At 64.6% G+C, this 56,907-nt stretch carries 48 protein-coding genes and 1 tRNA gene (2 of these 49 cut by a window edge); 17 read left to right on the top strand and 32 right to left on the bottom strand.

Annotation, left to right across the window (positions count from 1 at the left end; all coding sequences use genetic code 11):
* Together CHRYSEO8AT_RS15680 and CHRYSEO8AT_RS15685 are read left to right on the top strand one after the other, a co-directional pair.
* Positions 1-293 carry the 3' portion of a CinA family protein gene (locus CHRYSEO8AT_RS15680; RefSeq protein ID WP_201304460.1) on the top strand. It extends 196 nt beyond the left edge of the window, so 293 of the gene's 489 nt are visible here — the last part of the coding sequence; its start codon lies beyond the left edge, outside the window; its stop codon occupies positions 291-293.
* On the top strand, positions 290-541 hold the full coding sequence (locus CHRYSEO8AT_RS15685; RefSeq protein WP_159851477.1) for a sulfurtransferase TusA family protein: 252 nt from the start codon (positions 290-292) through the stop codon (positions 539-541). Before CHRYSEO8AT_RS15680 ends, CHRYSEO8AT_RS15685 begins: the two co-directional genes overlap by 4 nt.
* Here CHRYSEO8AT_RS15685 and CHRYSEO8AT_RS15690 read toward each other — a convergent pair.
* A complete protein-coding gene (locus tag CHRYSEO8AT_RS15690; protein WP_370514259.1) occupies positions 498-1,343 on the bottom strand; it encodes a YihY/virulence factor BrkB family protein in 846 nt (281 codons plus the stop codon). The genes CHRYSEO8AT_RS15685 and CHRYSEO8AT_RS15690 overlap by 44 nt on opposite strands.
* A 298-nt stretch (positions 1,344-1,641) precedes the next feature.
* Here CHRYSEO8AT_RS15690 and CHRYSEO8AT_RS15695 point away from each other — a divergent pair, with 298 nt between their 5' ends.
* Positions 1,642-2,949, top strand: a complete 1,308-nt coding sequence (locus tag CHRYSEO8AT_RS15695) for a diguanylate cyclase domain-containing protein (RefSeq protein ID WP_159851479.1) — start codon at positions 1,642-1,644, stop codon at positions 2,947-2,949.
* A 4-nt stretch (positions 2,950-2,953) separates the two neighbouring features.
* Here the strand turns inward: CHRYSEO8AT_RS15695 and mfd are convergent, their stop codons facing one another.
* Both mfd and CHRYSEO8AT_RS15705 read right to left on the bottom strand, forming a co-directional pair.
* Positions 2,954-6,403 carry a transcription-repair coupling factor gene (gene mfd / locus CHRYSEO8AT_RS15700; RefSeq protein WP_159851480.1) on the bottom strand — a complete coding sequence of 1,150 codons (3,450 nt, stop codon included), beginning with the start codon at positions 6,401-6,403 and terminating at the stop codon, positions 2,954-2,956.
* A complete protein-coding gene (locus CHRYSEO8AT_RS15705) occupies positions 6,403-6,729 on the bottom strand; it encodes a succinate dehydrogenase assembly factor 2 (RefSeq protein ID WP_159851481.1) in 327 nt (108 codons plus the stop codon). Before CHRYSEO8AT_RS15705 ends, mfd begins: the two co-directional genes overlap by 1 nt.
* 144 nt (positions 6,730-6,873) lie before the next feature.
* Between CHRYSEO8AT_RS15705 and recG the strand changes: the two genes are divergently transcribed.
* Positions 6,874-8,961, top strand: a complete 2,088-nt coding sequence (gene recG / locus CHRYSEO8AT_RS15710) for an ATP-dependent DNA helicase RecG (protein WP_159851482.1) — start codon at positions 6,874-6,876, stop codon at positions 8,959-8,961.
* On the opposite strand, the gene CHRYSEO8AT_RS15715 is transcribed toward recG, so the two are convergent.
* From CHRYSEO8AT_RS15715 to CHRYSEO8AT_RS16265, 5 genes are read right to left on the bottom strand one after another with little or no spacing between them, the layout of a single operon-like run.
* On the bottom strand, positions 8,958-9,752 hold the full coding sequence (locus tag CHRYSEO8AT_RS15715; protein ID WP_159851483.1) for an MBL fold metallo-hydrolase: 795 nt from the start codon (positions 9,750-9,752) through the stop codon (positions 8,958-8,960). The genes recG and CHRYSEO8AT_RS15715 overlap by 4 nt on opposite strands.
* Positions 9,749-10,531 carry a TatD family hydrolase gene (locus tag CHRYSEO8AT_RS15720; protein ID WP_159851484.1) on the bottom strand — a complete coding sequence of 261 codons (783 nt, stop codon included), beginning with the start codon at positions 10,529-10,531 and terminating at the stop codon, positions 9,749-9,751. The genes CHRYSEO8AT_RS15715 and CHRYSEO8AT_RS15720 overlap by 4 nt, the downstream gene beginning before the upstream one ends.
* Entirely contained in the window at positions 10,531-11,523 is a 993-nt protein-coding gene (locus tag CHRYSEO8AT_RS15725) for a DNA polymerase III subunit delta' (RefSeq protein WP_159851485.1), read from the bottom strand. The genes CHRYSEO8AT_RS15720 and CHRYSEO8AT_RS15725 overlap by 1 nt, the downstream gene beginning before the upstream one ends.
* A complete protein-coding gene (gene tmk / locus CHRYSEO8AT_RS15730) occupies positions 11,520-12,152 on the bottom strand; it encodes a dTMP kinase (RefSeq protein ID WP_159851486.1) in 633 nt (210 codons plus the stop codon). The genes CHRYSEO8AT_RS15725 and tmk overlap by 4 nt, the downstream gene beginning before the upstream one ends.
* Before the next feature lie 49 nt (positions 12,153-12,201).
* Positions 12,202-13,041: a septal ring lytic transglycosylase RlpA family protein gene (locus tag CHRYSEO8AT_RS16265; protein WP_159851487.1), complete on the bottom strand. Its 840-nt coding sequence runs from the start codon at positions 13,039-13,041 to the stop codon at positions 12,202-12,204.
* A 106-nt stretch (positions 13,042-13,147) separates the two neighbouring features.
* On the opposite strand from CHRYSEO8AT_RS16265, the gene CHRYSEO8AT_RS15740 reads away from it, so the two are divergent.
* The 6 genes from CHRYSEO8AT_RS15740 (at position 13,148) to CHRYSEO8AT_RS15765 (ending at position 20,592) form a co-directional block, all read left to right on the top strand.
* Positions 13,148-13,237, top strand: a tRNA-Ser gene (locus tag CHRYSEO8AT_RS15740).
* Between the two features lie 537 nt (positions 13,238-13,774).
* Complete coding sequence (locus CHRYSEO8AT_RS15745; protein WP_159851488.1) at positions 13,775-13,933, top strand: hypothetical protein; 159 nt, start codon at positions 13,775-13,777, stop codon at positions 13,931-13,933.
* A 257-nt stretch (positions 13,934-14,190) separates the two neighbouring features.
* The gene (locus CHRYSEO8AT_RS15750) at positions 14,191-17,802 is read left to right on the top strand and encodes a hydantoinase B/oxoprolinase family protein (RefSeq protein WP_159851489.1); all 3,612 of its coding nucleotides are present in this window, start codon (positions 14,191-14,193) and stop codon (positions 17,800-17,802) included.
* A 53-nt stretch (positions 17,803-17,855) separates the two neighbouring features.
* Positions 17,856-18,590: a DUF969 domain-containing protein gene (locus tag CHRYSEO8AT_RS15755; RefSeq protein WP_159851490.1), complete on the top strand. Its 735-nt coding sequence runs from the start codon at positions 17,856-17,858 to the stop codon at positions 18,588-18,590.
* Positions 18,587-19,552, top strand: coding sequence for a DUF979 domain-containing protein (locus CHRYSEO8AT_RS15760; RefSeq protein ID WP_159851491.1), 966 nt, complete (start codon positions 18,587-18,589; stop codon positions 19,550-19,552). Before CHRYSEO8AT_RS15755 ends, CHRYSEO8AT_RS15760 begins: the two co-directional genes overlap by 4 nt.
* Positions 19,553-19,554: 2 nt before the next feature.
* Positions 19,555-20,592: a DUF2891 domain-containing protein gene (locus tag CHRYSEO8AT_RS15765; RefSeq protein WP_159851492.1), complete on the top strand. Its 1,038-nt coding sequence runs from the start codon at positions 19,555-19,557 to the stop codon at positions 20,590-20,592.
* 180 nt (positions 20,593-20,772) lie between these two features.
* On the opposite strand, the gene CHRYSEO8AT_RS15770 is transcribed toward CHRYSEO8AT_RS15765, so the two are convergent.
* From CHRYSEO8AT_RS15770 to CHRYSEO8AT_RS15810, 9 genes are all read right to left on the bottom strand, one after another.
* Positions 20,773-21,084, bottom strand: coding sequence for a hypothetical protein (locus CHRYSEO8AT_RS15770; protein ID WP_201304461.1), 312 nt, complete (start codon positions 21,082-21,084; stop codon positions 20,773-20,775).
* Positions 21,085-21,677: 593 nt separating this feature from the next.
* Positions 21,678-22,964, bottom strand: a complete 1,287-nt coding sequence (locus CHRYSEO8AT_RS15775; RefSeq protein ID WP_159851493.1) for an MFS transporter — start codon at positions 22,962-22,964, stop codon at positions 21,678-21,680.
* A gap of 73 nt (positions 22,965-23,037) precedes the next feature.
* A complete protein-coding gene (locus CHRYSEO8AT_RS15780; protein ID WP_159851494.1) occupies positions 23,038-25,017 on the bottom strand; it encodes a PQQ-binding-like beta-propeller repeat protein in 1,980 nt (659 codons plus the stop codon).
* A gap of 33 nt (positions 25,018-25,050) precedes the next feature.
* Positions 25,051-25,974: a ThuA domain-containing protein gene (locus CHRYSEO8AT_RS15785; RefSeq protein WP_159851495.1), complete on the bottom strand. Its 924-nt coding sequence runs from the start codon at positions 25,972-25,974 to the stop codon at positions 25,051-25,053.
* Between the two features lie 60 nt (positions 25,975-26,034).
* Entirely contained in the window at positions 26,035-28,731 is a 2,697-nt protein-coding gene (locus CHRYSEO8AT_RS15790; RefSeq protein ID WP_159851496.1) for a TonB-dependent siderophore receptor, read from the bottom strand.
* Positions 28,732-28,944: 213 nt separating this feature from the next.
* Complete coding sequence (locus tag CHRYSEO8AT_RS15795) at positions 28,945-29,850, bottom strand: CoA ester lyase (RefSeq protein WP_159851497.1); 906 nt, start codon at positions 29,848-29,850, stop codon at positions 28,945-28,947.
* A complete protein-coding gene (locus CHRYSEO8AT_RS15800; RefSeq protein WP_159851498.1) occupies positions 29,847-31,112 on the bottom strand; it encodes a CaiB/BaiF CoA-transferase family protein in 1,266 nt (421 codons plus the stop codon). Before CHRYSEO8AT_RS15800 ends, CHRYSEO8AT_RS15795 begins: the two co-directional genes overlap by 4 nt.
* Positions 31,105-32,853, bottom strand: coding sequence for a thiamine pyrophosphate-binding protein (locus CHRYSEO8AT_RS15805; RefSeq protein ID WP_159851499.1), 1,749 nt, complete (start codon positions 32,851-32,853; stop codon positions 31,105-31,107). Before CHRYSEO8AT_RS15805 ends, CHRYSEO8AT_RS15800 begins: the two co-directional genes overlap by 8 nt.
* Before the next feature lie 11 nt (positions 32,854-32,864).
* Complete coding sequence (locus tag CHRYSEO8AT_RS15810) at positions 32,865-34,295, bottom strand: aldehyde dehydrogenase family protein (protein ID WP_159851500.1); 1,431 nt, start codon at positions 34,293-34,295, stop codon at positions 32,865-32,867.
* A gap of 204 nt (positions 34,296-34,499) precedes the next feature.
* Between CHRYSEO8AT_RS15810 and CHRYSEO8AT_RS15815 the strand changes: the two genes are divergently transcribed.
* The 3 genes from CHRYSEO8AT_RS15815 (at position 34,500) to CHRYSEO8AT_RS15825 (ending at position 36,638) form a co-directional block, all read left to right on the top strand.
* Positions 34,500-35,390: a LysR family transcriptional regulator gene (locus CHRYSEO8AT_RS15815; protein ID WP_159851501.1), complete on the top strand. Its 891-nt coding sequence runs from the start codon at positions 34,500-34,502 to the stop codon at positions 35,388-35,390.
* Positions 35,391-35,632: 242 nt separating this feature from the next.
* The gene (locus CHRYSEO8AT_RS15820) at positions 35,633-36,337 is read left to right on the top strand and encodes an SOS response-associated peptidase (RefSeq protein ID WP_159851502.1); all 705 of its coding nucleotides are present in this window, start codon (positions 35,633-35,635) and stop codon (positions 36,335-36,337) included.
* 25 nt (positions 36,338-36,362) lie between these two features.
* Positions 36,363-36,638 carry a hypothetical protein gene (locus CHRYSEO8AT_RS15825; RefSeq protein ID WP_159851503.1) on the top strand — a complete coding sequence of 92 codons (276 nt, stop codon included), beginning with the start codon at positions 36,363-36,365 and terminating at the stop codon, positions 36,636-36,638.
* Between the two features lie 208 nt (positions 36,639-36,846).
* Here the strand turns inward: CHRYSEO8AT_RS15825 and CHRYSEO8AT_RS15830 are convergent, their stop codons facing one another.
* The 4 genes from CHRYSEO8AT_RS15830 to CHRYSEO8AT_RS15845 form a co-directional block, all read right to left on the bottom strand.
* Entirely contained in the window at positions 36,847-37,428 is a 582-nt protein-coding gene (locus CHRYSEO8AT_RS15830) for a helix-turn-helix transcriptional regulator (protein WP_370514247.1), read from the bottom strand.
* Complete coding sequence (locus tag CHRYSEO8AT_RS15835; protein ID WP_159851504.1) at positions 37,421-37,690, bottom strand: hypothetical protein; 270 nt, start codon at positions 37,688-37,690, stop codon at positions 37,421-37,423. Before CHRYSEO8AT_RS15835 ends, CHRYSEO8AT_RS15830 begins: the two co-directional genes overlap by 8 nt.
* Positions 37,687-38,139 (bottom strand): RNA polymerase sigma factor, encoded by a 453-nt coding sequence (locus tag CHRYSEO8AT_RS15840; protein ID WP_159851505.1) that lies wholly within the window; start codon positions 38,137-38,139, stop codon positions 37,687-37,689. The genes CHRYSEO8AT_RS15835 and CHRYSEO8AT_RS15840 overlap by 4 nt, the downstream gene beginning before the upstream one ends.
* A gap of 704 nt (positions 38,140-38,843) precedes the next feature.
* Positions 38,844-39,770 (bottom strand): NADP-dependent oxidoreductase, encoded by a 927-nt coding sequence (locus CHRYSEO8AT_RS15845; protein ID WP_201304462.1) that lies wholly within the window; start codon positions 39,768-39,770, stop codon positions 38,844-38,846.
* 85 nt (positions 39,771-39,855) lie between these two features.
* Here CHRYSEO8AT_RS15845 and CHRYSEO8AT_RS15850 point away from each other — a divergent pair, with 85 nt between their 5' ends.
* The gene (locus CHRYSEO8AT_RS15850) at positions 39,856-40,602 is read left to right on the top strand and encodes a helix-turn-helix domain-containing protein (RefSeq protein WP_201304463.1); all 747 of its coding nucleotides are present in this window, start codon (positions 39,856-39,858) and stop codon (positions 40,600-40,602) included.
* 178 nt (positions 40,603-40,780) lie between these two features.
* Here the strand turns inward: CHRYSEO8AT_RS15850 and CHRYSEO8AT_RS15855 are convergent, their stop codons facing one another.
* The 4 genes from CHRYSEO8AT_RS15855 to CHRYSEO8AT_RS15870 form a co-directional block, all read right to left on the bottom strand.
* A complete protein-coding gene (locus tag CHRYSEO8AT_RS15855) occupies positions 40,781-41,149 on the bottom strand; it encodes a hypothetical protein (RefSeq protein ID WP_159851506.1) in 369 nt (122 codons plus the stop codon).
* Between the two features lie 136 nt (positions 41,150-41,285).
* Complete coding sequence (locus tag CHRYSEO8AT_RS15860) at positions 41,286-41,552, bottom strand: hypothetical protein (protein ID WP_159851507.1); 267 nt, start codon at positions 41,550-41,552, stop codon at positions 41,286-41,288.
* A gap of 58 nt (positions 41,553-41,610) precedes the next feature.
* Positions 41,611-42,006, bottom strand: coding sequence for a hypothetical protein (locus CHRYSEO8AT_RS15865; protein WP_159851508.1), 396 nt, complete (start codon positions 42,004-42,006; stop codon positions 41,611-41,613).
* 575 nt (positions 42,007-42,581) lie between these two features.
* Positions 42,582-43,208 (bottom strand): tyrosine-type recombinase/integrase, encoded by a 627-nt coding sequence (locus CHRYSEO8AT_RS15870; protein ID WP_159851509.1) that lies wholly within the window; start codon positions 43,206-43,208, stop codon positions 42,582-42,584.
* A gap of 189 nt (positions 43,209-43,397) precedes the next feature.
* On the opposite strand from CHRYSEO8AT_RS15870, the gene CHRYSEO8AT_RS15875 reads away from it, so the two are divergent.
* Together CHRYSEO8AT_RS15875 and CHRYSEO8AT_RS15880 are read left to right on the top strand one after the other, a co-directional pair.
* The gene (locus CHRYSEO8AT_RS15875; RefSeq protein WP_236547581.1) at positions 43,398-43,916 is read left to right on the top strand and encodes a GNAT family N-acetyltransferase; all 519 of its coding nucleotides are present in this window, start codon (positions 43,398-43,400) and stop codon (positions 43,914-43,916) included.
* Positions 43,917-43,995: 79 nt separating this feature from the next.
* Positions 43,996-44,688, top strand: coding sequence for an IS6 family transposase (locus CHRYSEO8AT_RS15880; RefSeq protein WP_159851510.1), 693 nt, complete (start codon positions 43,996-43,998; stop codon positions 44,686-44,688).
* A 353-nt stretch (positions 44,689-45,041) separates the two neighbouring features.
* Here CHRYSEO8AT_RS15880 and CHRYSEO8AT_RS15885 read toward each other — a convergent pair whose 3' ends face one another.
* Both CHRYSEO8AT_RS15885 and CHRYSEO8AT_RS15890 read right to left on the bottom strand, forming a co-directional pair.
* Positions 45,042-45,407: a hypothetical protein gene (locus tag CHRYSEO8AT_RS15885; protein ID WP_159851511.1), complete on the bottom strand. Its 366-nt coding sequence runs from the start codon at positions 45,405-45,407 to the stop codon at positions 45,042-45,044.
* Positions 45,408-45,730: 323 nt separating this feature from the next.
* The gene (locus tag CHRYSEO8AT_RS15890; RefSeq protein WP_159851512.1) at positions 45,731-46,726 is read right to left on the bottom strand and encodes an alpha/beta fold hydrolase; all 996 of its coding nucleotides are present in this window, start codon (positions 46,724-46,726) and stop codon (positions 45,731-45,733) included.
* 90 nt (positions 46,727-46,816) lie between these two features.
* Here CHRYSEO8AT_RS15890 and CHRYSEO8AT_RS15895 point away from each other — a divergent pair, with 90 nt between their 5' ends.
* Positions 46,817-47,749, top strand: coding sequence for a LysR family transcriptional regulator (locus CHRYSEO8AT_RS15895; protein WP_159851513.1), 933 nt, complete (start codon positions 46,817-46,819; stop codon positions 47,747-47,749).
* Between the two features lie 616 nt (positions 47,750-48,365).
* Here CHRYSEO8AT_RS15895 and CHRYSEO8AT_RS15900 read toward each other — a convergent pair.
* The 5 genes from CHRYSEO8AT_RS15900 to CHRYSEO8AT_RS15920 form a co-directional block, all read right to left on the bottom strand.
* Positions 48,366-50,456 (bottom strand): DUF4238 domain-containing protein, encoded by a 2,091-nt coding sequence (locus CHRYSEO8AT_RS15900; RefSeq protein ID WP_159851514.1) that lies wholly within the window; start codon positions 50,454-50,456, stop codon positions 48,366-48,368.
* 464 nt (positions 50,457-50,920) lie between these two features.
* Positions 50,921-53,368 (bottom strand): AAA family ATPase, encoded by a 2,448-nt coding sequence (locus CHRYSEO8AT_RS15905; RefSeq protein ID WP_159851515.1) that lies wholly within the window; start codon positions 53,366-53,368, stop codon positions 50,921-50,923.
* A 2-nt stretch (positions 53,369-53,370) separates the two neighbouring features.
* Complete coding sequence (locus tag CHRYSEO8AT_RS15910; RefSeq protein WP_159851516.1) at positions 53,371-53,949, bottom strand: hypothetical protein; 579 nt, start codon at positions 53,947-53,949, stop codon at positions 53,371-53,373.
* The gene (locus CHRYSEO8AT_RS15915) at positions 53,946-55,649 is read right to left on the bottom strand and encodes an SIR2 family protein (protein WP_159851517.1); all 1,704 of its coding nucleotides are present in this window, start codon (positions 55,647-55,649) and stop codon (positions 53,946-53,948) included. Before CHRYSEO8AT_RS15915 ends, CHRYSEO8AT_RS15910 begins: the two co-directional genes overlap by 4 nt.
* 213 nt (positions 55,650-55,862) lie before the next feature.
* Positions 55,863-56,907, bottom strand: the 3' portion of a protein-coding gene (locus tag CHRYSEO8AT_RS15920; RefSeq protein WP_159851518.1) for a hypothetical protein. It continues 41 nt past the right edge of the window; the window shows 1,045 of its 1,086 coding nt (coding positions 42-1,086); its start codon lies beyond the right edge, outside the window; its stop codon occupies positions 55,863-55,865.

Consider the following 56,907-nt stretch of genomic DNA (forward strand, 5'->3'; position numbering starts at 1 on the left):
ACGTGCCGGAGGCGACCCTCGCCGCTCACGGCGCAGTGTCGGAAGCCACCGCCCGCGCCATGGCCCAGGGTGCCGTCGCCCGGTCGCGCGCCGCCGTCTCGGTCTCGGTCACCGGTGTCGCAGGCCCCGGCGGCGGGTCGGACGAGAAACCGGTGGGCCTGGTGCATTTCGCGGCCTGCGGTCCCGCTGGCCAGATCCATCGCGAAGAGCGATTCGGCGACATCGGCCGCGACGCCGTCCGCCTGGCCAGTGTCCGCGTCGCTCTGGACATGCTGGCGGATCGCCTGGCGTGAGCGACCCGGTCGTCATTGACGCCAGGGGCCACCGCTGCCCCACGCCCAGCCTAAAGCTGATGAAGGCGATGAACGGCGCCGTGCCCGGCTCGCGCTTCGTGCTTCTTGCCACCGACCCCATGGCGCGGATCGATGTGCCATTCCTGATGTCTCAGAAGAACGGCCGGATAATCGCGGTCGAAGAAACGGGCGGTCTGCTGCGCCTTACGGTCGAGACCGGCGGCTCGCCCGACGTTCCGACAGATTGACCACGCTGGCAGGCTCCGACTGAGCCTCGGCCTGCTTTTTGGCCGCCAGCTCCATCTCGGTTGCGAATGCCCCGCCGTAGAAGATGGCGTTCACGTTCCACGACAACCAGATCAGCAACACGACCACGGCGCCGACCGACCCATAGGTGGCCCCCAGCGGCGCGATCTGCTCGACATAGATGGCGCACAGCCATGACGACACGACCGACATCAGTGTCGCCACCAGCCCGCCCGCCGTCGCCGGCAGCCAGGCCACCGGGGTCCGATGGCTCATGGCGTAGCGATAAAGCAGCGTCAGCCCGATCACGAGCCCGATGGCGGGCAGAAAGGCGTCCAGCGGCGCGATCCCGCTGCGCATCGGCGATCCCGCAGCCGCCGACGCATGGGCCAGGATCCGCACCGTCACGACCGCGCCGGACACAACGGTGAACAGCGCAAAGGCGAAGATGGCGACGAAGAAGGCCAACAAGTTGAACTTGAAAAACCCGTGTGGCTCGGTCTCGTCATGGATCAGGTTCAATCCCGCCAACAAGGCCTTGAATCCCCTATGCGCCGCATAGGCGCCGACGAACAAGGCGAATGCGCTCTGGGCCGAGACCGTCCTCGCCGAGGCATTGCTCAACCGCGTGATCTCGCCCTGGAAGATGTTCTGCGCCGCCTTGGGCAGCAGGTCCGACAGGGCCGCCGCCTGGGCGCTGACCTCACTGATTGACAGACCCAGCTTGTAGAAGCCGATCAGGATGGCGATGGCCGGAAACACCGCCAGCAGGGCGAAGAACGACACCCCGCCCGTGTAGAGCATGACGTCGCGTCCCCAACTGCGGGTGAAGGCCCGCACGGCCAGTCCGCCCCAGAATCCCGGCGCCTTCAGGACCGATCGTGTCAGCTGTTCACTCAAGCCGGTCCCCACAACCGTTGCAACAAGCGGCGGAACCTAGCGGATTCCGTTGGCCGTGAAAGTCTCATCCGCGTGAGGACGGACTTTCTCGTGGACGCCCTCGTTCCATTCGCCATGACATTGCATCCTTAACACCCTCGTCGCTATGGTCCGCATGCCTCCGACCAGCTATGGGCGCGGCGACTTACGGAGACGACGAGTTTTGGCTTTCGACGCGCGTGTATTGATCCTGGCGGCTGACGATGGCCGGATCGGGCCGCTCGCTGCGGGTCTGGATGCGTTGGGCTGGCGCACGGTGACAGCGCGCGACGTGGTGTCGGCCGAGCTGACCCTTCAGGATTTCCCGCTAGAAGCCGCCGTCATCGACATCGACACTTTCGGCCTGGATGTTGCGATGCGCCTGCGCGCCGCCGCCGAGCCGCGTCGCCTGCCGATCATGGTCATCGGAGCCCGCCCCGATTCGATCAAAGGCGCGGACCTGACCATGTCCACCCCGCCCCATCCGGCCCAAGCCGCCCTGCGGCTGGAGCAGCTGGGTCGCGCCGCCATCGCCGAGGAAGAGTTTCACCTGCGGGTGACCACCTTCGCGACGCGCGACGTAAAGCTGGACGCCCGTTCCGATGACGACGGACCGCTGCGGGTGCTGGCGGCCGGCGTTGCGGATCGCCGCTTCCTGGCCCTGTCCAACGCCCTGACCGCCGCAGGCGTCGAGGTCGTCGCCGCCCCCACACCCTACACGGCCTTCGACTATCTGCACGAAAGCCCGTTCGACGCCGCCGTGCTGTGGGGCGCCGAGGATCATGCGCCGGCCCTGTCCATCGCGGCGGGCATGAAGCGCAACACCCGTCTCTATCACATTCCGCTGATGCTCTATCTGCGCGGCAAGAACGAGATCAGCCTGTCCGAGCTTTTCAACCGCGGCTTCGCCGACGTCGCCTCGGCCGAGACGCCGGAGGCCGAGACGGCCGAACGCATCCTGGCCTTGGCCGGCGCGCATCGCACCCACTTAGGCATCCGCAAGACGCTGGATTCGGTGCGCAGCCTGGAGCTGATGGATCCCGCGACGGGTCTGTTCACGCCCGAACTGTTCGCCAGCCACCTGGGCCGTGTAGCCGAGGCGTCACGCGCGCGCAAACGCCCGCTGTCCGTCTGCGTCCTGCGCGTTCGCGAAACCGAATCCGTCACCTGGGCGCGCCAGGGCGGTTGGCTGGACCGCGCCATGCCCCAGATCGGCGCCATGGTCTCACGCCTGGTGCGGGTCGAGGACACCCCTGCCCGCCTGGCTAAGGAAGTCTTCGCCCTGGCCCTGCCCGCCACCCACGCCGAACCGGCGCGCCTGGCCGCCGAACGGATCGCCGCCGTCATCGGCTGCACCGCGTTCGACGCCGGCCCCGACCGCTCGCCCTTCGTCGCCGAGTTCGATGTCGGCGCCGCCGAGATGCAGCCGAACGAAAGCGCCGCCGCCCTCTTGGAACGCGCCTCGGCCGACCTGTTCGAAAAGACGCGCTGAGGCTTTAAGCCCCCGCCACCCGCGCCAGGTCGGCCGTGATCCGCTCCGCCACCTTGAGCCGCTCTTCCGCCGTCGGCCAGTCGCCGGACACCACGATCTTCTGATCCGGCCGGATCTTCCAGAACGCCTGGTTCTTCTGGATCAACCCCACCAGACCCATCGGGTTGGGGAAGCTGTTGTCGCGCAGGGTCAGCACCGCACCGCGCGGCCCGATGTCGATCTTCTCGATACAGGCCCGACGGCAGTTCGACTTGATGCCGACGATCTTCAGCAGTTGCTGCGCCTCGTCCGGCAACGGCCCGAACCGGTCGATCAGTTCGGCCGCAAGGGCTTCGCGATCCTCGGCCTGTTCGGCGTCAGACAGGCGGCGATACAGGCTGAGACGGACGTTCAGGTCCGGCACGTATTCCTCTGGAATCAAGACGGAAGCGCCGACGTTGATCGATGGCGACCAGCCGCGATCCACGGTCAGCCCCTCGCCCTTCTCGCGCAGCTCGGCGACCGCATCCTCCAGCATCTGCTGGTACAGTTCGACGCCCACCTCGCGGATATGGCCCGACTGTTCGTCGCCCAGCAGGTTGCCGCCGCCGCGCTGGTCCAGATCGTGGCTGGCCAACTGGAAGCCGGCGCCCAGATTGTCCAGCGACTGCAGCACCTGCAACCGCCGCTCGGCGGACAGGGTCATGGGCTTGACAGCATCCGTGGTGAGATAGGCGAAGGCTCGCGCCTTGGACCGGCCGACCCGGCCCCGGATCTGGTAAAGCTGCGCCAGGCCGAACATGTCGGCACGGTGGACCACCAGCGTATTGGCTGTCGGGATATCCAGCCCGCTCTCGACGATGGTGGTCGAGACCAGCACGTCGTATTCCCCATCGTAGAAGGCGCTCATCACTTCCTCCAGCTGGGTCGGCGCCATCTGGCCGTGGCCGACAACGAACTTCACCTCAGGCACCTGCTCGCGCAGGAACTTCTCGATGGCCGGCAGGTCCTTCAAGCGCGGCGCGACATAATAGGCCTGACCCCCGCGATACTTCTCTCGCAGCAGAGCTTCGCGCACCAGCACCGGGTCCCACGGTGTTACATAGGTCCGCACCGCCAGGCGATCGACCGGCGGTGTGGCGATGATCGACATCTCGCGAATGCCCGACAGCGCCATCTGCAAGGTGCGCGGGATCGGCGTGGCGGTCAGGGTCAGCAGATGCACGTCGGCGCGCAGCGACTTCAGCTTCTCCTTATGCTTGACGCCGAAGTGCTGCTCCTCGTCGACGATGACCAGGCCCAGGTCGCGGAAGCCAACCTGTTCGGACAGCACCGCATGAGTGCCGACGACGATCTCGACCGAGCCGTCCTTCAAGCCAGCGCGCGTCTCCGCCGCCTCCTTGGCGCTCACCATCCGCGACAGTTGCCGCACCTTCACCGGCCAGCCGGCGAAGCGTTCGGTGAAGGTCTTGTAGTGCTGGCGTGCCAACAAGGTCGTCGGCGCCACGATGGCCACCTGTTGCCCCGTCATCGCCACGACGAAGGCGGCGCGTAGCGCCACCTCGGTCTTGCCGAAGCCGACGTCGCCACAGATTAGCCGATCCATCGGCGTGCCCTTGCCCAAATCCTCCAGCACGTCGCCGATGGCGTTCAACTGGTCGTCCGTCTCCTCGTAGGGGAAGCGGGCGCAGAACTCGGCGAACAGGCCCGACGGCGGAACGACCGCCTGGGTCTCGCGCAGCGCGCGTTTGGCCGCCAGGGCGATCAGCCCCTCGGCCATAGCCCGCAGACGTTCCTTGGCCTTGGACTTGCGCGCCTGCCAACCGGCGCCGCCCAGCCGATCCAGTTGCGCCCCTTCCGAATCCGAACCGTATCGGGTCAGAAGGTCAATATTTTCAACCGGCAGGTAAAGTTTGCTCTCACCGGCGTACAACAGCTCCAGGCAATCGTGAGGCGCCTGCTGGATGTCCAGCGTCTTCAGCCCCTCATAGCGCCCGATGCCGTGATCCAGGTGAACCACCAGATCCCCGGTGGTCAGGGCCGAGGCCTCGGCCAGGAAGTTCGACGCCCGCCGCTTCTTCCTGGGTCGCGCCAGGCGGTCGCCCAGGATGTCGGTCTCGGAGATGACCGCGACCTCGTCCGTCGCAAAACCATGCTCGACCGGCAGGACGCCGCGCAGATAGATGTCCTTCGGCGCCGCCTGCACATCGGCCCAGTCGCGCACGGCGACGATATGATCCAGGCCGTGGTCGGCCAGCATGGTCGCCAGACGTTCCGACGAGCCTTCGGTCCATGAGGCGAACAGCACACGCTTGCCCTCCGTCTTAAGCGCCTGGGCATAGGCCGCCACCGCCTCGAACAGGTTGACACTGTCCTGCGCCCGCTCGGCCGCAAAGGTCCGGCCCAGCCGGCCGCCCGCATCCTCGCCCCCGCTGGAAAACGGCGTGAACCGACGCACGGCGCGGCCCGCCAGCGCCTGGTTCCAGTCGCCGGCGTCAAGATACAGCGACCGGGGCGCCAGGGCGCGGTTCGAACCGGCGGCGCCCTTGGTCTTGGCGGCTTCCACCCGTCCGTCATAGGCGTCGGCGATCAGGTCCCACCGCTCGGCCCGCGCGCTCTCGGCCTGATTGTCGAGGAAAATCTGCGCCTGGTCGGGTAGGTAGTCGAACAGCGAATCCAGGCTCTCGTAGAACAGCGGCAGCCACTGCTCCATGCCCTGCCGCCGCGCGCCCTCGCTGATCGTCGCATAAAGCGGATCATCGCCCGGCGCGCCGAACAGGTTCAGATAGCCGGTTCGGAAACGCGAGATCGCCGCTGCATCCAGCAGGGCCTCCGAAACGGGCGCCAGCGACACCGCCGTCATCTGGCCCGTAGAGCGCTGGGTCTCGGGATCGAAGGTGCGGATCGATTCCAGTTCGGAGCCGAACATGTCCAGCCGCACGGGCTCCTCGAAGCCCGGCGGATAGACGTCCACCACCCCGCCGCGCACGGCGAACTCGCCGCGTTCCGATACGGTCGAGGCCCGGACATAGCCGTTGGCGGCGAAATACCGCTCCAGCGCCTGGATATCGAGATCGCGCCCGACCTTGGTCTCGAACCCCGCCTGGGTCGTCACCGACTTCGGCGGCGTGCGCTGCATCGCCGCCGACACCGTCGTCACCACCAGAACCGGCGCATCGTCGGGCTTGCGCAGCGCCAGCCGCGTCAGGGTCGCCATCCGCTGCGCTGCAATCCCCGCCGTGGGGCTCAGCCGGTCGTAGGGCAGACAGTCCCACGCCGGATATTCCAGCACTTCAATCTCTAGCGAGAAGAAACGGAACGCCTGAACAAAGCCGCCCGACCGCTGATAATCCCGCGCTACGAAGACGCCGACCCCGCCGCCCGCCTTGATCCGCTCGGCGACGACGAGGGCGTCCAGCCCCTCAGGCGCGCCGCCTAGATCGGCGTCGGTCCGCTGTTCCACTTTCGCGTCCATCAGCCGATACCCTTGCCGACTTCGGCCGCCACATGGGCGCGCATGAAGGCGCGAACCTTGGCCATCACCGGGGTCTCGAACTCGGGCGGCGTCGGGTCACGCTCGATGATCCAGCCGTAAAGCCACTGATCCTCCTCATCGATCAGCAGTTCGAACTGGTCCAGCTCGGCGTCCGTCAGCGTCGGCGCCACCTGATCGGAGAACGGGCCCAGCACCATGTCGGCCTCGCGAAAGCCCCGCCGCCAGGATCGGAACTGGATGCGGCCCAGCCGCTGCTTGCGTTCAGGGGTCATTTCGCTTTCGAGACGCGCGTCGATTTCGGCCACAAGAATCCTTGCCCGGCAAAGTTGAAGGACGCTCAAGCAGCGAGCCACCGCGTGGCGAGCGTTAGCGTCCTCGAATGGAAGAAGCGCAAATAGCGTTCCTGAGACCACTTCGCCACCCGTCATGGTCACGCTATGTTCACGGCGATGCGTCCGCAGATTCTCTTTCCCCTGTTCGCCGAGATCTCCACCCTGAAGGGCGTGGGGCCCCGTGTCCTGCCTTTGGTGCAGAAGGTCGCGGGTCCGCTGGTGCGCGATCTGGTCTTTCTCAGCCCATCGGGTGTCATCGTTCGCCGCGCGGCAGAGGCCGCCACCGCCGTCGATGGCGAGGTCGGTATCTTCGAGGTGACCATCGACCGCCTGTTCCCACCCAGCCGCCCCGGCGCCCCGCTGAAGGTCCGCGCCAGCGATCCGACCGGCTTCGTCCACCTTGTCTGGTTCGGCGGCTCGCCCCAGCATATCGACCGCCTGCTGCCGCGCGGCGAGACGCGGCTGGTCTCGGGCAAGGTCGAACGCTTCAACGGCGAGGTCCAGATCGTCCACCCGGATATCGTCACCCTGGACAAGGCGGCCGACATCCCCGCCTCCGAACCTGTCTATCCGGCGACCCAAGGCCTGACCTCGCGCCAGCTACGCAAACTGGTCCAGGCCGCCCTGCCCGCCGCTCCCGACCTGCCTGAATGGCAGGACGCCGCCTGGCTGAAGAAACAGAACTGGCTGTCCTGGCGCGCCGCACTGGACGCCCTGCACGCCCCCACGGGCGAAATCGACCTGTCGCCCGATGCTCCCGCCCGCCAGCGTCTGGCCTATGACGAGTTCCTGGCCCACCAGCTGGCCCTGGCCCGCCGTCGCCGCGCACGCAAGATCAAGCCCGCGCCCGTCATCAATGCTGGAGCAGCCTCCGAACACCTGCTCCAGGCCCTGCCCTTCCGCCTGACTAACGCCCAGAACGACGCCGTCGCCGAGATCCGTCGCGACCTGGCCTCGGGCCAGCAGATGGGCCGGCTGCTTCAGGGCGACGTCGGCTCGGGCAAGACCGCCGTCGCCGCCCTGGCCCTGGCCGACGCGGCCTCCAGCGGCTTCCAGTCCGCCCTGATGGCCCCGACCGAGATCCTGGCCCGCCAGCACTATGAAAAGCTCGGCCCCCTGCTGGAGGCGGCAGGAGTCGCGGCCGTCCTGCTCACCGGCCGCGACACCAACGGCCAGCGCCGCGAGAAGCTGGCCGCGCTCGCTTCCGGTGACGCCCAGGTCGCGATCGGCACCCACGCCCTGTTCCAGGACGCCGTCCGCTTCGACCGCCTAGCCCTGGCCGTCATCGACGAACAGCACCGGTTTGGCGTCAACGAACGCCAGCGGCTTCAGGCCAAGGGCGACCCCCGCATCGGCGCCGTCCACCTTCTGACCATGTCGGCCACCCCCATTCCCCGCACCCTGGAACTGACCCAGTACGGCGAACTGGAGGTCAGCCGCCTGATGGAGAAACCGCCCGGCCGCACCCCCGTCACCACCGCTGTCGTGCCGTTGGTCCGCATCGGCGAAGTCGCCGCCCGGCTGAAGACCGCCATCGACGCCGGCGCCCAGGCCTACTGGATCTGTCCCCTGGTCGAGGAATCCGAGGCCATCGACCTCGCCGCCGCCGTCGATCGCGCGGACGACCTGCGTCGCCTACTGGGCGTCGAGGTCGGCCTGGCCCACGGGCAGATGCCGGGCGCCGAGCGCGAAGCCGTCATGGCCGCCTTCGCCGACGGCCGCATCCCGGTCCTGGTCGCCACCACGGTGGTGGAGGTCGGGGTCGATGTGCCCAACGCTTCGATCATGGTCATCGAACACGCCGACCGCTTTGGCCTAGCCCAACTGCACCAGCTACGCGGCCGCGTTGGTCGGGGATCGAAGGCCAGTTCCTGCATCCTGCTGTACGGCGGTCAGGACGGCGCTCTGGGCGAAACCGCCAAGGAGCGTTTGGAAACCCTGCGCCGCACCGAGGACGGTTTCGAGATCGCCGAGGAGGATTTCCGCCTACGCGGTGGCGGCGACCCCCTGGGCCTGAAACAGAGCGGCTTCCCCGCCTACCGTTTCGCCGACCCGGTCCGCCACCGCAGCCTGATGCAGGCCGCCGCCGATGACGCCCGCCTGATCATGAACCGCGACCCCGACCTGACCTCCGAACGCGGCCAGGCCGTGAAGGTGCTGGAGGAGCTGTTCGACTGGAAAGACCATAAGGCCGGTGCGGATTAACCGATCGTCGCGGTCCACCCGTCGAATCCGACCTCGACATTGCCAGGAACAAGCGCCGACAACGCCTTGTAATCCATATCGATATGCAGGTTCGTCAGCACCGCCCGCTCCACGTCTGCGGCGGCGATCCACTCCAGCGCCCGATCCAGATGCGCATGGGTCGGATGCGGCGCATACCGCAGCGCATCCACGATCCATATGTTGCAGCCAGCCACGGCCGCCAGCGCCGTTTCGTCCAGATCCGACACGTCGCTGGAATAGGCCATGTCTCCCAACCGATACCCCACCGACCGGATCGGCCCGTGCGCCTGGTCGAAGGTGGTGACGGGGATCGCCCCGCCCGCTCCTTCGACCGACCAAGCCGTCCCATGCGGGGGAATGATCCGCCCGTCCAGCAGCGGCGGATAGCCGAACTTGCTCTCGAAGATATAGTCGAACCGATGCGTCAGCGAGCCATGCGTCGCCGCATCCATCCACGCCGGGATCCGCTTGCTCGCCCGCGCTGCGAAGGTGCGCAGGTCGTCGATCCCATGGGTCTGATCGGCGTGGTCGTGGGTGTAGAGGACGGCATCGACATGCTTGGTCCCGCTGGCCAGCATCTGCTCGCGCAGGTCCGGCGAGGTGTCGATCAGGACGTTGGTCACGCCGTCGGCGCCGGCCTTCTTCGCCAGCATCGAACAGCGTGTCCGCCGGTTCTTGGGTTCGGCCGGGTCGCACGCGCCCCAGTCGCCGTCGCCGCGCGGCACCCCGCCCGACGATCCGCTGCCTAGGATGACGACTTCGAAGCTCATGCCGGTCTGGGTATCCGGTCAAAGAGGCCGAAGAAGGCCTCGGTCGTGATCCGGTCCGCCTCCTCGGGGCTCCAGCCCCGGATCTCGGCCAGCTTGTCCAGCACATGGCCGACATAGGCCGGCTCGTTGCGCCGCCCCCGATGCGGGATGGGCGCCAGATAGGGGCAGTCGGTCTCGACGATGATGCGGTCCGACGGCATGTCGCGGATCACCGCCCGCACATCCTCGGCCGCCTTGAACGTGGCGATGCCCGACACCGAGAACCAGGCCCCCAGTTCCGCTGCAATTCCCGCCAGTTCCGCCCCGCTTGTATAGCAGTGCATCAACATCTTGAACGGCCCGGCGGCGTACTCCTCGCGCAGGATCGTCGCCATTACATCGTCGGCCTCTCGCGTATGGATCACCAGCGGCAGACCCGTCTCCCGCGCCGCCGACACATGCTGGCGGAACACCGTCGCCTGCACCTCGCGCGGGCTTAAGTCGTAGTGGAAGTCCAGACCGCACTCCCCGATGCCCACCACCTTAGGCCGCTGCGCCAGATCGATCAGGGTCGCCGCCATCAGGTCCGGCGCATCCTTGGCCTCGTGCGGATGGACCCCGACCGTGCACCAGATGTCGTCGTGCGCCATGGCGATCGCGTGCGTCGCCTCGAAGGTCGTCAGCTTGTCCGAGATCTCGACCATCATACCGACCCCGGCGTCGCGCGCCCGGGCGATCACGGCGTCCCGGTCCTCGTCGAACTGGGGCGCGTGCAGGTTCACATGGCTGTCGATAAGCATCAGCCCCTCCGCTCTTCTTGGGCCTGAACCCGCTTCAGGTCCGCCAGCGCCCCGGCCAGCACGTCGGCCTTGTCCAGGTTCAGCCCCGCCGCCCGCTCCGGCAGCGGCTGCAGCCGTTCCCACAGCTCGGCCCAGCGATTTCCGGCGCCCGGCGCGCTGCTCAAGGCCCGCATCCGCACCGCCGCGATCAGCCGATCCATTAGGGTCTCGAACCGCTCCTGCCCCTCCGCGCCCCTGAACTTGTCGGCGATGGCCAGGGCCTCGGCCCGGTCCACATCGCCTTCGACCCAACGTCGCGCCAACTTGTCCATCTCGAAGGTCGCCCCCGAGGCCAGGGCCAGGGCCGCGCCCGGCGAGCCGCCCGCCATGATCGCGGCATGTTCGGCGTCCTCCGGCTCGGCCCCCGTGCGGTTACGCACCAGGGTCTCCAGCCGATCCGGCGTCCATATCGGAAAGCTCAGCCTGCGACAGCGCGATCGGATCGTGGCCAACAGCCGCCCCGGCGCATGGGTCACCAGAAACAGCACGCCGCGCTCAGGCGGCTCTTCAAGAACCTTCAGCAAGGCATTGGCGGCGTTGATGTTCAGGTCGTCAGCGGCGTCGATGATCGCCACCCGATACTGGGCCTGCGACGGGCTCTTGGAAAAGAACTCGGGCAGTTCGCGCGACTGATCGACCGAAATCGACTTCTTGGTCTTGCCCCCCTCGACCAGCCGTTCCAGCACCAACAGGTCGGGATGCGACTGGGCCGAGATCAGCCGACTGACCGGATCGTCGCGCCCGGCGCCCAGTGATCCGCGCGCCGGATCGGCCACGGCCCCCAGCAGCCGCCGCGCCGCGCGATAGGCGAAGGTCGCCTTGCCCGTCCCCTCGACCCCGCACAGCAGCCAGGCATGGTGCAGACGCCCCCGCTCCCAGGCGTCCAGAAACGCCGTCTCCGCCGCCGCGTCGGGGATCAGGTCGAACCGGTCGCGGGGATGATCTTCGCTCACAGCAGCCGGTCCTGAACGGCCCGCCAAACCCGCGCCTCGACCTCGTCCAGCGACCCGACCGCGTCGATCAGCACGCAGCGCTGCGGATTGGCCTCGACGATGCGCAGGAAGCCCTCGCGCAGTCTTTGGTGGAATTCGACGCCCTTGGATTCGAACCGCGTCTCGAACAGGCCGCGCCCGAAGGCCCGTTCCAGCCCCACCTCGACCGGCAGATCGAACACCAGGGTCAGGTCCGGTTGATCGGCCCTGACCACACCCGCGTCGATCTGCTCGATGAAGCTCTGAGCCACCCCGCCGCCCGCGCCCTGATAGGCCCGGCTTGAGTCGGCGAACCGGTCGCACACCACCCAGTTGCCGGCCGCCAGCGCCGGTCGAATGGTCCGCTCCAGATGGTCCGAGCGCGAGGCGTACATCAACAGGGTCTCGGTCATGGCCGACCACGGCTCGGCGTCATTGGCCACCACCAGGTTGCGGATCACCTCCGCCCCCTTCGATCCGCCCGGCTCGCGGGTGCGCACCACATTGCGCTCGCCAAGCACGGGCTGCAGCCGCGCGACCAGTCGTCCGACCTGGGTCGACTTGCCGGCGCCCTCGCCGCCTTCGAAGCTTATGAATTGTCCACGGGTCACGCGCCTTCATGGCGCGCGGGCGCCGTCCGGCGCAAGCCCGTGCGCGCGATCAGTTGCCGGATATCAACAGGGCGCCGGCGTAACCCCGCGCCACGACCGACTGTCGGGCGGCTTCGGCCGCATTGGCGCTGTCCCACGGCCCTACCACCACGTTGAACCGTCCACCGTTCAGGTCGGCCCGCACCCAACCGCTCAGGCTGTCGGCGATTCGCCGGGCCTCCCCCTGATCCGGAAACGTCCCTGCCTGCACCCAGTAGGTCGAGACCTCCGCAACCACGGGCGCAGCCGGCGCGAAGGCGGCCATCTGCACAGGCGCACTCACCGGCGCCGAGACGCGCGGCGCGGGCGCCGACGCCCTCAACCGCGTGCCCCCGCCCTGCTGCGGCGCCCGGCCCAGATAGCGCACCCGCACCCGCCCCACGCCCTGCGACAGCATCCCCAGTTCCGTCGCCGCCTCGCGCGACAGGTCGATGATCCGGCTGTCCACGAACGGCCCCCGGTCGTTGATCCGAACCACCAGCCGCCGCCCGTTCTCCAGGTTCGTCACCTCGACCAGGCCGGGCAGAGGCAGGGTCTTGTGCGCCGCCGTCAGGGCATGCATGTCGAACCGCTCGCCGGTCGAGGTCGGCCGGCCGTTGAACGCGTCGCCGTACCAGGACGCCATCCCGACCTCTTCGTAATCCGGCTGTTCCTTGGGCGTGTACCAGCGTCCGCGCACCTGATAAGGCCGCATCGTCCCCGACACGATCGGCGCCGGATCCTTGACCACGGGCAGGCGCGCCTCGCCCCGCGTCCCGCCCACGCCTGCGCCGCCCACGCTGGAACAGGCGGCCAGCAGCGAGAACAGCCCCAGAATCAGGGCGCCGCGCACCCATTTTCCACACGTCATCGATCCGCCTCGTCAAAGAATACGAAAACAGGATGATCGAAGACATTTCCGCTTTGGTTAATGACCCGTTCGCCTGCTATGGCGTCCGCCTCCGCTCCGGCGGCAAGGAAGTGTGGCCGAGTGGTTTAAGGCACTGGTCTTGAAAACCAGCGACGGTGAGAGCCGTCCGTGGGTTCGAATCCCACCGCTTCCGCCATTTCCATTGATTTTATTGAAGAAATCCGCCCGTTACTCCGACACCCGCCTATACACCCGCCTATGCGGCAACCTATTGGGAGGGTGTTCCAGGACGTTTCAACTGTGTGCATTTTGTCGGGTTACGCGCCGCGAGCGATGCCTGACGATCTGACGGACGCTTTGAACATGATCCAGAAAGCAGCCGGCGATGAGACCAATAGGCGAAGCGCGGTCACATCCCTGGACCTGGCGGCTCTTACTTCCTGGTTTCGCGGCGGGCGTTTTCCCTTTGGCTCAGTGCTGCTCGATCGCTCCGGCGCGACCCGATCCGCCAGAGCCTTCAGATCATATTCAATCTTCAGACCGGAACGGCCTCGGCAAGGCGGCGAAGATCAACAACGTGTTTTCCATCTAAGCCTCGACCGCATCGGTAAACGTGACGACAGCTGATCTTTGGGGGCGCTCATTTTGGTCAGCGCCCGTAGGAAAACACAAATATCCGATGTGGCGCTTGATGGAGATGCGCAAGGCGTGTGCATGTGCTTAGGTTCCTGGCATGCCGATGCGTCACGACAATGGAAGCCCGCTATGGGGCGCGCCTGAACCCCGATGGTCAGGAAAGGTGCGCGTCGCGCTGCTGGTCGGCGCCAGCCTGGCAGCCTGGGCGATCATCGCCGGGTTCGTCTACCTGATCACGCGCTGGGCGGCCGGCTAGGCCCGCCTACCGTCAATACGGCCACGAGACGTGACGGCATTGTACAGATCTCAGGATGCAAACCTGCGACCTCGGACCATAGACACCCTCGCCCGCCCCGTCGGTCCAACTCATTCAGCCTGTCCGATCCCTGTGCCCACAAGAGACCGGCACTGCTACATGTCGCTCGCTGGAAGACGACCGCGCCTCCGAACCATACAGACATTCGCCTTGAATCGATCGCCGACAGCCGTTGAAAATCTCGCAAAGGGACTGTCATGACGAAAGCCCTTCCCTCGGGTCCCTGGAAATTCTGGATCGACCGCGGCGGCACCTTCACCGATGTCGTTGCCCGCGCACCGGATGGCGTGTTGCAGACCCGCAAGCTGCTTTCGGTCAATCCGGAGCAATACGCCGATGCAGCGGTGGAGGGCATTCGGCGTATCCTCGACGCCCCATCTGGACCGCTTGCGTCGGGAATAGTCGAAGACGTGCGAATGGGCACGACCGTGGCGACCAATGCCCTGCTGGAACGCAAGGGCGAGCCGACTTTGCTGGCGATCACAGCGGGCTTCGGCGACGCCCTACGCATAGGCTGGCAGGCCCGGCCTGGATTGTTCGTGCGCAACATCATTCTGAACGACCAGCTTTATGATCGCACTATAGAAATTGACGAACGTGTCATGGCGGGCGGCGCGGTCGATCGGCCGCTAGACGAGGCTAAGGCGCGCGCCGATTTGGCGGCCGCCCATGCATCTGGGCTGCGCGCCGTGGCCATCGTCCTGGTTCACGGCTGGCGTTTCACCGACCATGAGACACGCTTGGCGGAGATCGCGCGCGAGGTCGGGTTCGAACAGGTTTCGGTCAGCCACGAGGTCGGGGCGCTGATCAAGCTGATCGGGCGTGGCGACACCACCGTGGCGGACGCCTATCTGTCGCCGATCCTGCGCGCCTATGTGGAGCGGGTCGGCGCCGATCTGGGCGAGGCGACGCCGCTTCAGTTCATGCAGTCTTCGGGCGGACTGACGGCGGCCGACGCCTTTCGGGGCAAGGACGCCATCCTCTCGGGACCGGCGGGCGGCGTGGTGGCGATGGCCGAGACGGCCAAGGCGGCAGGCTTCGACCGCGCCATCGGTTTCGACATGGGCGGCACTTCGACCGACGTGTCCCATTTCGCCGGCGACTATGGGCGGACATCAGACGCCGTGGTCGCAGGCGTGCGGTTGCGGGCGCCGATGCTGAGCATCCATACCGTCGCAGCGGGCGGAGGCTCGATCTGTCGGTTCGAGGGCGGTCGCCTGCGGGTTGGACCGGAGTCGGCCGGCGCCGTGCCGGGCCCCGCCGCCTATCGGCGCGGCGGACCGCTGACGGTGACGGATTGCAACGTGATGCTGGGCAAGCTGAGCCCCGACTTCTTCCCTGCTGTTTTCGGCCTCAACGCCGATCAACCACTGGACGCCAACGCGGTACGGACCACGTTCGAGACCTTGGCCGCCGAAGTTTCGACCGCAACCGGGCGCACGACGACGCCGGGCGAACTTGCCGAAGGCTTCGTCACCATCGCTGTACAGAACATGGCCGAGGCGATCCGTTCGATCTCGATCCAGCGCGGCTACGACGTGACCCGCTACGTGCTGAACTGTTTCGGCGGCGCGGGCGGGCAGCACGCCTGTCTGGTCGCCGACGCCCTGGGGATGACCAGGGTGCTGCTGCATCCCTTCGCGGGCGTGCTGTCGGCCTATGGCATGGGCCTCGCGGAGGTGCGAGCCATCCGCCAGGCGACCGAGGCGACACCCCTAGACGCCACGCGCGACAAGGCCTTGGCCGACAGGATCGCCGAGCTTTCGACTGCCGCGCGAGCCGATCTTGAAGCCCAGGGTTTCGCTGCCGGCGCCATTTCCACAGTCGCCCGCGCCGAGATCAAATTCGCCGGCTCCGACACGCCTCTGGTCGTGCCCTTCGGTCCCGCCGATGCGATGGCCGAGGCCTTCGAGACCCTGCACCGTCGCCGCTTCGGCTTCTTCGCCGAAGACAAGGCCCTGGTCGTCGAAACCCTGGAAGTCGAGGCCGTCGGCCATTCGGGTCAGACGCCGTCTGTCCCTGCCCCTGTGACCGCGACCGGATCACTGGAGACCGTAGCCAAACTGACCGTCCGCATGGCCGGTCAGGACCGACACACCCCCGTCCATCGTCGTGACGCCCTGACGCCCGGCATGGCCATAGACGGCCCGGCCATATTGCTGGAGGACACAGGAACCACCGTCGTCGAGCCCGGCTGGCGCGCGACAGTCGACGCCCAGGCCAATCTGCTGCTGGAGAGGGTCGTTCCTCTGCCCGCCCGCACGGCCATCGGCACGGATGTCGATCCGATCATGCTGGAAGTGTTCAACAGCCGCTTCATGGCCTGCGCCGAACAGATGGGCGAGGCCCTGCGCGCCACCGCCTATTCGGTGAACATCAAGGAGCGTCTGGACTTTTCCTGCGCCATATTCGACGCGACCGGCGCACTGATCGCCAACGCCCCGCACATCCCGGTCCACTTGGGCTCGATGGGCGAGAGCATCCGCACGGTGATCGCATCACGCGGAGGCGGCGGCATGAACCGTGGCGACGTCTATATGCTGAACGCGCCCTATAACGGCGGCACCCACCTGCCCGACATCACCGTCATCATGCCGGTATTCCTGGACGATGACGCCGCCCCGGCCTTCTTCGTCGCGGCGCGCGGACACCATGCCGACGTGGGTGGTACCACGCCCGGCTCCATGCCCGCCTCGTCGCGGACAGTGGACGACGAGGGGGTGCTGATCGACGACTTCCTGCTGGTGGACGCCGGGCGGCTGCGCGAGGCCGAGACCCGCGCCCTGTTCGCTTCGGGCCGCTATCCGTCGCGCAACATCGATCAAAACCTGGCCGACCTGAAGGCCCAGATCGCATCCTGCACGCGCGGCGCCGACGAACTGATCCGCATGACACAAGAGTTCGGCCGGCCCGTCGTTGCGGCCTATATGGGCCATATCCAGGACAATGCCGAAGAGGCCGTGCGCCGCGCCATCGCCGCTTTGAAACCCGGCGCCTTCACCTATGAGATGGACGACGGCGCCGTCATCCGCGTCCGCATCGACGTAGACACGCAGGCACGCAGCGCCGTCGTCGACTTCACCGGAACCAGCGAACAGCGACCGACCAACTTCAATGCGCCGCTGTCGATCACGCGAGCGGCGACCCTCTATGTCTTTCGCACCCTGGTTGACGACACCATTCCCCTGAACGAGGGATGCCTGAAGCCGATCGAACTGATCGTGCCGGAGGGGTCGATGCTGAACCCCCGCTATCCGGCCGCCGTGGTCGCCGGCAATGTAGAGACCAGCCAGGCGGTCGTGGACACCCTCTACGGCGCCTTGGGCGTGCTGGCCGCCAGCCAGGGGACGATGAACAACTTCACCTTCGGCGACGACGCACGTCAGTACTATGAGACCATCGCCGGCGGATCCGGCGCCGGCCCCGGCTTCGACGGGACCAGCGCGGTCCAGACCCATATGACCAACAGCCGCCTGACCGATCCCGAGGTGTTGGAAACCCGCTTCCCTGTCCTGCTGGAAGAGTTCTCGATCCGTCGAGGCTCCGGCGGCGCGGGTCGTTGGACGGGCGGCGACGGCGCCGTGCGACGGGTACGGTTCCTGGAGCCGATGACCGCCGCCATCCTTTCCAACCGCCGCCGTGTCCCGCCGTTTGGCGTCGATGGCGGCAAATCTGGCGCGACGGGCGTGAACCGTATCGAACGGGCGGACGGAACAGTCGAACCCTTGGACTCGACGGCGGAGGTAGCGATGACGCCCGGCGATGTCTTCGTCATCGAGACGCCCGGCGGCGGCGGCTTCGGCGAATGAGGCTTCCGCAGCCGCTCGAACCGCGCGATCGTCCGTATCGAGGGGGATGAACCATGCTGGTGCTTATCGGGATCGCGGTCGTGGTCGTGGGCTTCGTCGCCCGGATCAATCCGCTGGTGGTCATCCTTGTCGCGGCGATCACGACCGGGTTGCTGGCGGCGATCGGACCGGGCGTGGATGCGCGCGCCCTGCTGACGGCGGGCGTGGACACCATCAGCCGGTTCGGCGAGGCCTTCAACGACAACCGCTATTTCCACATCACCTGGCTGGTCCTGCCGGTCATCGGCCTTCTGGAACACGCCGGCCTTCAGGAGCGGGCGCGAGATCTGGTGACCCAGGTCAAGGCCGCAACGGCCGGGCGGCTGATGCTGATCTATCTGATCGTGCGCCAGGCGACCTCGGCCCTGGGCCTGACATCGCTGGGCGGTCATCCGCAGATGGTCCGCCCCCTGATCGCGCCGATGGCCGAGGGCGCGGCCGAGACCGAACACGGCCCCCTGACAAACAAGGCCCGGTTCCGCATTCGCGGCATGGCGGCCGGAACCGACAATATCGGCCTGTTCTTCGGCGAGGACATCTTTATCGCCATCGGCTCCATCGTCCTGATCGTCGGGTTTCTGGAACAGGCCGGGGTGCGGGTCGAGGCTCTACACGTCTCGCTGTGGGCCATCCCCACCGCCATCGTCGCCCTGCTGGTGCACGGCGCCCGCCTGCTGATGTTCGACCGTCAGGTGCGCAAGGACATGGCCGTGCCTGATCCGGTCGAAGACGTGGAGACCGGACGATGATCACGCTGGAACACGCCTATCTGGCGACAGGCCTGATGTTCGCGGCCTTTTCGATCCTCAGCCTGCGCGACCCGTTGAACCCGACCCGGTTCCGCAGCGCCCTTTTCTGGGGCCTGATCGCCGTCTCCCTGCTGTTCGGCTCGTCGCTGGGCGGCTTCGGCAATGGCCTGCTGGTCATCGCCCTCGTCGTGATCGGCGCGATGGGCAAGCTGGGCGTCGGCAAGCCCGTCACCACGACAGGCGAGCAACGTCAGGCTGGTGCGGCTCGCTGGAGAAACGCCCTGTTCGTCCCGGCCCTGATGGTGCCTTTGGTCGCCGTGGGCGGCACGCTTCTGGCCAAATACACCCCGACCGGCGCCTGGTTGATCTCGCCGGTGCAGACGACACTGATCTCGCTGGGCCTGGGCTGTGTCGTGGCGCTGGTCGTCGCCATGGTCTGGTTCCGACCGCCGGTCATGGCTCCGGTGCAGGAGGGACGTCGCCTGATGGACTCGATCGGCTGGGCGGCGTTGCTGCCGCAGATGCTGGCCTCGCTCGGCGCGGTCTTCCTCGCCGCCGACGTAGGTCAGGTGGTGGGCGATCTGGTGGCTCAGGTCATTCCCATGACCTCGGCCTTCCTCGCCGTCTTCGCCTATTGCGCGGGCATGGCCCTGTTCACCATCATCATGGGCAACGCCTTCGCCGCCTTCCCGGTGATGACCGCCGCCATAGGCCTGCCCATCGTGGTGCATCAGTTCGGCGGCGATCCCTCCATCGTCTGCGCCATCGGCATGCTGGCTGGCTTCTGCGGAACCCTGATGACGCCCATGGCCGCCAACTTCAACGTCGTGCCCGCCAACCTGCTGGAGCTGCCCGACCGCAACTCGCCCCTGAACGGGGTCATCCGCGCCCAGCTGCCCACGGCGGCGATCATGCTCGTGGCCAATATGCTGCTGATGTATTTCCTCGCCTTCCGGTTCTGATCATGACGCAAAGCCTCGACGCCGCCCTCGCCTCCCGTTTCGCCGCCACCGCCTTGGGCCACATCACGCGAGAATATCCCAACCACATCATGCATGTGCTGACCGGCCCGCAGGACGCCCGCAGCCCGCGCGATATGCATCCGATCTTCTTCGGCAGCTTCGACTGGCATTCGTGCGTGCACGGCTGGTGGACCCTGTTCACCCTCTATCGCCTGCATCCAGACATGGCCGAGGCCGACCAGATCCGCGCGACGGCCGACAGGCTTTTTACGCCGGACAATGTGGCGGGCGAGGTCGCCTATCTGGACCGGCCGGAAGCCCGTGGGTTCGAACGTCCCTATGGCTGGGCCTGGCTGCTGATGCTGAGCGCCGAACTGGGTCGCCATGATACGGATGAAGGCCGCCGCTGGTTCGAGACCCTGCGTCCCCTGGCCCAGGTTTTCGCCCGACGTTTCAAGGCTTTCCTGCCTCAGGCGGATTATCCGGTGCGGGTTGGAACCCATTACAACACCGCCTTCGCCCTGCGGCTGACGCTGGACTACGCCGACGTCCACGACGCCGATCTGGCCGCCGCCTGCCGCGACGCCGCCCTGCGCTGGCACGCGAACGACCGCGATTGCCAGGCCTGGGAGCCGTCGCAGGACGAGTTCCTGTCGCCGGCCCTGATGGAAGCGGAACTGATGCGGCGCGTCCTACCCGCCGCCGATTATCGCGTCTGGTTCGACGCCTTCCTGCCGCGCCTCGCCGACGGCGAACCGGCGACCCTGCTCTCGCCCGCGCGCGTCAGCGACCGCACCGACGGCAAGATCGCCCACCTCGACGGTTTGAACCTGAGCCGCGGCTGGTGCTGGCGGGCCATCGCGGCAGCCCTTCCATCTTCGGCTCCGCTGCACGCCATCGCCGAAACCGCAGCCGAACGCCACCTCGACGCCGCCCTCCCTCACGTCACGGGCGACTATATGGGCGAGCACTGGCTGGCCAGCTTCGCCCTGTTGGCGCTCATGGATCCGATGCACACGCGACTGAGGTCGTCACTCTGATCCAGCCGGGTGTCCAGGCGGACCTGGGTTCGCGATCGCCGAATGCAGCTTGCGCATCACCTCTCCGCGGCTGCGCATGATGGTCGGAAACGCGCGCGAAGAAATCGCCCGCATCCGCATCACGAGAGAGATTTCCCACCGCTGCAGGGTGCTCCACGCATTCCAGCCTAATGGATCACGTCATGCGTGCATGGCGGCCACCAAGTTTTGATCGTTTGACGATGAGTTGATATCCATCGTTGGACCTGCCCGCTGGACAGGCTCGACACTCACCCGCCGTAATGTGACCGGGGCTGGAGCTCTATCGCTCACGAGTGCAATCCCAACGGACGCGGCCTTGCCTCGAACGCCGGCTTCGGTGCGGCCCAGCTCAGCAGCGATGGCGCGAGCGCGCAGCTGCATCTTCGCGAGGCAAACAAGCCGGTTCACCTCGTCGTCGCTCCATTTTTCGGCTTGGCGCGGAGTGGGCCTGATTGAGGCTTGATAACCCATGGATGAGGCTCCCTTGATCGATCAGCGAGGCGGTAGTTCTCGGCTGAGATAGGCGTGGATCGTTTGCAGATCCTCGTCGCTGGCCTCAAGGCCGAGCCCCATCATCCGGCCTATGATCTCTGACCAGCCGTCTGGCGTTCGGCCCTTGGCGGTCACCATGCCGATCGCGTGACAACTCGTGCACACGCGTTGGACGGTATCCCGTCCGGCTCCTGCGGGGAGACCGCCGGGCCGCGCAGCGGGCGGGGCGGGTGCGGCTTTCGCTGGCGGGGCGGAGGACTGTGCGTCAACCACAGAGCTTTCCGTCTTGGCAGGCGGCGTCACAGCGGGCGGTCTGGGTGCGAGCGCCGCTGACCCCTGAAGCGCTGCTGTCTCAATCATCGCCGGAGGTGCAACGCTGGGAGCCGTCGCCGCCATTTCTTGACTCGCGGCCGTCGCTGGCTCGGCTCTGTGGTTGTTGTAGGCATTCACTGCGGCCTGATTGCGCGCAGCGTCCGACTGGCCTGCCTCGTTGCAACCGCTCAAAGCGGCGACAACAACCAGACTCAGGAGCGGGCCGTAAGCGCCTCTCCGTCCTGTGTGCTGCATCGGTTTCATCCCTCGATCCTTTCGACCTTGCCCACGAAGAAGGTGTAGGAGACCGCCCCCAGCAGAGCCATCACGCCAATGAAGGCCAGACCGCCCAGGAACGACCCCGTGGCGGCGACGATGAAGCCGATCAGCATCGGCGTCACGATTCCCGCCAGGTTTGTGCAGAAGTTGAAGACGCCGGCCGTCAGCCCGACCAGCCGCTTCGGCGCGACATCGGAGATCAGGGTCCAGCCCAGGTTGGACATGCCCTGTCCGAAGAAGGCGACAGACATGACGGCGACCACCAGGGCGTCGCTCTCGATAAAGGCGGCCAGGATGATGGTGGACGACAAGAGCAGCCCCCCCACGATCGGCAGCTTGCGCCCGAACGTCGCCGACCCGCTTTTCTTGACCAGATAGTCGGACAGTTGTCCGCCGATCAGCACGCCGATCGATGCGGCGATGAACGGCAGCACGGCGACCCAACCCACCTTCAGCCAGGGCATGCCCCGCTCGACCGCCAGATAGGTTGGGAACCAGGTCAGGAAGAAGACGAGGGTCGCATTGGTGGCGAACTGGCCGATGGACGCGCCCAGGATTTGACGCTTGCTCAGCAGCCAGCCGACGTCCTTCCAAGAAAATGGCGATCTTTCGGTCGGGGCTACGCCCCCGCCGGCGGTGATATAATCCAGCTCGGCCTGGTTGGCTTTGGTGCTGTGATGGGGATCCCGATAGACCATGTACCACAGGCCTGCGAACGCCAGACCGACGACTCCCGCGATGATGAACAGGCTTCTCCACCCCCATGTCGCCGTGATCCAGAACAGCACCGGGCTCAGGAAGGCGATCCCCGAATACATGCCCACCGTATAGACGCTGTTTGCGCGCGCCCGTTCATGTTGAGGAAACCAGCTGACCAGGATGCGGCTGTTGGCCGGAAAACACGGGGCCTCTGCGGCGCCGAGCAGAAACCGGAAGCCAAGCAAAGTCCCAAGACCGGTCGCGAACCCCTGCAATAGGGTGAAGAACGACCAGAACCCCACGGACAGGAAATAGGTCACCCGCACGCCGAAACGGTCAAGGAAGATGCCGCCGGGGATCTGCGCCAAGGCGTAGCTCCACGAGAAGACTGAGAACAGGATGCCCATGGTCGCCGCGCCGATACCGAGCTCCGCGGTCATTGACGGAGCCGCGACGCTGAGCAGGGAGCGGTCGAGGTAGTTGATCATCGTGCCCGTGGCGATGAGGGCGAGCACGCCGTATCGCACGTGGGTCTTTCGCGGCGGAACGACCGGAGCGGTGGTGTCCATGAGGTATCCTTTCGATAGGACCCGACCGGGCCCAAGCACGCGCGTCGCGACAGGGCGCGACGCGCGCCGGCGGTCAGGGCAGGACGAAGGCGTTTAGGGTGTCCGACATATGCCGCGACCCGACGGCGGTGCCGCCCGCGCCGACGACCACGACATACTGTTTGCCGTCCTTGCCCATGTAGGTGATCGGCGTGGAATGGGCGCTAGCCTCAAGCTCGACGGACCAGAGCTGGCGACCGGTTCGCGTATCGAAGGCCCGGAACTGGCGGTCGTTGGTCGCGCCGATGAAGGCGAGGCCGCTTGCCGTCTGGATGTTGCCGCCCAGATTGCGCGATCCCGTAGCTTGGCCTTGTTCGCCAAGACCCGGCGTGGAGCCGAGGGGCGAGCGCCAGACGATCTCGCCCTTGTTGATATCGACGGCCACCAACTCGCCCCACGGCGTTGGCGTGCAGGGCAGGACGGTGTTGGCGTCCACCCGGTAGTTGAAGCCCGATTGGACGATGGCGGGCGGCGATGCGGGCGCAGCCGCCGCAGCCGCGCCTCCTGCAGGCGCCGCCCCGCGCGGACGGGGCATGAAGCCGGCGCCGGCCGGACCCGCCGGACGATACTGACCCATGTTCTGCACATTGACGATGAACAGGCCGGATTGCGGGCTGTACGAGGGCCCGCCCCAGTTCGGCCCGCCCAGAGTCGAAGGGAAACTCAGCGTGCCGGTGGTCACCGAGGGGCGACCGTAAAGTCCCGTGACCTTGATGTTGTTCTGATCCCAGAAGGTGGTGCAGTAGGCATGCTGCTCCGGCGTGATGTTCGGGATTTCGTCCCGCGTCATCGATGTCCGCGCCAACGGTCCAGGGCGAACCGGGATCGGTTGGGTCGGCCAGGCCATGTCTTTGGGATCGTCGCTGCGCGGCGTCGGCTGTTCTTCGACCTCATGCAGCGGTCGGCCGGTCAGCCGGTCGAAGACGAACAGCAGGCTTTGCTTGCCCGTCAAGGCGATGCCTGGCGTGGTGCTGCCGTCCGCCGCCTTGAAGTCGACCAGGATGGGCGGCGTGGGCATGTCCCAGTCCCACAGATCCTTGTGGGTGATCTGTTTGAACCATTTGAGCTCGCCCGTCGCGGCGTCGAGCGCCAGCAGGCTGTTGGCGTAGAGTTCGGGTCCCGCAGCGCGGCCGTTCAGGTCGCCGACAGGGGCGAAGACGATGCCGTTCGCCTCATCGACCGTCATGGTGGACCAGACATTGGCGCCGCTTCGGTCTTTCCATTCCTCGCCCGTATAGGTGTCGTTGTTGGCTTCGCCAGGCTGGGGCACCGTGTGGAAGCTCCAGACCAAGGCGCCGGTCCTGGCGTCCCAGGCGCGGATATCGCCGCGCGGTCCAGGCGGTCCGGCTTCCCCCGGACGCGATCCGGTAATCACCAGATTCTTGTAGATTGAGGCGGGGTTGGGTAGGGTCCAGGTGTCACGGCGGCTATCGCCCACCGCCTCGGACGCCACGCCGGCGTAGGCGTCGATGGCGCCTTGCTCGCCAAAGCCGGCCGCCAGTTGACCGGTCTTCATATCGAGGGCCATCAGATAGCCCTGGTCGGTCGCGAAGAAGAGCCGCGGGCCGACGTCGCCCTCGCCCGGCCAGTAAGCCAGCCCGCGACCGTGGATGTTGCGCGGCGACTCGTATCTCCACAGCACCTTGCCGGTCTCCGGCTCCAAGGCGGTCACTGTCGCCTTGAGATCGGGCTTGGTCGGCGTCGATGGCGTCGAGACATACATGACGCCGTCAATGATCAGCGGCGTGACCTCCCATCGATAGTCGAGGCCGCGATCGCCATTATCGTCCGTGCCGCCGCCGTAGTTGAAGGTCCAGGCGCGTTTGAGCGTTGCGACATTGTCCGGGGTGATCTGGGTCAAGGGCGAGAAGTTTGTGCTGCCCGGGTTCTGACCATAGCTGCGCCACTGATCCCGCTCGGGCGTTTGGGCGAGCGCGCTGACGCTAGACATCAGGATCGCAGCCAGACCCAGTCCGGTCACGCGGCAGGCGGATTTGAATGTGTCGGTCTTCATGGTGTTTCCTCTGATTTTATTTTTTGTTTTCAATCACGGACGCGCGTCGAGCGGGATCGGCGAATCGGCAAGACCCAGCGCCCATTTGATGCCGCCCAAATACATTTCCTGAACCACAGGGTCGTCCCAGGGCTCGTCCAGATGGCCTAGCGAAGACACATAGACACGCCCCGCGCCGTAGGTTTTGGCCCATACGACGGGGAAGTCGCCGTCCGGCCGTCTCGCCAACTGTTCGGGTGTCAGACGCGAAGGATCGAGGCGGACGATGGTGTGGACATCGCCACGATCATAAGGCGCCTTGAGATAGGGGAACTGGTCCGTGAACTGAGTGGGGAAGTTTGCGGCCCCAGGAAAGGCCCGGTCCTCCACGATCAGGCCGGTCGGCTGGACGGGAAACTCGCCGTCCATGAAGCCGCCGATCATCTCGCCGTATTCGGGCCAGTTATAGAAGGCGACGGTGGCGGCATGGCCGCCGATGAACCCTTTGCCTTCATGCACGAAGGCCAGCAGGTCCGCCTTCTGTGCATCCGTCAACGTCCCCTCCCCGCTACCGAGGAAGAAGATGGCGTCGAAGTCATTCAGGTTGCGGGCGTTGATTGAGCGCCCCGCATAGCGCGCGCCCGAGCCGATGATCGGCTGGCGCGTGATCAGCTGGGAATCGGTTCTGAGGAAGGAGACATAGAAGCCGCTTTCACGTCCCATACGCTCGATCGTCGCCATCGCATGGTTGATCGAGTTGTGGTGAAAACCCGTCTGAACATCGGCGACCACGAGCAGCTTTTTCTTGCCGACATAGGGGTCCGGCAAGCCCCGCATCGGCGCGCCCGAGTTCGGCGCGGCGGCCGGAGGCGTCACCGGCTGGGCGCCCTGTTGGTCCTGAGCGACAGCGAGCGTCGCCAGGGTCATGGACCCGGCGGCCGCGAGGCCGATCAGCAGAGTTTTCACGACGTCATTCATTGTCTTCACTTTCACGAAATGCCGCCGCGAATGATGCGCTCACTCGCGGCGGACAGACGGTCAGAACCGCTTGGTCACCTCGAAGCTGACCACGCGACCAAACGGGTTGTGATTTCCCAGATCGACGGCAGTCGTGCCGCTGAGGACGATTGGGGGATCCTTGTCGGTGATGTTCTGCACCGACACCGACATGCGCACGCCGCTCAGGCCGGTCGGTGCGCCATCCTGGAACTCGTAGGCGACACCGGCGTCGAATGTCGTCCAGCTGGGGATTTGCGTATCCGGCTTCTTGACGCCGGCGACCGTGATCGTCGCATTGTTCAGATATGAGCCGACATAGTTCGCGGTCACATTGGCCGAGATCGGACCGCGGCTATAGCCGACGTTGAACCGACCGCGCTCGCTGACCTGGAAACCGTAGGTGTCCAAGGCGTCGAACAGGGCGCCGCCTGCCACAATGCTCTTCTCCAACTTCAAAATCTTGGAGAAGGTGAAGTTGTAGCGGAAGTCGCCGATGGAGGTCTGCTGGCGATAGTTGGCGGCGAAGTCCAAGCCGCTCTGCTTGACGTCGCCCAGGTTCAGACGGCCGCCCTTTACGATCCCGACCAGCGCGCAGTCATTGATGGTCGATGGCGAATAAACCGCGTTCGGGTCCGTCAGCCACGGAAGATAGGCCGGGTTGTAGGTCGCATAGTTGCCGTTGACGCAGGTCGCCGGCTGGGGCGCGGTGATGAAGAAGTCACGCAACAAGGCCAGGTTCGCCGGGCTGGACAGGATCAACGTCTGATTCGGCAGGTTCTCTATACGGTCAGTGTAATCGACATTGTAGTAGGTCAGGCTGAGCTTCAGATCCGGTGCGAAGTTCGGATTGTAGTCCGCCCCGATCGACCAGATTTTTGCTGATTCCGGCTGCAAGCCGGCCGTATTTCCGGTGCGGGACAGAACAGGGCTCTGGCCCGTCGCGACGTTCGTGATCGGAATGGCTGGATCGCCCGCGCCGTTGCTGACGAACACTCGGTTGGTTTGGCCCACGGTCTGCGGATTGGCCTCGATCAGCGTCGGAGCGCGGAACGATGTTCCCCAGCTTGCGCGGAACGTCAGTTCGTCCGTCGACTTCCACGTCAGACCGATCTTGGGATTGGTCGTATCGCCAGCATCGGAATAGGTGTCGTAGCGTACCGCAGCGCTCAGATCGAGCGACTGCATGAACGGGATGCTGCTCTCTTCCCCCACCAACGGCACATAGACTTCCGCAAACGCAGAGGTCACCTCACGGTCGCTCTTGGTGTAGCGCGAGGTCTGGTAGGTGTTGGTCAGGTTCAGCGTATTCTGCGCCTTCAGATAAAGCTTGTAGCGCGCATATTCGACGCCGGCCGCGACCCGGACAGGACCGGCGGGCACCGAGAACAACGAGCCGTCGATCTTGGCCACGCTGTCGAACAGGGTGGTGTCGTATTGCTGGATAAACCCGCCGACCAGCGCGTCGGCAGCCTCCTGGCGGCCGAGCTGATAGGGGTTGAAGCCGTAGCTGGCCTGATTGGCGATCACCGCCGCGCGGGTCGTGTTGACCTGCGGCTGGCAAACATTGCAGCTGTCGGTCTTGCCGTAGGAAATCAGGCCGTTGAACCGGAAGTCCATCGGCAGTTGCGCCGTCAGGTCGATCGCATGACTTGTCGTCTCTTCCAGATTCGACTGGTCGCGAGACGTACCCGGATTGTTGAGCGAATAGTTGTAGACGACCGTCTGGGCTGCAGTCGGGTTCGGCAGACCGGGAATATAATAAGGGCTGCTGGGATCGACCCGGATCGCGATCCGCTCGAAGCCGTCGCCAGAACGGGATTCGTTCGTACGGCGATTGTAGATCCCGGTGTAACCAATCTCGACCCCTGGCGCGAGTTCCTGGCGCCCCTTGATCAGCAAGGCGAACCGTTCCCGCTCGGTGTAGAAATCATACAGGCGGGATTGGTCGTAGAGCTCGGGATTGCCCTGCAAGGCCAGGACCTGGGCGGCTGTCGGACGAGCCCCGCCAGTCTCGGGCAAACCATAGACAGTGTTGCCGATGATCAGGGCGCCGCTGTCGCCGGGATAGACCGTGGTTCCCACCAGATTGTTGTTGTTGCCGCCGAAGGGTCTGAGATCCAGCAGCATATAGTCGCGCACGTCGCGCCCGGCCCGATCATTTGTGTCGTAGGAGCCTGCGACCATCAGGCTTCCGCCGGTCCAGGTCTTGCCGACCACGCCGTCGACAACGACCTGATCGTACAGAGAATCGACATAGCGCGCGGTGATCTGAGCGCCATCGTAGTTACGACGAAGGATATAGTTCACCACCCCGGCGACAGCATCGGACCCATAGATGGCCGACGCCCCGTCTGTCACGACTTCGACCCGGTCGATCGCGGAGAAGGGAATGAGGTTGGGGTCGGAGACCTGGGCGTTTCCGCCCTGCGGCACGACACGCTTGCCATCGAACAGAACCAGGGTGGCGTTGTTGCCAAGCCCGCGAAGGTTCACGCCTGCGGCGCGGCCGCCCGAAGAGGTCAGGCTTGTGCCCTGGTTCGACGCCTGAGGCAGGGACGCCACCAGGGCGCTGGGTTCACGGACGGGCGCCTGGACAAGGTCTTCGCGGCTGATGCCGACCGTCGCCGATCCGACAGGGGCGACGCCGCGAATGGCGGTGCCGGTGACGACGATCTCGTCGACCTCGGTCGCTTGGGCCTGGGCCTCCGCCTCGATCTCGGCAGTCGTTTCTGACATTGGCGTTTGCGGGCGGGCCTGAGCCATCGCCAAGGACGGAAGGGCGGCGGCAAGCGCCACGCTCGTCATCAGCCCTGCGCGAACCCGACGCCTATGGCTCCGGCGGATCGCCTCGAATTCAGACGCGGTCGATTTCCTGTGCATTTAATTATCCTCCCTGATTTTTTGATTGTTTCCCCTGCTGTTGCGGGGCTTTGAGCGCTGACCCCTTCTTCAGCGCGCCTCGTCTGTCCCTCCGTGCTTGGAAGCCGCTCTGGCTTGGATTTCGCGATGGCGAGACAAGAGTCCCTCGGCGCGGACCGCTACAGGCGCGTCGATCATTCGACCGTCGAGCGCGACGGCGCCGCGTCCATTTCGGCCGGCGTCCTCAAAGGCCGCACACACGCGCTCGGCCCATTGAAGCTCGTCGGAACTCGGCGAGAAGGCCGCGTTGAGCACGGCGATCTGGCTGGGATGAATGCAGGTCGATCCGACGTAACCGAACCGCTTCGACTCGACAGCCAAGGCGCGATAGGCGTCCAAATTGTCGAACCGCGTCATTGCGCCCATCAGCCCAAACGGTCGGACGCCCGCCGCCGCCGCCGCGATCACGACCTGTTGCCGCGGTCCGCGAAGCGTCGCCTCATCGACAACCATGCCGACATCGGCGGCGAAATCCTCGGCCCCCAGGATCACGCCCACCGTCTGCGGCGTCGCGCGAAGGATTTCCGTCATGGCCATAAAGCCGTCGGCCGTTTCGATCAGGACGACCAGGCGAATGCCGCCGCACGGCAGACCGACCTCCGCCTCAGTCGACGCCACCCGATCTGCGATGCGCCTCAACTGTTCTGCGGATCTCACCTTGGGCACGACCAGGGCGGAAACGCCGGACTGGACCGCTGCAGGAATATCGGCCTCTCCAACGGCGCCGTCGTTGATCCGGACCAGAACATCTGGACCGGCTGCTCCGACCTTGGCCACGGCCGCCGAAAGTCGATCACGGGCCGCCGTCTTCTGATCGGCGGGGACGCTGTCTTCAAGATCCAGAACGACGGCGTCGGCCTCCGCCAGGCGCGGATTGGCGACGAACTGTTCGATGTGCGCAGGCACATAGAGCAATGAGCGCCAGAGGCCGGTCACGACACCGACTCCACGCGGGGGGCTTCGAACGCCACGCCTTCGGCGACGAGGACGTCGTAGCCGGCGGAATCGACCCCAAGTTCGCTCAGCAAGATACGATTGTCCTGCCCTAGAGAAGGGGCTGCCATGCGGATGCCGCCCGGGGTCTCCGCAAGACGGGGCACGACATGGTGCATCGGCAAGCTGCCGATCTCGTCGTCGGGATAATCGGCCACGATTTCGCGGTCGATGACGTGCGGATCCTCAAGGATCTGGGCAATGTCATAGATGGGGCCGACCGTTACGGAAGCGGTCTCCATGAGCGCCACCAGGTCGGCCTGGGAATGGGTCGCGATGAATTCGCCGATGATCGCATCCAGCGCCGCAACATTCTTCAGACGATCGTCATTTGTGCGAAAACGCGCATCGGCGATCAGGTCGGATCGGCCGATGGCGCGGAAGATCCGCTCCGCCATGCCCTGGGTCGATCCAGACAGACTGACATATTTACCGTCCTTGCAGCGGTAGGCGTTGCGCGGGGCGGAGTTGCTGGACCGGCTACCCGTCGGCTTTCGGCTCTGACCCGTCAGGCGATAGTTCGCGGCCTGAGGGCCAAGCAGGGCGAAGAGCGGATCATAGAGCGGCAGGTCGATCATCTGACCCCGGCCGTCCGGCCGTTCGGCCTCACGCAGCGCGATCATCACCGCCGATGCGCCGTAAAGTCCCGCGACGCCGTCCGCCAGATACATGGGCGGCAGCACCGGCTCGCGGTCCTCGAACCCATTGATCGCGGCGAAGCCGGACATGCCTTCGATGACGGTGCCGAAGCCGGGGCGCTGGTGGTAGGGGCCGTCCTGACCCCACCCTGAAATCCTGACGATCACCAGCTTGGGATTGAGCGCCAGAAGCGAGTCCGCATCCAGCCCCATGTCTTCCAGAACGCCCGGTCGAAAGCTCTCGACAAGAATCGCCGCCGACGGGACCAGGCCCAGCAACAGGTCCTTTGCGCGCTGGGTGCGCAGGTCCAGGCACAGGCTCTTCTTGTTGCGGGCGTAGATCTTCCAGTGCGTCGAGACCCCTTGGGTCTTCCACCCTCTAAGCGTGTCGCCGCTGGGCGGTTCGACCTTGATGACCTCCGCACCGAAATCGCCCAGCACCTGTGTGAGCACATTGCCGGCGAACAGCCGCGACATGTCCAGAACCCGCACGCGGTCCAACGGACCGCTGTGCTCAGGCTGGTAGTCACGGCGCCTCAGGGCCGACGGCGGTCGGGCGTCAGTCATTGCCGTTCGCCAGGAAGTCGGCGATGTCCCAATAGCCGGTGCGCGGCATCGGCACGTCGCCGCGCGTCCGTACTTCCAACAGGAAGGGCACGTCCTTGGCCAGGGCGTCGCGGATGCCCGCCTCCAGGTCGTCCGGCTCCTCGATCAGGGCCGAAGCGATACCGAAGGACTTGGCTAGAAGCTGAAAGTCGGGGTTGTAAGGCTCGCCGTCCGGGGTGCGGAACTCGGTGCCGTATTTGTTATCGAAGTAGGTCGAGCCGACGGTGCGGATGGTCGAGTAGCAGAAGTTGTTGAACAGTATCCACAGGACCGGAATGTCGAGTTCGACGGCCGTGGTCAGGGCGCCCAGCACCGACATCAATCCGCCGTCGCCGACAAGACCCAACACCTTGCGATCCGGCGCGCCGAGCTTGGCCCCGACGGCGGCGCCGGGCGAATAGCCCATGGTCGCCATGCCGCCAGAAGTGATGAAGCCGGCGGGACTGGCGATCTCCAGCTGCTGTCCGGCGCCGTTCTTGTTCCAGCCCACGTCTGTGACGAACACGGCGTCGTCGGGCGCAGCCTTCGACAGTTCCATCAGCAGGCGCGCCGGGTGTATCGGCTTGGTGTCGATCAGCTGGGTGTCCTTGAGCTCCTCGCGCCAGGCCGCCTTTCTGGCGGCGATCACTTCGGCCTGCGCCTCGGTGACCGCCGCCGCGCGGGGAGAGGCGCCCAGAGCCTCGGCGAGCTGGGCCAGCGTAGCCTTGGCGTCGCCGAGAATGCCGATATCGACGGGATAGCTCTTGCCGATTTCCTGCGGATCGATGTCGATCTGGATCAGGGTGGAGCCGGGGATGTCGAAGGTGTGTTCCGAACGCCAGGAGCTGCAGTCCGCCTCGCCGAAGGCTGTGCCGACAGCCAGGATCACATCGGCGTTGCGGGTCGTGTCGTTGGCGACCCGCGCGCCCCAGATGCCCGTCGTTCCAACAGAGAGCGGATGGGTTTCAGGAAAGACGCCCTTGCCGACCAGTGTGGTCGCCACCGGCGCCTGCAAAAGCTCGGCTAGCGCGCGCAGCTCGTCGAAAGCCCCCGACATAGCCACCCCGTTGCCGGCGAAGATGACCGGATTGGATGCGCCGGCCAACAGTCGGGCGGCCTCGGCGACCCCCTGGGCGTCGCCCATCGACCGCGGGAAGTTGGGCCGACGCGACCGCGTGACGGGCTCAGCTTCGATCTTCTGGGAGAAGACATCCATCGGAATGTCGAGAAGGACCGCGCCGGGACGCCCCGTCTGGGCGATGTTGAGGGCGCGGTGCATCACCTCCGGCAGGAACTTGGCGTCATCGACCCGCCAGACCCGCTTGCAGATCGGCTTGAAGATGTCGCCCTGCGAAGCATCGGCATGCAGGCGCATGCTTTGGTGCGCCTCGCGCGGATGGTGATAGCTCGGTGTGTTTCCCGTGATCACAACCATCGGCGTGCCGTCCATCGCCGCAGACGCGACGCCGGTCACCGTATTGGTGAGGCCGGGCGACAGGTGGACGTTGATCACGGCCAGCTTCTTGGAGACGCGGTAATAGGCGTCGGCCGCATGGACGGCCTGCTGTTCGTGACGGAAGGAGATGTAGTCGATGCCCAGCTTCTGGCAGGCGTCGATCAGCGCATAGTTGGTATGGCCACACTGGCCGAAGACCTTTTCGACCCCCTCCGCCTTCAGGCATTGGGCCATGAAAATCGCGCCGGTCACACCGTGTGTCGTCATTGTCTGTTCCATCAGAGGGTCACCGTCACGAGACGTTCTTCGGTCATCTCGCGCATGGCGTATTTCGGGCCTTCGACGCCCACGCCGCTCTCCTTCACCCCGGCGAAGGGAATGAGATCGACGCGGCTGCTCGAAGCATCGTTGAGGTGCACGACCCCGACATGCAGTCGGGCGGCGCTTTGCAGCGCGCTCTGGATGTCCTGCGTGAACAGGCCGGCAGCCAGACCGAACTCGGTCGCGTTGACCTGATCGATGGCCTCGTCGAGCGTGTCGAAGGGAATTATCGACAGAACGGGCGCGAAGATTTCCTCGCACAGGACTTTCATCGAGGGCCTTGCGTCCGTCAAAACCGTGGGCTGGAGCACTGCGCCCTGCCGGGTTCCGCCCGCCAGGATCCGCGCGCCCTGATCGACGGCCTCGCGCACCCAGGTCTCGGCGCGGATCGCATCCTTCTCACTGATCATCGGCCCGACATCGGTGTTGGGATCGCGAGGATCGCCGACGACCAGGGCCGCGACCTCGGCAAGGAAGAGCGCCTGGAACGCCTCAAGGACGTCACGCTGAACGAAAAGACGCTGCGTAGAAGTGCAGGCCTGGCCTTGGCGACGAAAGCCCGACTGGGCGCATCGCATCGCCGCCCGCTTCAGGTCCGCATCGGCGCAGACGATGGTCGCAGCGATGCTGCCCAGTTCAAGCGCAACAGGCCGCATCCCGCGGGCCTCTCGGATGCGTTTGCCCACCGGGGTGCTGCCCGTGAAGGTGAAGAAATCGACCCCGGGATGTTCGACCAGATGCTGACCGACCGGATCACCATCGCCATGGATCAAGGCGATGTGGCTCGGCGGCACGCCGGCCTCCAGCATCAGTTCGAACAGGCGAGTCGCGGAGAGCGGCGTCACAAGCGGCGGCTTGAACACCACCGTGTTTCCCGCCCCCAAGGCCGGCGCCACCTTGTGCGCCACCATGTTGAGCGGCGAGTTGAAGGCGCTGACGCCGCCGACCACGCCGCGCGGGACGCGCAGGGTGAAGGCCATGCGGTGCGCCTGACCCTGCGCGCCCTGAATCGGCACAACCTCGCCGACGAGCCGCCTCGCCTCCTCTGCCGACAGACGGAAGGTCTCGGCCGCACGGCCGACCTCGTTGTCGGAATCCTTCCAGGGCACGCCCGATTCCGTCACGATCGTCTCGGCTAGGGATTGACGATTGGCCAGGATCAGGTCGGCGACCGCGTTCAACAGCCGATACCGCTCGAACGGCTCCAGTTTCAGCGCCTCGAAGCCGGCCTTCGCGCCAGCCACAGCGGCATCGACCTGGGCTGTCGAGGCGCAGCTCACCGAGGCGATGACGTCGCCCGTGAACTTGTCGACGACATCGACCACGGGACCTTCGCCCTCGATCCAGGCGCCGGCCAAAAATTGTTGGACATGTGTCCTGCTGACCATCTTCCTCGTCTCCCTAACCGCAGGCGTCTCTTCGGACGTGTCGGTCGTTTGTCACCGGCGGGCTGCTTGCCTTGCCGTTGACGACCCAGACCTAACGCTCGACACCCACCAAAAATAGTGATGTTTCATTGATCCAACGGTGACGTATCATCACCAATGAAATGCGTCCTGACACGACGCCTCGCTGTTTTGGATATCCCAGCCATGAAGTTTGAGTTTTTCATCACGCTTGATGCGATTCTTCGTCACGGAAGCTTTGCAGCGGCAGCCGACGATCTCGGCCTGACTCCCAGCGCCGTCAGTCTGCAGATGAAACGACTTGAAGAATATCTGGGGCAGCCGCTGTTCGATCGCTCGGCGCGAACCTCACGTCCCACGCCGTTGGCGCGAGAGTTGTCGGAGAATATTCGCGTCGCACTGGACTCAGTCGAGGCGGTCCGCACACGTCATACCGTCGCTCTCACGGGCCGGGTCATGCTCGGGACCATCCGCTCCTTGCAGCCCACGCTTGTTCCGCTCGTCCTGGCAGAGATCAGTCAACGACACCCCGAACTCAGCGTACGCGTGATTCAGGGTGACTCCGTCGAACTGCTCGATCAGCTAAAGGCGGGGCGGCTGGATGGCGTGGCGCTCATCCGTCCGACCTCCGGCGGATCAAGCCGGTTATACTGGCACGATCTCGTCGAGCAGCCGTTCGTCTTCGTCGCCCCACCCGATGCGACCGGTCGATCCATCAAGACCATGATCGACCGTTATCCTTGGCTGCAGTTTGATACGTCACTCACCAGCGGACGCGTAGCGGCCAGCCATATGCACAAGCTGGCTCCAGGCCTGAAACCCCGATTTGAACTGGAATCCATCGAGGCTGTCCTGGCGATGGTCTCGGCCGGTCTCGGCGTTTCCATCCTTCCCCAGGTGCGCGGACGCATGCTCAGCGCCTACCCCGTCCAGGAGATTTCCCTCGGCAAGAACGCCCCAGTTCGACAGATCGCATTCGCCTGCCGAGGTCCCGACTTCGACAATCGCCGCGTGATGGCGCTACGCGATGCCTTGGTGATCAGCTACGGTGAGAAGCTGGAGATGGGTGGAGAATGATGGGCCACAACAGCAGCGAGCTCCAGCGCTTCCGTTGAGAGAATACTGCTGCTTGGCGAGGACATCAAATCGGGGATGGTGCCAAACGACGCCGCACGGGACGTGTTCGACAGGGTTTACGCGCCGATCCGCTGACGGCGTCGCATGTTAAGGACCGCTTTCAGGTTGAGGCGAACGTCTGATCGCGACCGGCCGCCTCCACGTGACTCCACAAACCCGGTTCGTCGTGCGAGCGTCCCGCCATGTGCAACCTCTATCGCCAGCGCTCCGGTCCTCAAGCGATCATGGACATGGCCAAGGCCATGCGCTCGACGGTCGGCAACCTAGCGCCGGGAGACGTCTATCCCGACTACGCCGCGCCGATCATAAGGACGGCCGCCGATGGCGTTCGCGAACTCGCCCTGGCGCGCTGGGGCATGCCGTCGTCATCGAAGGCGATCTATGAGGCGGCGACCAAGCGCGCCGATAGGTTGCGGGCCAAGACGACGGAGTTCGACTTCCAGGACCTGCTGAAGAATGAGCCGGACAGCGGCACGACCAACGTCCGCAACACGGCGTCGACCCATTGGAAGCGCTGGCTGGAGCCGTCGCACCGCTGCCTGGTTCCGTTCACAGCCTTTAGCGAACCCGGCCGCGACGCCGCCGGCAAGTACCAGCCGGCGTGGTTCAAGCTGGCGGGCGACGACCCTGACCCCCTGGCCTTCTTTGCCGGCATCCACCTCCCGGCCTGGGAGGGCGTGCGCAAGATCAAGACCGGCTGGGAGCAGGCCGACCTGTTCGCCTTCCTTACGACGGAGCCCAGTGAGCCTGTGAAGTCGATCCACCCGAAGGCCATGCCGGTGATTTTGACGGAGACAGACGAGATCGAGGCCTGGATGACCGCCCCCTGGCCGGAGGCCAGCGCGCTGCAGTGCGCCCTTCCTGACGGCGCGCTGGCGACGCTCTGAACGACTCGGCCTAGAAGCTGCGCCCATGACGCCCGACGAACTGAACGACGCACTAGACGCGATGCAGGCCGCGGCCGGCGAAGACGCCAACAGACGACCCGGTCTGATCGAGATTCAATCCGACGCGTGGGTCGATGGCTTGGCCGACATGCCGGTCGCGAAACCCAAGACCATTGTCGACGGGATCCGCATTCGCGACATCAAGGTCGCGGTGAGCGCGGGCGTTGTCTCCACGGTCTTGCCCCGCGCGGAGGCGGCCGAGCGAGGCGAGCCGTATCGTGATCTGGCGTCGCGGACCTAGACCGTCTCGGGCGCCGTCGATTTGCCGCGACATGACCTAGCAAGCCCGCTCCAGGATATCCCATGGACGGAGGGGATCCGGATCAGCGACCCCGGGATAAAGGCGCTGATGATCGCGGTCGCGATCGAAAAGCGGCCTGCAGTTCCTGCCCGCCCTCGCCCTGGGACCGATCGTCGAGCACTTCCCGGAACCGAGGTGACGAAGTCCGCTAGAAGCCAAAGTCCGTCTGGGCCGGATCCGGACCCCGCGACCGGCGTCGCGAAATCCGGGCCGGGGCAGCGGGCGGCGGAAGCGGCGGCGAAACCGACCGCATCGGCGGCAGGGCGGACGGCAGCGCCCGCGTCGATCGCGGCATGCCGGGCAATCGCGGCGCGCTCGGCGGGCTGAAACGCCGCCCCTCGCCCGGCGCTCGGACACTCACCGGCTCGGCGGATCGCCTCTCCTGCTTCCAGGCGTTCAGCTCGCTTTCCCACCATCCGACCCGTCCCGGGGACACCGGAACAGGCCCCGGAAACAGTCCCGCCCTCTGCATGCGCCACGCCGTCGTCCGACTGAAACCGACGAGTTTGCGCACCTCGGGCCAGGGCAGAAGCCGGTCCTCCGGACCGCCGGGCTCAAGGCCCCAGCTGTGTGACCGGATCGCGGTCGTCCGCCCTCTCGAAGGCCGAACGGGCGTCGGCGGCTCAACGCGCTCCAGGATCACCCCTGTGACGATGCGCCCCCTCGCCGCCTCCGGGATGCCGGCGAAGAGGTCCGGGATGTCGGATCGGTCCGGCCGTCGGTCAGCCACGGCGTCGGCCCTGCGCTGCGGCCGGGGCGCCGGTGCGAAGCTCCGAGACCTGGCTCGCCGCCCAGGCCTCGAGCAGATTGCGCGGATAGAGCGGTTTGGACCGGACGTGGCGGCACGGCGGGCCGTCCGATCGGGTCGACCACAGCCGCGCCAGCGTGGCCGGCTTGAGCCGGATGCCGCGCTGCGCCAGGAAGGCAGAGGCCTCGGCGCGCGTCAGGAGCGCGCCCTCCTCCAGAGCAGAGCCTGGGGGTTCCGTCGTCATAGGGCGCCGCCCTGAGGTCGGCATTGCCGGACGGTGAACACCCTGCGTCCCGCCGCCAGGGCGAGGTAGCAGTCCAAAACGTTCGAGACGTACCGCAGGGGCGCTGGCAAGCTGTCGATCACCTGTTCCAGCAGCACAGCCTCGAGTTGGTCGGGGCTGAGACTGTCGTCGTCTGCGTTGGCTGCCGCATGGCGCGCCGCGACTTGGCGATGACGCACCCGGTCTAGCGCGAGATTCTGGGCGATTCGAAGCAGGAACGCCTTGGGATGCTGGATGGGATTGTCGTGTCCGAGCGCCGCCACCCGGACCCAGGCGTCCTGGACGATGTCCTCGGCGTCGGCCCCGAACCGCCCCCGCATCCTTGCGGTCAGCCAGGGCGCATAGCGACGGTACAGGTCGGCCATACCCACTTCGGCGCGGACGCGCGATTGCACAGTTTCCTCCGACACGGGTCCGCCTCCTTTCGCAAAGAGGCGGACCCGGCCGATGCCGGATGTTGAGAACGTGATTGAGACACGCGCGGGCGCCTTTAGCCGTGCCGCAAGGCGAAGCCTGGACATACGCGCACGCCATCCGTGCACCGGAATTGAAGATCAGGTCGAACAGTCAATCGAGGTTCTCACGCCTCGGCGTCCCTACGAACGCGCCCGGATTCTCATCCAGAAATCGCCGCCTGACAAGAGGGCGGGTTGCGAGCCGGAGAACCCAGCGTAGAATGCCGCCGTCCGACCGGATTGCCGCCGCCCTGTCCAAGCGCCCTGCGCCAAAGGCGTCGGCCATGCCCAACAGTCATGTTCTCACACTTCCGGTCGGACACCCGGCCTGATTTGTTCGTCGCAACCAAACCATTAGAACGGGTCCAAGCGCTGCCGTACCGCCCCTCTCGGGCTGAGATTGAACCATCATGAAGGACGCCCTCGACCACCTGCCCGAGCGCCAGCAACGCGAGTTGGAGCATAGCGAATGGTCGCGCTAATCAGAGCTGCTTAGCGCCAGGAGCAGACATTTGCAGGTCGCCGATAAGGCGACACTCGATAGTATGGCGAAGGTCCGAGCCGGCGTTGCGGCGAGGTCAGCTCTCGCCCCATAGCGGACGCCCCAGAGAGCCGGCGACGCCCTGAGACCGTCGCCTCGAACCATAGTTCCGCTAGCGTTAGGCAATCGCCAGAATGATCTTTCCCTGAGCCCGGCCACTCTCCGAGAGTTCGAGCGCTTCGGTGACATCCTCGAAGGAATAAACAGTGCCGACATGAGGCGTAAGCCGGCCCTCGTCGACGAGAGACCGGAGAGATGACAGCTGATCAGCATTTGCTTTTGTGTATACCCGTTCAACCCTGACGTCGGACCACGGCTTGTCCTCGCCAGGAAACGCCACCGCCGTAACAAGGACACCGCCCGGTCGAACCGTGCGGAACGCGCGCTTAAACGTCTCCCCGCCTATGGTGTCGAACACCACATCCATATCGCTGACCACCTGCTCGAACGGCTGGGCCGTGTAGTCGACGAAAGCGTCGACCCCCAGGCTTCGGACGAAGGCTTCATTTCGGCTCGACGCCATCGCGGTGACGTGCGCGCCTTTCGCCTTGGCGATCTGGATAGCGAGCGAGCCCACGCCGCCCGACCCGCCCGTGATCAAGAGACGATCGCCCGCTTTGAGACCCCCAGCATCGATCATTGACTGCCAGGCTGTCAGGCCTCCTAGCGGAATGGCTGCGGAATGGATGAAGTCGAGGCGCTCGGGTTTGCGCACGAGGTCGTCGGCCTCGACCACGACGTATTCGGCGAACCCGCCGCTCGAAACGATGCCGAAAACCTCGTCACCTTCCCCGAGGATATCGACCCCCTCTCCGACTGCGTCCACTACCCCGGAAATCTCGCTTCCCATGCGGATAGGAAGCGTCATGCCCATGCGTTGGCCCGCCCCGTTACGGATCTTCCAGTCGACGGGATTGACACCCGCCGCACGCACCGCCACCCGGATCTTGCCTGGTCCAGGGGTCGAGCAAGGCAGCTCGACAAGTCGGACGACGCTGTTGTCGCCGTAGTTATCAATGCTCACAGCCTTCATCATTTTGGTCATCGGCATTCTCCTCGACGGGTTCGAGGCGCTGATGTAGGGCGATCGGCCACCGATGTGCCGCCAATCGGCATCGCGGAGACGCCAAATGATGGACACGCCCTCCTTCACGGTGAGCCGAGGCCAGAAGCTCCGGAGCAAGGGACTGCCGATGCATACGCATCGGGAGGGTCAACTTACGTTCGCCGCCTCTGGCGTCGTGCAGATCCACACCAAGGAAGGCCGATGGCTCGCACCGCCGCTGCTCGCCGTCTGGGTGCCTCCGGGTGTCGAGCACATGGCGGAAGTCCTCAGGGATGCAGAACTGCGGATCGTTCATTGCCAGGCGGAGGCCGTCGCATCGATCCGACCTTCTCTGGCAGCCGATCGAGCCTTTGCGGTCAGAGTGACTCCACTCTTCGCCGCACTGCTTGAGGCGGCTTTCGTATCGGGGGTCCCGCAGTCAAAGATCGATCTGCTTGTGCAACTGATGCTCCACGAGCTGGCGGAAACTGTCGACGCCCCAACCTTCTTGCCGATGCCGTCCAGCGCCGTCGCCCTCCGTGTTGCCGAACTGGCGATCGACGACCCCAGGGGTCGCTTCGATCTTCATGACCTTGCTACCCAAGCAGCGACTTCTGAGCGGACGGCGAGCCGACTCTTCCCCGCCGAGACAGGCTTGACCTTCAAGGGCTGGCGTCAACGCGCGCGCATTGTTCATGCCATCGACCGCCTCGGCAGCGGACTTCCAATCGCACGCGTGGCCTCCGCTTGCGGATTTTCGAGCACGGCCGCCTTTTCAGCTGCTTTCAGGCAGGTGACGAGGATGTCGCCCACGGAGTTCGTGCGGGGCTGAGCCGGCTGCAAAGACGTGAGTTTCGGGGTCAGGCTTAAATGTCGGCTGTCAGCCCTTCTGCCAATGTTGCTAACCACTTATCTCAGACGTTCGGGAAAGTCGGCTATCGGCTCCCAGCCCAATGTCCGTTTCTCAGGTGCTGTTCGATGACCGCTCTCGACCCATTGCGGACCTCTACCTATCCTCCCAACGCGACCGAAAGCCTCTCCCTCACGTCCAAAGGGAGAACTTCCCGAGACGCGCTGAGCAAAATCAGGTCTGCCTCTGACCAGACCTTTTTTCGGGCAATGGAGCCTGTGATCGACACATTTTCCAACACCAGCTTCGTAAGGCTTAGTCCACGTCCCTCTAGTGCTGACGAGAGGGAACAAAGTTCAACCTCGTTCATACCACGCACGGCCTCTTGGAGGTCAGCGAGCACGTATTTCGCATCGCGGTCACTCAGAGCGGCCAGTTCATCGGAAGTGAACATGGGCTGATCCGCGTGGAACTCGACCATGGTTGCGGAGAGGGCATCGAGCGCAAGCTTTCGTTCGTGCGGTTCCATAAGGCACCTTCGGCTATGGAAGGTTTGGTTTCCACCCTCAACTGACGCGGATGGAGACCGCTTTTCAGCAAGAGGTCCGACGTCCGCTTTAGACGTTGGAGCCCGGGTCTCAAATCGACCCAGCGGACCTTTTCCGTCAGAGACCAAGAAGGGTCGCCAGAACCACAGTAACCGCGAATGCGATCAAACCTCCGCCCACGAGTAGCAAGGCGGACAGGAGGTCTCGGCTGAATAGATAGGCCGCAATCGCGCTTCCGACGACAATCGCAAACATCACGATGAAAGCGTCTAGAGCCCGACGTTCTGAAACAGCTGAGATCATCAGTCCGGTAACGACGCAGACCACCCACGAAGACAAAATGATCGCAATCAAGCGATTGCCCTTTTCCTTGGTGAAAATCATCCACGTTCCCCGTTTGGTAGCCGACAATCATACGAAGGCGGATGTCCGATTCCGACCCTTAGCGGACCTTCAGCTTGCGGCCCGGTATGCCGAGGTATTCGTCAATCGACCGGCGGCCCCTCTGGTCTTCGACGGTGACAGTGAAATGGCCGCCGTATCTGCTGTCGGTAGCAAAGCGAGCAGTTAGGGCGGCGAACGCTGACGCGCTTGTGCCATGGCTCGCGCAAAGTCGATCAAGAGCATCCTGATACAGCTTGATGACTTTGGTGAGTGTCGGAGATGTTGCGCTGCCCAAACTCGTGCCAGTCAGGAAGTCCACCTCTATGTATCCCGCTGGCGAACCCGCTGCTTCGGCGAAGATGTCTATCTCGTAGTAGCCTACGAGCAGGCATATGCCGCTCCCGAGCGAGTCAGCGATATTATGTCCGATGGATTTGAGTTCGCCGAACTTCATCAGGTCACTCTACCGATCCAACGACCACTTTCCACCCCTAGCTGACGCCGATCGCGACGGCTTTCCGACCAGAAGTCCACGTCAGCTTTCGGCGACGAAGCCCAGAAACGAAATCGACCCCTCCAGACGGTGTAGTTTGGGTCTAGCGTCGCCATTGGAACGGGAGTTCGACCTCACGCCCGACTTCGGCCTGATCAGCCACGAAGCTGGCTGACATACACAAGCTCCACTCACCAAGCCGGGCGTCAGGCGTGCTCAGAACAATACACCGGTCCAACTCTCCGGCTGCACCAACGCGACACCGGAGACGGACCGACTCGTCTGGAAGGTCGGTGCCGGACGGCTGGCAGCGGGTAATCTCTTCAGGCGATGGGGTGCGCTTCCATAGCGGGGGCTTGGATTGGCTGTGAGTCCCAGCAGGGGCGAACCCGCAACCGCTAAGGAAAACAGCAACAGCCGCGACCTGACCAGAAATACGTTTCATCGCGATGGAGGATAGACACACGGAAGGTCCGCTTTCCACCCCTCCGAGACATTGGGGCAGTCCGCTTTCTGGCGAGCTGCCCCGAGTGGGCTCAGAGGTCGATCTGCTCCAAAATCTCCAGCGCATCGTCCACTTCGATGCCGAGATACCTGACGGTGCTCTCCAGCTTTCCGTGCCCGAGCAGAAGTTGGCAGGCGCGTAGGTTTCCGGTCTTCTTGTAGATCAAGGCCACCTTGGTCCGTCGAAGGCTGTGCGTGCCATAAGCGCTTGGGTTGAGGTCGATCATTCTCACCCAGGCATCGACCAGCCGCGCGTATTGTCTGGTGCCTATGTGCTCTCCCTCCCGGCTGCGGCTGGGGAAAAGCCAGTCGTCACGCCGTCGCCCTCGGCGCTCCAACCATTGAACCAGCGCTTCTCTGGCGGCCTCCGTGATCTCGAACGGCACGGGCCGACCGGTCTTCTGCTGAATGATCGTCGACCGCTGCCGAATGACGCCACCTTGAGCGATGTCGCCGAGGCGGAGTTTTACGAGATCACAGCCCCGCAGTTTGGCGTCCAATGCGATGTTGAACATCGCCAGATCCCGGATCGATCCAACGGACTTGAGGTGCTGTCGGATCGCCCAGATATGCTTTGGCTTGAGTGGAGCCTTGGCTCCAGCCATTCGACCAGCGTTCCAGGGTTTGCGTGGTAAACGAAACAGATCGGGCTGGCTCATGGCCACCTCCCACGATCAACGCCCCCTCATCAGGATACGCTCCAAACTGCGCGGATGCGCCAGGATCGGTCATTCATTGAGTGCCGGAAACACGACATTCAGCGTGCGCTCGAAGGTCGGAATTCCGCCCGCTCGCCTAAGACCGGGTCCGACCCGTTCCGGACATAGGTGGTTGCCGGGCAGGAGGTTGTGCGCCAAATCCGTCTGATGATTATTCGCCCGGAAACCCCCGAAGACACCGCTGCCATCAGGACGCTGACTGACGCTGCCTTCGTAGGGGTTGAGCATAGCAGCCAGACCGAAGGCGCTATCGTTGACGCTTTGAGGGCGGCCGACGCGCTCACGTTGTCTCTCGTTGCCGAGCAGGATGGTTCGATTATCGGCCATGTCAGCTTCTCGCCTGTTCTGATAAATGGCGAGGACACCGGATGGTTTGGCCTTGGGCCGGTCTCGGTCTCACCAAGCCTTCAACGTGGCGGTGTCGGTTCGATGCTGATCAAGGAGGGGCTGGACAGGCTGGCGACCCATGGCGCGCAAGGATGCGTCGTCCTCGGCGATCCCGACTATTACGGTCGTTTCGGTTTCCGCAGCGACCACGCCCTTCGCTACGGCGACGTTCCGCCTGATTATTTTCAGTCGCTGGTTCTAGGCGGCGAACTCGCGACAGGTGAAGTAACCTACCACGCCGGTTTCGAAGCCACCACCTGAGCGTAAGCGGCGCTGTCAGTCTGACGCTAACTAGTCTCCACTTCAGACCGCCTAATGGCATGATCGGAGATCGCATTTCTTGAAGCCACTATCGTTCAAGCGCCATCGCTTCCCCGCGGCGATCATCCGCCAGGCCGTGTGGCTCTACTTCCGCTTCAGCCTAAGCCTTAGCGACGTTGAAGAGCTGATGGCCGCGCGCGGGATCGACGTCAGCTATGAGACGATCCGCTGCTGGACGATCAAGTTCGGACCTCAGATCGCACGACGGCTGAAGAAGCTTCGCCCCTCCCCGTCTCCACGCTGGCACCTCGACGAAGTCGTTTGCTCGATCGGCGGAAAACGCATGTTTCTGTGGCGCGCCGTGGACGACGAAGGCGAGGTGTTGGACGTTGTCGTTCAGCGACGGCGCGACACAGAAGCGGCCTTGAAGTTGCTCCGGCGTCTCCTGCAAAATCAGCCAGTTGAACCTGAGAAGATCGTCACCGATGGGCTCGGATCATACCAGGCGGCTTTAGACCAGATCGGCCTGCGTCACCTGCATTCCCCTGGCCAGCTGCGAGAAAACAATCGAGCGGAGAACTCCCACCTGCCGATACGCCGGCGGGAGCGACAGCAGCAGCTGTTCAAATCTCAGGATTCAGCCCAGCGCTTTCTCACCACTCACGCCGCGATCTACAACACCTTCTACACGCAACGACATCTCATCAGCCGACCGAACCTCCGCCGTTTCCGCGCCAGGGCGAATGCGGCATGGGCCGTCGCTGTCGCCTGAGATTTCGTCGGGCTGGGCAAGTTGCGGTGCTCCTCGATTAACCTGACAGCACTAGCTGAGCGGTGGCAGTGAACCGGCAACATAGGCGTGAGATCATCGCTTGGGTGGGCAATATCGCTGGGGGCCCGTGTTCGATCTCAACTGGCTAATCGATGAGGCGTTGGGTCAGGACCGATTCAATGCACGCTCACCCACGCACGACTTGTTGCGGGCGGCCGCTTGGAATTTTGTGATCCGCCTCCTAGAGTCCCGCAAAGCCAGCAGGATGGGAACGGCGCGCGGTTGGCATGTAAGAACATCGACGCCGCTGACCGCGCCGCTTACAGACCGCCGTCGATCACGGTCTTTATAGACTAGCGGCTTGCCCTCAGACGCCGTCCCGCCAAAAGCGATCTGGCCTTGCCGGCCGCGCCCGAGATTAGCAAGGCGGGTATCGCTTCCAGCGCAAGCCAACCGAAGGCAACAACAAACAACGGCTCCGGGCTTGTATGCGCCAGCATCACAGGTGCCTGAGCAAAAACGATAATTGCCCCCCAGCACCACGAACGGGCGGGGAGTACCCAGCCAACCACTGCCGCTATCGCGAGGGACGCCAGATACCACGCCCAATAATAGGGAGCGTCCCACGGCTCTACCGTGCCGAGGATCGCGCTTGCAGACGCCCAGAAGCCGACGCCCAGAATAAATACGCCGAGGAAGCGAAGACCGTTTTTTTTCATGGGTATTTTATCCCTCGCTCGCATGACCAAGATGAGCCGGTGTTGAGCAGTTTCTGTAGTTTCGAGGTTTGATCCTCACAGAGGAAACCGGTGAACTTGGGCGATGACGTGGCGTGGTCCCGCCTCGATTGTCAGAGCCAGACCATGCGCGCCGCCAAGTCGCGATCAGACGGCAGGCCGCAAGGTTTACAACTCCGGCAGGTGAACTCAGGTTTTATGAGAAGATCCGCCGCCGTTGACCCAGGTCGCTGGGCCCGGTCAACGGCGGATTGCCTCAAGCTGAACAGCGATTGGTCACCGACCGGCGCGATTTTCAAGGCTCGTCAGCGCGTCAGTTGGCGACCAAGAAAGTCCTGGATGTAACTTCCGATCTCGCCGTGCCGTGTCTCAAGTGCGAAATGCCCCGCATCCAGAAGGTGGATTTCTGCATTGGGGAGGTCGCGCTGATAGGCTTGCGCTCCTGCGGGCACAAAGGCGCGGTCATGTCGCCCCCACACCGCGAGCAGTGGCGGGCGGCAGGCACGGAAGTAGGCTTGGAAATCTGGGTAGAGTGCGACATTGCTGCGGTAATCCAGGATGAGGTCCAACTGTATCTCCTCGGCGCCTGGGCGCGCCATATACGCGATATCGAGTTCATAGCCGTCCGGCGACAGCAAGGCGGGATCCGAGCCTGGTGCGTAATGCCAGCCCTCGATCGTCTCTGCCGACAGGGAAGCGCGGCAGGCCTCACGGTTGGCGCTGCTTGGATCGCGCCAATAGGTTTGCCACGCACCCCATTCGTCGCTGAAGCCTTCCAGGTAAGCATTTCCGTTCTGAGAGATGATTGCGGAGACGCGTTCGGGTCGGCTCATCGCCAATCGCAAGCCGACCGGCGCGCCGTAGTCGAAGATGTATAGCGCATATCGTTCCAGCCCGATCGCATCGACGAAGCCATCCATCACCTTGGCGAGATTGTCGAAACCATACTCAAACTGTCCGCGAGGCGGCGCCTTCGTCTGTCCAAAGCCGGGCATGTCGGGTGCAATCACACGGTAGCGGCCAGCCAAGTGGGGAATCAGGTCGCGGAACATGTGGCTTGCGGATGGAAAGCCGTGCAGCAGCAACAGAACAGGCGCATCGGCCGGTCCTGCTTCGCGATAGAAGACATCGACTTCGCCGACCTGTTGGCGCTTGTACTGGACTTGAGGCAATGAATTCTCCTGTGGTTTGGGTTGAGTGGCCGATGCCGACGTCGACGCCGGCAGACTTGCCCCGAGAGCGCCGACGACAAGGGCGCCGAGCGCTGAACGCCGGCTGGCTGGGGTTTCGAAAGTGGACATGGCGGCTTCCTTGTTTGCGCCGCAAAAGATAGGCCCTGCAAAAAAAGCAATGAATGTTGCATTTCGAGCGACTGAATTGCAGATTCTGCAATGATGGACCGGCTGGACGCCATTGGCCTCTTTGTGACTGCTGTTGAGGAAGGATCTCTTGCCGCCTCTGCGCGCCGCCATGGCCGCTCTCCAGCGCAAGTCACACGAGCCATCGCTCAGCTCGAACGACAGGCAGGCGAAGCCCTATTGCTGCGCTCCACTCGCAAGCTCAGCTTGACCGCGGCGGGCGATCGCCATCTTCAGGTTTGGCGCGAAGTGATGGCGAGGCTTCGTGAGATCGAACCGACAACCCGGGCGACGTCCCTCCAAGGCGCCATCGTTCTGACCGCACCCGAACTATTGGGGCGGATCGAAGTAATGCCGATCTTGGAAAGCTTTCTTGCCGAACATCCTAGGGTTTCGGCGCGGATCATGCTTTTGAACCGACAGGTCAATCTGATCGGCGAAGGCGTGGATGTCGCCGTTCGGTTGGCGCCCTTGGCGGACTCGGCTTTGACCGCGGTTCGGGTCGGCGAGATCCGCACGCTGCTCTGCGCCTCGCCTGAGTATCTGGCGCGAGCAGGTTCGCCCGAGCGATTGCGCGACCTTCAGGACCATGACTGCATAGGCCTGAATGATGAGGGAGATGCAGAGCTATGGACTTTCGGAGGCGAAACTCGCCCCGGCGGGCGGACGAGGGCCGTCCGCGTCCAAAGTCGCGTCAGCGTCAATAACGCCATGGCCGCAATCGACTATGCCCTTCGGGGCGGAGGCTTGATCCAGGCTCGTTCCTACCAGGTCGCTGCACACATTACGGCTGGGAAGCTGGTTCGTCTCCTTCGCGACCACGAGGCGCCGCCGGTCCCCGTACACGTGGTGTTCCCCGGCGACCGAGCCAGGAACCAGGCGGTGCGCGGCTTCATCGACCATCTCACGCCGCGCCTGCGCAAAGCGTTGCGTGCACTCGACAGCGACGCGAATGTGGTCGACTGAAGGTGGGCAAGCGGCTAGAGGGGCTCTATCAACAGAAAGTCCAGGTTGCGCGATCCATCGCCCGGATGCGCGGGCTGTTAGCCGATACTGGCCAGCCCTGCAAAATGCGGTGCGCGTCCATCATCGCTATCTGGAGGCTGCGAGACAAGGCGTCGATCTCCTCGCTCACATCCCAGGGCTTGCGCTATGGCTAGCGATCGCCTCGCGCAGGACAGATTGTTGGCAGCCGATGATCGGGCTGAAGACTGTATCCTCGCCCAAGGCTCGCGCACGCCGAATCGCACCCTGTATATTTGACACCGTTTCCTCTGCGAGCTGGGCCGCCAACACCGGAGGTATCTTTCCAACTTCGAGGCAATGGGCTAGCGCCGGAGGAACGCCGACATCTACCGGCAGTCCAGCTTCCGCGAATGGCGGTTAGGCGCAAAGCGCCCCGCCCTCACCTGCGCCGCGGCTTCGGCAATGCGCCAGAAGCGGACATTCACGGCCCACCCGAAACACGACATTCGGTCGACGTACCCTAGCGTTCCGGACCGGGGCAGACGTGGCATGAGGGCGGCGACTGCCAAGGGAAGCAGTTAGGGAGTTGTTTCCGACAGCAGTTCACCTGACAGAGCTAGTTCCATTCAGGCAGCTCCGGCAGGTCTTCGTCTGGGACGAAGGGTATCTCAACTCGGATCGCACCGTCGGGCATGGTCCACGGCACGACGGGAAGCAGCCAGAGGATGCGTTCCGCGTGACGGTTCAGGCCGAGAAACTCGCCGTAGCCGTCCCACTGGCCGCGCCTGTTCCACAGGAAGGCGAGGTCGCGCTGATAGTCGCTGAGCCAGGCGCGCAGCTCCCGTGCCTCAAGCTCCTTTGTGAGCGCCGGGACGGCTTCGAAGACATTCGTCTCGATCCCGTCGGCATGGCCGAGAAGGCCAGCAAGATGCTCAAGCAGGAAACCCAGACGGGGAAGCACCGCTCCGAGAAATCTATCCATGTCGGCGTCGAGACGATAAGCGCGTCGAGCCTCCCCGAAGGTCTCGAAGAGTTCTCCAAGGCCCATAAGGGCTACTTCCTCCTCGATCTCTAAACGTGAGGGGTCGGCGAAGGCTGACGACGCCCGGCTCGCGAAATAGGCGCTCCAGGCTGGGTAGGTGGTGCGTTGAAGGATGCCATCGAGGCCTTCCACCTGCTGTGTGAGCAGTACCCCCGGAAGAGCTTCGTCGAATGTCTGCGTGACGCCAGCCGATGCAAGCTGGTTGGCGATGATGTAGGCACACTGAGTGCGGACGGCGTCGTCCTCGTTCAGCAGGTGGTGCGCCACGAAGGACTGCACGACGATGTGGCTCTTCACCACGCCATCGCGCACGACGTTGGGGCATTGAGCGACGCCAATGCCCTTCTCATCCTGCCGGGTCGGAGGTGCCGACACATTCAGCATGCCACGATCTAGCGCTGCTAGTGCAGACGGATAGTCGTCGGCAACCGTAATGCCGTCGAGACGATCCAGCGGGACGGTCCAGGCAACCTCGCGCAGGAGATCGCTTAGAGCCTCGGAGATCCGTTTCGGCACGCCTTCCTCGAACGTGCCTTGGAAGTGGGCAGGGATGCTGAAGGCCGACGAGGTTGGACGAAGCTCATTGCCGGAAGCTTCTACGGTCTGACCTTTGCTCTTCGAGAGGCCGTCGGTGATGGCCGCTTCCACGACAACGACCGAGCGGTTGCCCATATCGGCCATGAGCGGATCAGCCTGATCGAGAAGCGAGCCGGCCAGGAAATAGACATGGCTGCACGCCGCTGCTGCCCTATTGTATTCGGCGACATCAAAGGCGGGCGGCTCGCGCTTTGAGCCGATCAGGACCGTGCGCGAGGTCAGCGGCAGAAAAACGGTATCGATTTCGCTGAGCTTGGCCATCATCAGCGGATGGATCTGGCCGTCGCGTTCTACGGCGAGAGCCACGCAGTCGGGCAGGATCAAATCTTCGTCCGTCGCCACGACCCTCCACGCCAAAGTGCTTAGCTCTGCCACTCTGAGGTTGGACGTATCGCTCTTAGCCAGCGCTTTTCGGTGGGCATCGGCGGCCACCGATTTTGCTTCGCCCGACAGCATGCCAATCAGAACGTCGATCTGCCCCTTCTGCTGGGTATAGAAGCTTGTGAACTGCTCCCGGATCATCGCGTAGGCGATCCGGGTCATCAGCTCTTCAGGCACATTGGCCAAAGCGGGATTGATGGCAGGCAGCTGCTGCGCCAGCCTATCGACGACATGTCCGCGAAACGTGTCTGTGACGCCCGGGCCTTCCAACCCGATAAGGCGCCGCACTGCGTCTTCGTCCGAGAACAGCTCGGTGAAGCTATCCGCCATCGTCGTCAGACCGTGAGCGAAAGCCCCGCGAAGATGCGCGTTGCGAGTCGTAAGGTGCGCGATGACCTCGGCGGCGGTCGTGGCGTTGGCCTGCTCGCCCAGCCCGACGGCTCTTAGCTCTTTGACGAGGGTTGCGAGATGCCCCTCGTAGTCGGTGATTTCGTCATCGAGCGTGCGGGTGCCGTCCTTGCTTGGCTCGGAATAAAAATACGATTGAGCGCCGCTTCGATTGATGCCCGAAATGAACGGCTTTGCACCTCGACGGTAGACGTAAATCTGCTCCTTGCCGTCGGCGGACGGTATCTGGAAACCCCGCTGATAGAGCTGCGGGATTTCGTGTTGGACTTTGCCGGCCATGCGGTTCCTTTCGCGAAAATCGATCAGTCCGCGTGCTGGGAATTCATCTGTAGGTTCAGCGACACTCCTAGCTAACACTGGTAGGAGGGACCGTCGCGTGAAAGCCGCTTTGCGCCAGAAGCGGACATTAGCTTCCTGACCCAAAGCGCACATCGACAGCGATCCAGCTATGGCGACGCAAATAGACCGGTGATTGTAAGCATCGCGGTCAATGACGCAGCCAACCCCTCGGATTTGATCACGCCCGAACAGTCCGCGACATCTACGGAAGGAAGGCCACGACGAGAGAGTCCAGCCAAGCAGGAATCCGCGCTCGAAGCCCCTGAGCCCTTCAGCCCTTGAGCCCATAAGCCCATAAGCCCATGAGACCGTCGACCGTCAGCCGGGACTGCAATAGACCTTATGGCCACTCTGCTCGACAAGACGCAGTAGTGGGCGCCGCCGGTTCAAAGACCGGCTGGAAGTCAAGCCGCGTCAAGCTGATCTGCCTCGTATTTGTGGGATTTCGGTGTCGCGACGGTCTCGCCTTCAAAGTTTCGGGTCACCTCGACGGTGATCATGGAATCCCCTGGATAGGCCGGGCTCAGCTCCAGGGTCAGATAGTCGAACAGGGCGCGCTCGTGCACGGCGACAATCACCTGGCGGCCCACGCCCTTGGATAGGGTTCGCAAAAGGGCGGCGAATTGCGCGATGTGGACATCGTCCATGGACTGGACAGGATCGTCCAGAACGAGCCACGGCGTCCGTGCGGGCACAGACAGATGCAGCGCCAGGAACAGCGTCAGCGCGGCCGTATTGAGATTGCCCTGGCTGAGCATTGCGCCCGGTGTCCCCGAGGTCCGGCCCGACCTGTGCACCGTCTCCAGAACCGCTTCGACCTTGTCCTTCTCGCCCTCCGGAATCTTGAAGGCCGGCACGAAGTCCTCGGAGGGCGCCAGCCTTATGAACAGGTCCCGCCATGACTTGTTGAGCGCCGTGTTGAACACCTTTTTCACGATGGCGGAGCGAACCTTTTGCGCCGCGTCGGAGACGGATTTGGCAGACTCCCGGACCTCTGCGACCGCACCCAGACCCGCCTTGACGCGTCGGCTTTCGGCCCTGGCGTCGTTCAGGTCGGCCTCTCCCTTGCCGAGGTCCAGCAGAGCGCGCTTCAGGGTCTCGAGGTGTCCCATGGCCTGAACCCGCCGGGTAATCTGACTCTGGGCCGACGCAATCTGACCGTCGAGCGCCGCCGAGGCTTGGATGAGCGCGTCGTCGACCGACGGGAACGCGCCCAGTGGCGACGATAGTATCAAATCGACGATCCGCTCGAGCTCGGGCCTGATCGAGGCCGAGGTCTCATTCGCACGCCGCGCGACCACCGCCGCGTCACGCGCCGCGGCTTGACGGTCCAGAAGATCGGCCCCTGTCTCCGCGACCGTCTCCAGATCGCGCAGCTGGTCCACGATGCCCGCCATCTGCGTCGCCCGATTGGTAAGGGCGGCGAGCGCCTCAACCTCCAGACGTTTCTGGCTGACGGTCAGGAGTTCGCGCTGCGCCTGGGTGAGCCGGTTGGTGACCTCCGCGCGTTCGAGAGCGAGGGCCTGCAGCCGCCCGGCCTCGGTCGTCAGGGCGGCGATCTTTCCGGCGAGATGGGCCGACAGCGGTCCCGCCTCCTGCTCTGCGAAATCACGGTCGCACACCGGGCAGAGATTCGAATGGATGTGCGGCGCCAGACCCGCCAGCGCGCTCGCCAGAGTGCGGGTGTTGTCGACGCTTGAAGACAGCGCGGAATCCAGTTCCTCAAGCCGGACACCGGCGCGCGAGACCGTCTGCTGCAGCACGTCGGCGCGCTCTGCGGCCTCGGTTGCCGCCGCAATCAGATTGTCGCAGCGTTCAGCCTCACCCTCCGCCCGGGCGAGCGCGGAGGCTCGGGCCGAGGTCGGGCCGTCATCGAGACCTGGGAGGTCCGGAAAATGGGTTCCGGCCAAGGTGAGAACCGCCGCGAGGCGGGCTCCTGGCTCTTGTCGCCATTGATCCAGGTGAGTGCTGAGCGCCTGAAGGGTCTGTTCGCGCACAGCGAGGTCGCGCTGGACATCCGTCTGGGCGAGACCTCGCCAGGTCTGGGTCGCGGTCTTCAGCTCGGCGCGCAGTCGCTCGAGGGACACGAGGGCGTCCGATTCCAGGGCGCTGCCCTCAAGCTCGGCGAGGAGCGTCTCGATCTCAGCCATAGATGTCCCGGGATCAGCGGGGCGTCCCAGCAGCGCCAGAACTCCGGCGGCGTCGGCCCGGGCGGTGCCGCTGCGTGAGACCGCTGCGTCCAGGGCGGCGCCCGCATCGATCACCTCCTGTGAAGAGGCCGTCTCGAGGGCTTCAAGGCGACGGTAGGCCGGCACAAGATTTCTCACCCGCGCGACGTTGAAGGCCGGATAGAGGCCGTCAACGAGAGCGTCCAGGGGATCGAGACCGAGGATTTCCTTGACGAACTGGGTCAGGGGGGACGAGGTCGTGGTCGTCGTCTGACTACTGTAGATTTCCAGAAGCCGGCCTAGGGTCGCCTGGGGGAGATAGCATCGCTCCGCAAAGAACCGGTCCAGGCCAGTCTCCAGCAAGGGCTCGGCGTCGAAGGCGGCCTCCGTGAACCGGGCTTCGCCCATGGTTCTCTGGCCTTTCGCCAAAGCCTCCGTGGTCGACAGGGAAATCGTGCCCCCTGCCTCGCCCAAGTGAGTCAGGTAGGACTGGTATCCGTCTCCGTTCGCGGCGAGGTGCGCCATGCGTCCAGTCAGCCCGATTTCGAGAGCAGACATGATGCTGGACTTGCCCATGCCGTTGGTACCGTGAACCAGCACCACCTGGGCGTTGAGCGGCACGACGATCTTGCCCTTGATGCTTCGGAAGTTCTCGACGACGAGAGTGTCCAGGCGAGGGGCCATGCTCAGTCCTCCTCGCCTTCGGCCAGTACCGGTTCGATGACGACACGTACCGCGTCGGCCAGAGCCTCCTCCACGGCCTCGCCGCCATCGGCGGCGGCCCCTAAGAATATTTCGACGGTTTGATCGTTTGCCGGCAGATGGGGCCTCAGCTCTCCAAGCCAATCGAGCACGATCTCGTTCTCCTCGGCCTTGGCCAGCGGCAGTAGGACCGACAACCAGTCGCGTATGATCTCTTCGGCCTTGGGTCCCTGGGGCGACCCCACTGGCAAGACACGACAGACGCGGCTGATGGCGCGCAGGGTATCGGCCTTGGTCGGGCCGGAGGTCAAAACCGCCGTCACGGACCGCCGCGACCGAAGAACATCGAGTGCGCGCGTCAAACCGAGGATATTCCGGACGATCAGGTCATCCGAGGTTTCCGGCTTGACCTCGACCACCACCACAAGATCGTTGGCGGTATCGGTGCCGACCAGGGCGTGGGCGAATTCGAAGGCGTTCCGGCCAAGCTTCATAGGTTGAGGCAGAAGGCGATAGCCGCCCTCATTGACGAGGATATCCTTGACACTGTCGGACGTGCTCATAGTCCAATCGCCTTTCCGAAGGCGTCCCGTAGATCTGCAAGATCCTCGGCTTCGCCCAGCATCGGCCCGAGCGATATATATCGCGGACCGGATCGGCCGTCCCGATATTGACCGCTGGGGCTTCGTTGCTGTTCGTCAGCGACCCGACGCGAACAGATTACGATCACATCCGGATCGGTCTCGTCGTAGGCGCCGTCACCCAGAAGATCTCCGATGGAATCGTCGTTCGCCGCAAGGAAGACCCGGATTCCAGACGCGCCCGCCGCCAGGGTCACCGCGGCCGTCCGCGGATCCTCAACGTCGCCGACGCTGATCCCCAACCCCGTGTCACGGGCATCCAGGCCGATCAACCCCAAGGCCGCAGCGGCTTCACGCTGTCCCGTCGCGGCCAGCGCCTGCTTGCCCTTCATCCGGTTTACCGGCTGATCGTCCATCGGATAGTATTTCAGAGCGCCCGCCAGGCTTCGCCCGTCAGATAACTGACTCCGGGTCCGGCTGACCGCTCCGATCGTCGCCGCCATCAGCCCCCGGCGGTCCGCGTCGCCCGCGTTCGCGGCGAGATCACGAAGGTGGGTGATCCCCTCCCCCAATGCGGCACGCGCCGCCTCGTCGAGGTTCGGCGCGGCGATATCCGAGGCCAGAACCTTCAGCTTTTCACCGATGACCTTGAGCACCAGGGCTGCGAACAAGGGTTTGGAATACGCTCGCAGCCGCGCCGCCTGCGCGATCTCAACCCGGTTGGCGTCATAGTCGTCGCCATAGGCCGCTTCCAAGATCGCCTTCTGGTCGAGGCCGAGGGTTTCGGTGGCCACGACGATCGGCGTGGGGCTGTCGTTCCACTTCCAGCCCTCGTGTGCGCCGACCTCCGCGAACAGCTTCTGGATGTTGGCGTCCTGCGCGGACAGTCCGACCATCAGGGTGCGCTGGCGCTGGATCAAGGCTTGCAGCTGCTCGCGCACGATCCGGAAGTCGTCAGTCGCACTCCAGCGCACGATCTGTCCCTGTCGGGCCACCAGCAGCTTCCGATAGGCGGCCTCATCGTTGATCGCTCGCAAAGCGCAGCCATGAAACTTGTAGAGCGTGGCCTGGGCCCTCGAGGGTTCACGCAGGTCTTCTCCTGTGACGGTGACCCGAAAAGCCTCTTTCGCCCAGCCGAGCTTGGCGAGGGCGCCCTCAATAAGCCCGTCCCAGTTCGGCGTCGCGACCTCGGTCACAACCCCTTCCAAGGCCAGAACGGCGACGGCATAGTGCTCAAGGTCGGGCTCCTGCGCGGCGAAGGTGACGGTGAAATCCACGCCTTCCCACAGGAGGTGATCCGCCGGCTCTCCGTCAATTTCGGTCGCAAGTACCGCAGAGTACTGACGCCAGAGCGCGTTAATAAGGGCGTCCAAGCCGATCCATTCGGACACCGGCCTGTTCAGGTCGATCGCCCTTCTGGCAGCCTCCGGCAAAGCCGCAAGTGCGAGAATGGCTTCCAATCCCGTGGCATAAGGCCCTGCGGGATCGGCGACCGCCCGTACGCGCAGAAACTCCAATAGCTTGGCCAGCACGCCGTCGAGACCGATGACACGATCGCGAGAGACGCCCGACCCGAGCCAGAAGGCATATCCCCCGTTGCAGATGGCTTCCGCCACTGGCTGGAACCCACCGTCGAGCAGATCGAGGGTCTCCTTGACGGTGATCTCTGAGGCGGTCGGCAAATCGGGAATCCTGAGCAAACGGCTCGCATAGCTTAGCCATTTGAGACGGCGACACAATCTCCGGTGTGCGGGCCGCTGGCTTTCGCGCCACATCAGCGGCAGAGGTCCGAGTGCCTTTGCAGGACAACCGGTCGATCGCGTTAGCCCCGGAATGCGTTCAGATTCGATCTTCGCGGGGCGATCCGCTTTGCGATCCATGGCGTCGTGGTCTGGCTACGGCCGCCAGTTGCGTATCCATGCCTCGCCGTCGGCGATCATCGCATCGATGTCGCTGCTGGAGGGATTGGGCAGAGGACAGTCGGACGCCTGTAGGTGCTGGACCCGTGCGAACATGGCGTCGGCTATGGCCCGGGCGTCGGCCTCGGACCACCACTCTGCCAGCGCCTGAGCGAAGCTTGGCCACCCGTCGCTTGCCTCGGGCTGCAACAGGAGCGTTCGGGCGATGCGCACGAGACTGACATCCGCGCTGGCGAAAATGTAACGACAGCACTCGTCTTCAGCCCGGGACACCCGCAAGACGAAATCGCTCAGATGCGTCATGTCCCACGCAGCGTTTCTGATTCCCGCGACAGCTTCTTCCCTCGCCTCCGGTGCGCGCAACCGTTTGAACAGTCCACGCCTTGCGGCCTTCGGGCCGAAATACATCGTGGCGAAAGCTGCGGCGGGGCCAGCGAAGATGAAATCCTCGTACAGCCAGTCAAAAAGCGCGATGGCGCGTTCGATCGGCGTGCCGTTTCCCTTCAGCTCCAGCTGCGCGACCTTGAGGGCCACGACGTAGTTCCGCCGCCAGCGGCGGAGCGGCAAGGCGAAGTCACAGGCCTTCGTCGACGGCGGGTGGCCCAGATCCACCCGGCTCATTCGCCCGGAAGCGACGGCGATCCAGTCGCGCGCCGCCGCCCTGTCGGCGGCCCGGAACCACGCCAACTCCTCATTGGCCACGGCGTTTCCAGACTTGGCGCCGAGTTCGTGAAAGGCGACTGACGGCTCGAAGTCGAGCCCCATCGCCTGACTGTAGGCCATAAGCGCCAGCGCGATGCGGCTGGTCCTGTCCTGAAGCTGCGCATGGCCGTCACGCGCCACTCGCGCCATCCGCGAAACCAGATTGCGGTCCGGCAGAAGGATCGTGTCGTAGCCCTGCTCGTCCTTGGCGTAGACCATTGCATCCAGATGCAGCAGGCCGGCCGGCGGCGGGATGTAGCCCGGGGCGAACACGTTCTCACCGACAAGCTCGCGGCCCAGCGCTTCAACGTCGGCGCGG

Source organism: Brevundimonas sp. G8, assembly GCF_902506205.1.
Lineage (GTDB): Bacteria > Pseudomonadota > Alphaproteobacteria > Caulobacterales > Caulobacteraceae > Brevundimonas.

What these genes read in the sequence shown, in the direction of transcription:
- CHRYSEO8AT_RS15800 (WP_159851498.1), bottom strand. Translation starts at nt 31,112, where the DNA reads ATGACTGACGCCCGACCGCCGTCGGCCCTGAGGCGCCGTGACTACCAG.
- CHRYSEO8AT_RS15720 (WP_159851484.1), bottom strand. Translation starts at nt 10,531, where the DNA reads ATGCTTATCGACAGCCATGTGAACCTGCACGCGCCCCAGTTCGACGAG.
- CHRYSEO8AT_RS15835 (WP_159851504.1), bottom strand. Translation starts at nt 37,690, where the DNA reads ATGACGACGGAACCCCCAGGCTCTGCTCTGGAGGAGGGCGCGCTCCTG.
- CHRYSEO8AT_RS15780 (WP_159851494.1), bottom strand. Translation starts at nt 25,017, where the DNA reads ATGAAGACCGACACATTCAAATCCGCCTGCCGCGTGACCGGACTGGGT.
- CHRYSEO8AT_RS15755 (WP_159851490.1), top strand. Translation starts at nt 17,856, where the DNA reads ATGCTGGTGCTTATCGGGATCGCGGTCGTGGTCGTGGGCTTCGTCGCC.
- CHRYSEO8AT_RS15785 (WP_159851495.1), bottom strand. Translation starts at nt 25,974, where the DNA reads ATGAATGACGTCGTGAAAACTCTGCTGATCGGCCTCGCGGCCGCCGGG.
- recG (WP_159851482.1), top strand. Translation starts at nt 6,874, where the DNA reads ATGCGTCCGCAGATTCTCTTTCCCCTGTTCGCCGAGATCTCCACCCTG.
- CHRYSEO8AT_RS15690 (WP_370514259.1), bottom strand. Translation starts at nt 1,343, where the DNA reads ATGCTCTACACGGGCGGGGTGTCGTTCTTCGCCCTGCTGGCGGTGTTT.
- CHRYSEO8AT_RS15745 (WP_159851488.1), top strand. Translation starts at nt 13,775, where the DNA reads ATGCCGATGCGTCACGACAATGGAAGCCCGCTATGGGGCGCGCCTGAA.
- CHRYSEO8AT_RS15825 (WP_159851503.1), top strand. Translation starts at nt 36,363, where the DNA reads ATGACGCCCGACGAACTGAACGACGCACTAGACGCGATGCAGGCCGCG.
- CHRYSEO8AT_RS15900 (WP_159851514.1), bottom strand. Translation starts at nt 50,456, where the DNA reads ATGGCCGGCAAAGTCCAACACGAAATCCCGCAGCTCTATCAGCGGGGT.
- CHRYSEO8AT_RS15760 (WP_159851491.1), top strand. Translation starts at nt 18,587, where the DNA reads ATGATCACGCTGGAACACGCCTATCTGGCGACAGGCCTGATGTTCGCG.
- CHRYSEO8AT_RS15865 (WP_159851508.1), bottom strand. Translation starts at nt 42,006, where the DNA reads ATGAAGTTCGGCGAACTCAAATCCATCGGACATAATATCGCTGACTCG.
- CHRYSEO8AT_RS16265 (WP_159851487.1), bottom strand. Translation starts at nt 13,041, where the DNA reads ATGACGTGTGGAAAATGGGTGCGCGGCGCCCTGATTCTGGGGCTGTTC.
- CHRYSEO8AT_RS15905 (WP_159851515.1), bottom strand. Translation starts at nt 53,368, where the DNA reads ATGGCCCCTCGCCTGGACACTCTCGTCGTCGAGAACTTCCGAAGCATC.
- CHRYSEO8AT_RS15850 (WP_201304463.1), top strand. Translation starts at nt 39,856, where the DNA reads ATGATGGACACGCCCTCCTTCACGGTGAGCCGAGGCCAGAAGCTCCGG.
- CHRYSEO8AT_RS15895 (WP_159851513.1), top strand. Translation starts at nt 46,817, where the DNA reads ATGATGGACCGGCTGGACGCCATTGGCCTCTTTGTGACTGCTGTTGAG.
- CHRYSEO8AT_RS15810 (WP_159851500.1), bottom strand. Translation starts at nt 34,295, where the DNA reads ATGGTCAGCAGGACACATGTCCAACAATTTTTGGCCGGCGCCTGGATC.
- CHRYSEO8AT_RS15815 (WP_159851501.1), top strand. Translation starts at nt 34,500, where the DNA reads ATGAAGTTTGAGTTTTTCATCACGCTTGATGCGATTCTTCGTCACGGA.
- CHRYSEO8AT_RS15860 (WP_159851507.1), bottom strand. Translation starts at nt 41,552, where the DNA reads ATGATTTTCACCAAGGAAAAGGGCAATCGCTTGATTGCGATCATTTTG.
- CHRYSEO8AT_RS15750 (WP_159851489.1), top strand. Translation starts at nt 14,191, where the DNA reads ATGACGAAAGCCCTTCCCTCGGGTCCCTGGAAATTCTGGATCGACCGC.
- mfd (WP_159851480.1), bottom strand. Translation starts at nt 6,403, where the DNA reads ATGGACGCGAAAGTGGAACAGCGGACCGACGCCGATCTAGGCGGCGCG.
- CHRYSEO8AT_RS15845 (WP_201304462.1), bottom strand. Translation starts at nt 39,770, where the DNA reads ATGACCAAAATGATGAAGGCTGTGAGCATTGATAACTACGGCGACAAC.
- CHRYSEO8AT_RS15775 (WP_159851493.1), bottom strand. Translation starts at nt 22,964, where the DNA reads ATGGACACCACCGCTCCGGTCGTTCCGCCGCGAAAGACCCACGTGCGA.
- CHRYSEO8AT_RS15715 (WP_159851483.1), bottom strand. Translation starts at nt 9,752, where the DNA reads ATGAGCTTCGAAGTCGTCATCCTAGGCAGCGGATCGTCGGGCGGGGTG.
- CHRYSEO8AT_RS15770 (WP_201304461.1), bottom strand. Translation starts at nt 21,084, where the DNA reads ATGGGTTATCAAGCCTCAATCAGGCCCACTCCGCGCCAAGCCGAAAAA.
- CHRYSEO8AT_RS15790 (WP_159851496.1), bottom strand. Translation starts at nt 28,731, where the DNA reads ATGTCAGAAACGACTGCCGAGATCGAGGCGGAGGCCCAGGCCCAAGCG.
- CHRYSEO8AT_RS15870 (WP_159851509.1), bottom strand. Translation starts at nt 43,208, where the DNA reads ATGAGCCAGCCCGATCTGTTTCGTTTACCACGCAAACCCTGGAACGCT.
- CHRYSEO8AT_RS15765 (WP_159851492.1), top strand. Translation starts at nt 19,555, where the DNA reads ATGACGCAAAGCCTCGACGCCGCCCTCGCCTCCCGTTTCGCCGCCACC.
- CHRYSEO8AT_RS15885 (WP_159851511.1), bottom strand. Translation starts at nt 45,407, where the DNA reads ATGAAAAAAAACGGTCTTCGCTTCCTCGGCGTATTTATTCTGGGCGTC.
- CHRYSEO8AT_RS15910 (WP_159851516.1), bottom strand. Translation starts at nt 53,949, where the DNA reads ATGAGCACGTCCGACAGTGTCAAGGATATCCTCGTCAATGAGGGCGGC.
- CHRYSEO8AT_RS15890 (WP_159851512.1), bottom strand. Translation starts at nt 46,726, where the DNA reads ATGTCCACTTTCGAAACCCCAGCCAGCCGGCGTTCAGCGCTCGGCGCC.
- CHRYSEO8AT_RS15820 (WP_159851502.1), top strand. Translation starts at nt 35,633, where the DNA reads ATGTGCAACCTCTATCGCCAGCGCTCCGGTCCTCAAGCGATCATGGAC.
- CHRYSEO8AT_RS15805 (WP_159851499.1), bottom strand. Translation starts at nt 32,853, where the DNA reads ATGACGACACACGGTGTGACCGGCGCGATTTTCATGGCCCAATGCCTG.
- CHRYSEO8AT_RS15855 (WP_159851506.1), bottom strand. Translation starts at nt 41,149, where the DNA reads ATGGAACCGCACGAACGAAAGCTTGCGCTCGATGCCCTCTCCGCAACC.